The organism is Polaribacter sp., assembly GCF_965660385.1.
Classification (GTDB): domain Bacteria; phylum Bacteroidota; class Bacteroidia; order Flavobacteriales; family Flavobacteriaceae; genus Polaribacter.
In genome coordinates, this window is record NZ_CBFHZT010000005.1 from 19,233 (window position 1) to 76,903 (window position 57,671).

The window sequence follows — 57,671 nt, forward strand, 5'->3', positions numbered from 1 at the left end:
ACAACCAACAACCAACAACCAACAACCAACAACCAACAACCAACAACTAAACATAAAAAAATGCCTATCATAAAACCCGTAAATAACAAACACCCACAAATACCAGAAGATTGTTACATTGCAGAAAATGCCACAATTGTTGGTGAAGTTTCTTTAGGGAAAGAATGTTCCATTTGGTTTAACGCTGTACTTCGTGGTGATGTACATTTCATTAAAATTGGTAATAAAGTTAACATTCAAGATGGTGCAGTAATTCATGCCACCTATCAAAAATCGCCAACAACAATTGGTAATAACGTTTCCATTGGGCACAATGCTATTGTACACGGTTGTACTATTCATGATAATGTTTTGGTGGGTATGGGATCGATTATTATGGACGATTGTATTGTAGAGAGTAATTCAATTATTGCAGCAGGTGCAGTGGTTACCAAAAATACACTTGTAGAAAGCGGAAGTATTTATGCAGGTATCCCTGCAAAAAAAGTTAAAGATATTTCTGAGGAATTAATTTCTGGAGAAATTGATAGGATTGCTAACAATTATGTAAAATATTCAAGTTGGTTTAAGGAATAAAAAAAGCCCAATTTCTAAAACGAAATCGGACTTAAAAAAAACTAATCAACCAAATAATTTACGTTATTCTCTATCTTTTTTAGCCATTTTTTTCTTTTTTTGCATCATCTTCATTTTCATTTGTTTTCCTTTTGCCATTCTTCTTTTTGCCATTTTCTCAAATTTTTCAAATTGTTCTTTGTTTAAAATATTTTTCATTTTGTTTTTAAACGCAATTTGATTGTCTAATTGTTTGCTTTTCATAGCGTATATCTCATCTGCAGTAGGTTTCGTGTTGTTTTTTCGCATTTCGATGCGCTTTTCCATACCTGCCTTTTTAGCAGAAGCTTGTGCTTTAAGTAAAGGTGCAATTTCATTTTGTTGCTTTTCAGATAAATCTAAAGCTAATGTCATTTTTTTAACTGCTAAATCTGTATGCTGTTCAACAGATAATTTAGGACCTCTTTCTCTTCTTTTTTCTTGTGCTTGTGTCGTTAACGTAAAAGTGAAAACTAAAACTAAAATGCTTGCTATTTTCTTCATAATGTTATTATTGTTATTTAATTAATACGCTTCTTTGACACCAAAAAAAATAAAAGGTTTAAATTTGTGGATAATTTTAACGGCTGTTTAACAAATTATAGATTATGAAAAAAGTGATTGCCTTACTGTATTTTTTCTCATTTTTTACAAATGCTCAAGAGCAGGTTACAGTAGATTTAAGTAGCCCAAAATCCACAATATATACTCATATTTATTTTCTTCAAGAAGATTCTTATCAACCAAAAAAAGCGGCAAAAACTATTTATGGTTTAGATGGTAATGAAGCTATTGAAAAAGCTATAAAAATTAAAAAAGTTTTAGATGGTAAAGGTTTGTATATTGATTTTAATAAAGTTCCAATAGCTAAAAACTACAAAGATTCAATTGGGTATGCTTCTTATAACAAGTATGTTTTGTTTCCTCAAAGGATGCCAAAAATTTATGTAGAAAAAATCGAAAATAATTGGTATTATTCTACTGAAACGATAGCAAGTATTGATGAACTATATGAAGAAGTTTTTCCTTGGTATGTTAGTAAATTACAGAATCTTATTCCTGTTTCTGGTCATAAAAAAGCTTTTGGTGTAGAGCTTTGGCAGTTTGTAGCAGTTATTATTTTGCTGGTACTGTCTTTTTTAGTTTTTATTATTTTTAAAAAAATAGCTTTTACCATATTACAGCGTATACAGCATTATATTACAAAAAGTAATCATACAAATATTGAAGTAAAAACAGTTTTAAAGAAATTAGCACACCCTATAAGCCTTGTAATTGCTTTAAAATTTGTTGATATTATTTTTCCTTCTTTACAGTTTTCATTAACCATAAATAAATGGGTCTTTTTATCTATTAATATTGCTGAAACCGTTTTTTGGATTTACGTTTTCTTAAAACTTGTAAAGGTAATTATGCAACTTTATAAAGAACTTACAGAAAAAACCCACAGTAAATTAGATGATCAACTTGTTCCTATTTTAAATAATTTATTAACAGGTGTTGTGGTTATTTTTGGTTTCTTTAAAGTTTTAGGATTATTTGGTGTAGATACTACAACCATGTTAGCTGGTGCAACTATTGGTGGTTTGGCATTTGCATTGGCATCTCAAGACACTGTAAAAAACTTTATTGGTACAGTGGCTATTTTTTTAGATAAACCTTTTCATATTGGCGATTGGATAAGTGCAGGCGAAGTTACAGGTACTGTTGAAGAAGTGGGATTTAGATCTACAAGAGTTAGAGCAGCAGATACAACAGTATTTCAAATTCCGAATAGTAAACTATCAGAAATGGTAATTAATAATAGTGGCCTGCGTTTGTACAGACGTTATAATACCAATTTAGGTTTACGTTATGATACACCACCAGAATTAATTGAGGCCTTTGTAAATGGGGTGCGAATAATTATTAAAGAGCATCCTGAAACAAAATCAGATTCATATAATGTAGAGTTTACTGGTTTTGGAGATTCTGCTTTATTAATTATGATGAATGTATATTTTAAAAGTTTGGCTTGGGGTACAGAGCAATCTTCTAAACACAGATTACACATGGCAATAATAAAATTAGCTGCAGAATTGGGCGTTGAATTTGCTTTTCCTTCTACAACAGTTACGATAGAACAGTTTGCTGGTAATGGAAATTTATCACCAAAATATAATACTGATAAAGAAAAAATTAATAATTCTATAGACAAAGTACTTACAGCGTTTAAAAATGATGCACCACCAGAAAATACAGCAGAAAGTTAATGAAACGATTCTTGAGGTATTTTTTGAGATTTTTAGTAATATTCATCATTGCGTTTACAGTGTTCTTTTTTTGGGCATCATCACCTACTTTAGAGGATAGTGAATATGCAAAATTGATTAAGGTAGATGGCTTTAAAATTCCTGAAAAGGATTCTATTTTTAGTATTGTAACCTACAACATTGGGTATTTGAGTGGAATGACGAATAACTTGCCCATTGAAAAAACAAGAGCTTTATTTGATGATAATTTGCAAAAAGTTACATCAGAAATAATAAAAGTAAATCCAGATATTATTGCTGTACAAGAGATTGATTTTGATGCTTCAAGAAGTTATAACATCAATCAAGAAAAAGAAATTGCAAGTTTAGGTTATGGTTTTACAGCGAGAGTTATTAATTGGGATAAACGTTATGTACCTTTTCCTTATTGGCCTTTTAGCATGCACTTTGGTAAGGTGGTTTCAGGACAATCTATATTCAGTAAATATCCTTTAAAAGCGCATCAAAGAAATGTTTTGCATAGAGTTGCTGATGCTTCTTTTCATAGAGATGCTTTTTACCTAGAGCGTTTAGCACAAGTGGTTAAAGTTGATTTAAAGGGTAAAGAAGTGATTTTGATAAATGTACATTTAGAAGCCTTTGATAAAAAAACAAGAGCATTACAGTTTAAAGAAGTTTTAGCAATTTTTAATCAATATAAAAACAGCTATCCAACTATTTTATTGGGTGATTTTAATTCACAGGCAAGAGATAAAAATGCTGAAATTCAAAAATTATTAGCTATGCAAGGAGTTGGTAGTGCTGCTTTTAATGCAAGTGATATCAAAAACACATTCAATTCTAAGCTGCCAGTAGAACGTATTGATTATATTTTTTACACAAAAAATTCAATAAATTATATCTCTGGAAAAGTTTTAAATCAATTTAAACAGGCTTCAGATCATTTGCCTGTTTACATGCAGTTTAGCCTAAAGTAAAATTTTATGCGATTTTTCCTATTTTTTTATGAAAACTAAAAAAGTCACATCAATTTTTTTTGATGTGACTTTTAAAAAAGTTTATGAAGCGTTAACTTGAATTTATTTTGGATCTAATGCCATGTCAATTCTAGCTAAAACATCTTGTAAGTGATAACGAGAAGTTGTGTTAGAAGCTCTAGAAGCTGCAGACCTCACATCTCTTTTTAATCTATTTAACTCTCCTCTTGCAAAAGATTTGATATCAGATTGACTTACAGTTACAGATGGGCTACCAAAACGACCTCTTTGGTCTTCGGCTTCATTAAGTAAGTAACTTAAACGCTCAATATGTGCTTTTTGTAAATTTCTTCTGTAGGTATCAATGCTTTTACCATTATAAATTTCAGACCAAACACCTCTGCGTAAATCATAAAACATGGTTACTAAAGAATACGCTTCAGATCCATTTAAAGTTTCATTTTCAATCATTCTAGACATACGAGAAGGACTTAAAACACTGTTTAAAGTTCTAACCTGTAATCCTCTAATGCTTTCTACAATTCCACTTGATTGAAATTTAGCGAACATATCTTTATTTAACATCCAAGTTGGTGTTTTAAACAATTCGTTAATTACAAATTGTAAAGACTCTCTTTGTTTAGATTTGTCTACATGTGTATAAACAGCACCTTCTTGATCTGCAGTTTTATAGTATTCATAAATACCGCCAACGTTTGATGAAACATGTCCCATATATCTATTAAATTGTCCAACAACTTGTCCAAACATGGTTTCCATTTCATCATAAGTTTCACCATCTTTAGTAGTCCATTTTTCTAAATTAGGTAAAATTCTTTTTAAATTTTTAATTCCATACATACTTGCTTTTACAGCATCATCACCTAAATCTTCAGTTTGTGAACTAGGGTCTATAACCCCTCTTTGTTGGCGTCCAAAACGATACATTGGGTTACCCGCTTTTTCTAAAATCCATTTATTTAAAACTGGTTTTTCTTCGGTAGCAGTTTTGTCTAAAATAGGTCTATATCCCCAATTTACAGAGTATTTATCATAAGGTCCAATATTTGGCATTAAAGCAACACCTTTATCTTCTGGTTGAGCAACATAATTAAAACGTGCATAATCCATAATTGATGGCGCTGTTCCATATTTTTTAGTAAAACTTGCAGAACGCAAAGAATCTACAGGATAAGCAACACTAGACCCCATGTTGTGAGGCAGACCTAGAGTGTGGCCAACTTCGTGAGATGATACAAAACGAATTAAACGTCCCATAACTTCATCTTTAAATTCTGTTTTTTGTGCGTCAGGATTTATAGCAGCAGTTTGTACAAAAAACCAGTTGCGCAATAAGCTCATTACATTATGATACCATCCTATGTCAGATTCTAGTATCTCTCCAGATCTAGGGTCACTTACATGGGGTCCATAAGCATTTTGAATATCTGAAGCAAAATAACGAATTACTGAATAACGTGCATCTTCTGGAGACCAATCTGGGTCTTCTTCTTTAGTTGGAGCATCTTTGGCAACAATTGCATTTTTAAATCCAGCAGCTTCAAAAGCAACTTGCCAATCGTTTACACCTTGTTTAAGATATTTTCTCCATTTCATTGGTGTTGCAGGATCAATATAATACACAATTTGTTTTTTTGGCTCAACCAATTCGCCTCTTTTAAACTTTTCTACATCTTCGTCTTTTACTTCTAATCTCCACCTGTCTAAATATCTTACAGTTTTTGCTTTTTGAGCATCTAAACCATAATCTAATTGCCCTGTTGTAAACCATCCAACACGTTCGTCATAATAACGTCTTTTCATAGGTTCTTTAGGTAATAAAATCATAGAGTTACTCATTTCTAGAGATATTGAGCCAACTGCACTATTAGATGGTGCTTTGCTAGCAAAATACGTTTTAACATGTCTTAACTCAATGTTGGTAGGGTAACTACTTACTCTTTCTATATAAGAACGTGTTTTGTCTAATCTTGTAGCTCTGTATGTGGTTCTAGATCTTTCATCAAGACCCAATGGTTTTACATCTTCAGTAAGTAATTTTGTAGCATCAATAACTACACCTGTGGTATCTTTATTAAAAGCTTTAATATCAAAAGAATAAAGGATAGGTTCAAAATTAGAGTTAGCTACAGCTTGATGAATAGGTAAAATAGTATCTGCAGAAATTCTATGAGATACAATTCTTAATAAAATGTTTTTACCTTTACGTTGCCATCTTAAAACTTGATTGTTAGTGTTTTCTCCACCATAACCAATGTTGGTTGCAGTTTTGGCTATTCTTGTTACCATTAACATTTCTCTTTCTAAAAGAGAATCTGGTATTTCAAAAAGATAGCTATCATCTTTTGAATGCACTTTAAATAAACCATCATCTGTTTTGTGGTCTTTTGTAACTACTTTACCATAAGGTTGAATAGCATCTTTTTTAGCTTTTGGCTTAGGCTTTGTAGCCGATTTTTTAGGTTCTTCCTTTTTTTTCTTCTTAAAAATTTGAGCCTTAGCATCAACAGAAAAACCAAAAACAAGTGCAACTACAAATAGTTGCGAGAGAATTTTTTTTGTCATAATAATGATTTGATTTGAATTGCGTTCGAAATTACGGAATCAATCAATCACCAACTCTTAAATTAATGTTAAAGAGGTTTTAGAATATAAAAAAACCATCAATAAATTATTGACGGTTTTTTGTGTAAATATATTGCTTAAACTGTTATAAGTTAAAAGCTTCTTTTACTTGATTTACATAATCTAATTTTTCCCAAGTAAAAGTTTCTACTTCTTCAGAAACAGTTTCTCCCATTGGGTTTGAGAAGGTCACTGTTTTTACTTCTGGAGTTCTTCCCATGTGTCCATAAGCAGCAGTATCAGAATAAATAGGTGTTCTTAATTTTAAACGTTGCTCTATAAAATAAGGGCGCATATCAAAAATCTCTTCAACTTTTTTACTAATCTCACCATCAGTTAAAGCAACTTTAGCTGTTCCGTAAGTTTCAACATTAATACTAGTTGGTTCAGCTACACCAATTGCATAAGAAACTTGTACTAAAACTTCTTTGCACAAACCTGCAGCAACTAAATTTTTAGCAATATGTCTTGTAGCATATGCTCCAGATCTATCTACTTTACTTGGGTCTTTTCCAGAAAATGCTCCTCCACCATGAGCACCTTTACCTCCATAGGTGTCTACAATAATTTTTCTTCCAGTTAATCCTGTATCTCCATGAGGACCACCAATAACAAAAATTCCTGTTGGATTGATGTGATAAGTGATGTTATCTGTAAATAATTTCTGAATATCAGTAGGTAATTTTGCAATCACTCTAGGAATTAAGATTTCAACAATATCTTTTTTAATTTTAGCTAACATCACTTCTTCTGAATCATCAAAATCATCATGTTGTGTAGAAATAACAATAGCATCTATTCGTTGAGGTACATTATCATCAGAATACTCAATAGTAACTTGACTTTTTGCATCTGGCCTTAAGTAGGTAATGTCTTTGTTTTCTCTTCGGATTTCAGCCAATTCCTTTAATAATCTGTGCGATAATTCTAAAGCTAAAGGCATATAGTTTTCAGTTTCATCAGTTGCATAACCAAACATCATTCCTTGATCTCCAGCACCTTGTTCTTCTGGTTTTAACCTGTCTACACCTTGGTTAATATCTGGTGATTGTTCATGAATTGCTGATAAAACGCCACAAGAATTTCCATCAAACATATATTCGCCTTTGGTATAACCAATTTTATTAATTACATCTCTTGCTATTTTTTGAACGTCTAAATAGGTTTTAGATTTTACCTCACCAGCCAAAACAACCTGACCTGTAGTAACTAGAGTTTCACAGGCAACTTTACTAGATTTATCAAAGGCTAAAAAATTATCAATTAAAGCATCAGATATTTGATCTGCTACTTTATCTGGATGTCCTTCTGAAACACTTTCTGATGTAAATAAATACGACATAATTCAATTTATCTTTTTGATTTTTACTAAAATTGATTGCATAGTCGCTAAAAGAAGTAGAAAATTACTGCTTTAGCATTTTTATTCTGAACTTGTTTCAGAATCTCAAAATAGAAATTCATTTTCAAGTTAGGTACTGAATCAAGTTCAGCACGAGAGGTTGCAATCAGTTCAAATTTTTCCTCTTATTGAAGTGCAAATTTACATCATTATTATAAATTACATCAATTTTCTTTAAAAATTATTTAGTGCATAATTGATAGCTTAAAATGCTAAGAAAACTTTAAGAGAAATAAAATAAGTCTATTTTTATTTGGTTTTTAAATATTTCTGTTGCAATATTTGCACTCACAAAGTTCAATAACTTATTGAAATGTTATCAAGAAAGGTGTAGGGATTAGACCCGTTGAAACCTTAGCAACCCTTTGAAAATGCTGAAATCTATTCAGTATCTCAAAGAAGGTGCTAAATTCTACCCAAGAACTGAACTTGTTTCAGTTTCTCTTAACAGAGATTGGATAGATAACAAAAAAAGAATTTTCTATATCAAGAAAATTTGAATTCTTAATAACATTTTTCTAGTAAGTACATCAAATTTTGATGCATTTGACTTTTGTTTTAATCACAAATTGATTCACAATATAGATTATTGTGTTTCTTTTAAAAGTTGTTCCTGTACAAACAGGAATCTAAATTAACTCAAAAAAATAGAAAAATGAGTACACACAAATTAGCAACAAATGCGTTGCACGCAGGACATGATGTAACACAAACTTCAGGTACAAGAGCAGTGCCAATTTATCAAACAACATCGTATGTTTTTAATGATTCAGACCATGCCGCAAATTTATTTTCGTTGGCTGAATTAGGTTTTATTTACACACGTTTAAATAATCCTACAAATCAAATTTTACAAGAGCGTTTGGCAGCTGTAGAAGGCGGAATTGGAGCCGTAGTTTTTGCATCAGGAACAGCAGCAATTTCAACTGGATTGTTAACACTTTTAAAAGCAGGAGATCATATAGTAGCATCAAGTAGTTTGTATGGTGGAACCTACAATTTGTTAAATGTTACCTTACCAAGATTGGGTATTACAACTACTTTTGTAGATGCTTCAAATCCTGATAATTTTGCAGCAGCAGTTCAAGATAATACCAGAGCATTTTTTGTAGAATCTTTAGGGAATCCAAAATTAGATGTATTAGATTTAGAGGCTATTGCTGAGCATTCTAAAGCAGCAGAAGTTCCTTTTATTGTGGATAATACTGTGGCAACTCCAGCATTGTTAAATCCTTTAAAACATGGAGCAAATATTGTAATTCATTCCTTAACAAAATATATTGGCGGACAAGGAAATTCTTTAGGTGGTGCAATTATTGATGGTGGAACTTTTAATTGGGCTAATGGAAAATTCCCAGAATTTACAGAGCCATCTGCAGGTTACCATGGATTAAAATATTACGAAACTTTAGGTGCAGCATCATATACCTTTAAATTAATTTTAGAAGGATTGCGTGATTTTGGAGGAGCAATCAGCCCAACAAATGCATTTAATATCATTCAAGGTTTAGAGACCTTACCAATTCGTATCAAACAACATTCAGAAAATGCGTTGGAATTGGCAAAATGGTTAGAAGCACAAGATGAGGTTGCTTGGGTAAATTACCCTGGATTAGAAAGTAGTAAATACAATGAGTTGGCAAAAAAATACTTACCAAAAGGCCAAAGTGGTATTGTAACTTTTGGGGCAAAAGGAGGTTTTGAAGCAGCCAAAACAGTTGCTAACGAAACAAAAGTGTTTTCTTTGTTGGCAAATATAGGTGATACAAAATCGTTAATTATTCACCCTGCAAGTACCACTCATCAACAATTAGATGAAGCCGCACAAGAAAGTGCTGGGGTAACTTCAGACTTAATTAGATTGTCTGTGGGTATTGAAGATATAGAAGATTTAAAGGCCGATTTAAAAGCAGCTTTTGCTAAAATATAAAAACAATAAACAATACAAGGGGCTAAAACCCCTTGTATAAAAAATGGAACATCAATTGCAACATATCACATTAAAAAACTTTACAACAGAATCTGGAGCTCTTGTTTCTAATTTAAACTTGAGTTATCAAGTTTTTGGTCTAGATTTAGGCACAGCGCCTGTTGTATTAATCAATCACGCACTAACAGGAAATAGTGAGGTTGGTGGAAAAGATGGATGGTGGCAAGATATTGTTGGTAAAGAAAAAGCCATAAATACAGCCATTTATACAGTACTGTCTTTTAATATTCCAGGTAATGGTTTTGATGGTTTTTTAATTGATAACTACAAAGATTTTATTGCTAGAGATGTTGCAAGAATTTTTTTAGAAGGATTAGATACTTTAAAAATTAAGCAATTATTTGCATTAATTGGAGGTTCGTTAGGTGGTGGAATTGCTTGGGAAATGATGGTGTTAAAAAATGATTTGACGCAACATTTTATCCCGATTGCAACCGATTGGAAATCTACTGATTGGTTAATTGCCAATTGTCAAATACAAGAGCAATTTTTAATCAATTCTAAGAATCCTGTGCATGATGCAAGAATGCATGCCATGTTGTGTTATAGAACTCCAGAATCTTTTAAAGAACGTTTTCATCGCTCTAAAAATGAAAATTCAGACTTTTTTAATGTAGAAAGTTGGTTGTTGCATCATGGTAAAAAATTACAAGAGCGTTATCAATTATCATCTTATAAATTGATGAATCAGCTGTTAAAAACCATTGATGTAACTGTTGGTGGAGAGAAAGCACTTGATATTTTAGATAAAATTGATGCGAATATTCATATTATAGGTGTAGATTCTGATTTGTTTTTTACAGCGGAGGAGAACAGAGAAACTCACAAAAAAATTGCGCTTACTAAAGAAAATGTGACCTACAATGAAATAAATTCGGTGCATGGTCATGATGCTTTTTTGATTGAGTATGATCAATTAGAAAAAATTATTGAACCTATTTTCAATAAAAACTATAGCCAGAAAAAAATGAAGATTATTAAATTCGGTGGCAAATCTTTAGCAAACGGAAAAGGATTAAAAAATGCCATCGAGATTATTTCGAATAAATATAAAAACGGTGATAAAATTACTGTTGTAGCTTCTGCACGAGGTAATTCTACAAACGATTTGGAAGCTATTTTAGAGAGGGCAGCTTCTAAAAAAGACTATAAAAACAAGTTTAAAAAGTTTAAAGAATATCAACAAGAACCTAATGGAAAAGTAGATTTTTCAAAAGAGTTTTCAACTTTAGAAACCATTTTCGAAGGTGTTTCTTTGTTGGGTGATTATAGTCAGAAAATAAAAGATGAAGTTTTAGCTCAAGGTGAATTATTATCTGTAAAGTTAATCACAAGTTTGTTAGAAACACACAATATTCCAGTGAACTCAGTTGATTCAAGATCATTAATTATTACTGATGAAAACTTTGGGAATGCACAACCTATCAGCACTGTTTCTCAGGAAAAAGTTGTTGCATACTTTAAAAAGAATAGCGATAAAATAAATGTTGTTACTGGTTTTATAGCTTCAAATAAAAAAGGAGAAACAACTACTTTAGGTAGAAATGGAAGTAATTATTCAGCAGCATTATTAGCTAATTATTTAGATGCTGATGAATTGCAGAATTACACCCACGTAAGCGGAATTTACACTGCAAATCCAGATTTGGTAGCTGATGCAAAAAAGATTGAACAGCTTTCGTATTCAGAAGCCAATGAATTGGCAAATTTTGGCGCTTCAATTTTACATGCAAAAACCATTATTCCGTTATTAGAAAAAAACATCAACCTTAGAATTTTAAATACCTTTAATAAAGAAGATCAAGGAACGTTAATTACATCAGCATCTTCAACAAAAGGAATCAAATCTATTTCTACAATTGATGATGTAGCTTTGATTAATTTTGAGGGTAGAGGTTTGTTAGGTAAAGTTGGTGTAGATGCGCGTATTTTTAGAACTTTAAGTGATAAAAATATTAGTGTAAGTATTATCTCTCAAGGATCTTCAGAAAGAGGAATAGGATTAATTATTGATGCTCATAATTCTGATGATGCAGTTGCTGCTTTACAAAGAGAGTTTGAAAATGATTTTTATGCTCAAGATGTAAATCAAATTTCAGTGACTAAAAATGTATCTGTAATTTCGATTATTGGTCAAGATTTAAGTGAGTTTCATCACCCTTATAACGCCTTAATAAAAAACCAAATTGTACCAGTACTTTTCAATAATACAGTTACAGGTAAAAATGTGAGTTTGGTAGTGAAGAAGGATGAATTACATAAGGCCGTAAATGTAATTCATGGACAAGTATTTGGAGTAACTAAGAAAATTAATATCGCTATTTTTGGGAAAGGTTTGGTTGGGGGTACTTTAATTGATCAAATTATAGAAAACACTCAATCTGTTTTAGAACGACGTAAAATTCAGTTGAATGTTTTTGCAATTGCGAACTCTAAAAAAGTATTGCTAAATAAAAATGGAGTTTCTAAAAATTGGAAAGAAGATTTATACAATACAGGTGATGAAAATACGACTGTTAATGATATTATAGCATTTGCAAAAACACATCATTTCGAAAATTTAATTGCAGTGGACAATACTGCAAGCGTTAATTTTGTGAACAATTACATTCCGTTAATTGAAGCTGGTTTTGATTTGGTTTCTTGTAATAAGATAGCCAATACTTTATCATTTGAATTTTATCAAGAAGTAAGAGCAAAATTAAAAGAATATAAAAAACAGTACTTATATGAAACCAATGTAGGTGCAGGTTTACCATTAATTGATACAATTAGATTGTTACACGAATCTGGTGAAAATATTACCAAAATAAGAGGTGTTTTTTCTGGGTCATTAAGTTATTTATTTAATAATTTCTCCGTAAAAGATGTTCCGTTTTCAGACGTGTTGCAAGAAGCTATTGACAAAGGATTCACAGAACCAGATCCAAGAGAAGATTTAGGTGGAAACGATGTTGCAAGAAAATTGCTAATTTTAGCAAGAGAATTAGAACTGGAAAATGAGTTTGATGAAGTTGAAATTAAAAATTTAATTCCAGAAAATTTAAGGGAAGGTTCTGCAGATGAATTTTTTGGTAAATTGGAGTTGTTGAATCATGAATATAAAACCCTAAAAGAAAACCAAAAACCAAATCACGTTTTACGTTATATAGGTGAATTAAGTGGAGATTTATCAAAAGAAAAAGGTGATTTAGCTGTAAAATTAGTTTCTACGCCAATAAACACACCTTTAGGATCTTTGCAAGGTTCTGATGCCATATTTGAGATTTATACAGAATCTTATGTAGAGCAACCTATTGTAATTCAAGGAGCAGGAGCAGGAGCAAGTGTTACAGCAAGAGGTGTTTTTGGAGACATATTAAGATTAGCAAAACATGGGAATTGACACAAAGTGTCATGCTGAACTTGTTTCAGTATCAAAACAAATAGTTAGTGGTTGGCTGATGGTTTTTAGTTAATAGTTAAGCCATCATCCACGAACCAACAACTAGCAACCAACAACTAATAAAAAAATGAAAAATTTCGAAACTAAAGCCATAAGAAATCAAACAGAAAGAACACAATTTTCTGAGCATTCTACACCTTTATACTTAACCTCAAGTTTTGTCTTTGAAGATGCTGAAGAAATGCGTTCTTCCTTTGCAGAAGAAAAACAACGAAATTTATATAGTAGGTTTACCAACCCGAATACAACAGAATTTGTAGATAAAGTAGTAGCTATGGAAGGTGCAGAAGCGGGTTACGCCTTTGCAACAGGTATGTCAGCAATTTTTTCATCATTTGCAGCTTTATTAAATGCTGGCGATCATGTTGTGTCTTGTAGATCTGTTTTTGGTTCTACACACAGTATGTTTACGAAATATTTACCAAAATGGAATATCGAAACATCTTATTTTAAAGTAGATGAAGTAGCTATTGTTGAGAGCTTAATCAAAGAAAATACAAAGATTTTATATATAGAAACACCAACAAATCCTGCTGTTGATATTTTAGATTTAGAATTGATTGGCAACATTGCAAAAAAACACAATCTTATTTTTATAGTTGATAATTGCTTTGCAACACCTTACATTCAACAACCAATTAAATTTGGAGCAGACTTGGTAATTCATTCTGCTACAAAGCTAATGGATGGTCAAGGTAGAGTTTTGGGTGGAGTTACTGTTGGTTCATCAGACTTAATAAGAGAAATTTATTTATTTGCCAGAAATACTGGGCCAGCAATGTCTCCTTTTAATGCTTGGGTGTTGTCTAAAAGTTTAGAAACACTGTCTTTAAGGGTAGAGAAACATTCTGAAAATGCTTTAAAAGTAGCGCAGTTTTTAGAAAGTAATGAGAAGGTAGATATCGTAAAATATCCTTTTTTGGCATCTCATCCACAGTATGAAGTTGCAAAAAAACAAATGAAATTAGGAGGTAATATAGTAGCTTTTGAAATTAAAGGCGGTATTGATGCTGGTAGAAAATTTTTAGATAACATAAAAATGTGTTCTTTATCTGCAAATCTTGGAGATACAAGAACTATTGTTACACATCCTTCATCTACAACTCATGGTAGATTATCAGAAGAAGATCGATTAGAAGTTGGTATTACCAATGGCTTGGTTCGTGTTTCTGTTGGACTAGAAAATGCTGAGGATATTATTGCTGATCTTTCTCAAGCACTAAATAATCCTAACGATTAAGGTGCATAATGTTATCTATTCTAATAAAAAAAGAATAAATAAAAAAGAGATTAGAAAATAACGAGGTTCCTGTAAATTTTGTCTCTTTCAACTATTAAATTTGAAAAGTTAGTGACAAATTTCATTTTTCTAAATAGCTTTTTGTTTACACTGATATTTTATTGGTGCATTATTAAAAGCTGAGAAGTAACTTAAAAGCTATTGTTTTAAGCAGTTTATTCTTGATTTTATAGTTTTAGACGTACTTAAATTCGCTTATTTTTTTCAGATTAATTGCAAAAATAGACATTGCTCCTTTTATTTTAATATTTACAATAATTTAGCCCTTATGTAGCTTTGAAGATTTTTAGCTCTCCGTTTTTGACTTCAATTTTGAAGAGATGTGTTGCTTTAAGAAATACTTTTTTTTGAAAAGCGATTGACTCATCATTAATATTTGCTTTTTTCTAAAGCATATTTTTTTGTGTTGCTAATTCTTTAAAACAATATTCTTTTTAAGGGTGTTTTTTACATTTTTTAACATCAGAAAAAGGTAATGTATGAGTTGGCATCAACAACTTATTATAGCCTTGTTGTGCTTTTCTTAAACTAAGTAATTTGCTGTAGATATAAAAGAAGCTGACAATACCACCTTTTTTACAATCCGCTTTTTTATTTTTTGATATCATCAAAAAATAAAATTTAATTGTAGTTTATAACTCTTTTTGATATTCCAAAATATCAGCTGGTTGACATTCTAATACCTCACAAATAGCCTCTAACGTAGAAAAACGAACCGCTTTTGCTTTACCCGATTTTAAGATAGATAAATTTGCAGTAGTTATGCCAATTTTTTCTGCTAACTCTTTGCTCCGCATTTTACGTTTGGCAAGCATAACATCTAAGTTTACAATAATTGCCATGTTATATGGTTAAATCGTTTTCTTGTTGTAGTTTTTTTCCTGCTTCTAAAACTTTACTAAAAACAAAAAAGAAAAAACCAATAATCATAGAAAAGTATAGGATAAATATAAAATCTGTACTCATTTTTAGGTTCGCAAATTTTCCATCAAAAATATCAACCAAAATAATCAAACTGCCAATTGCTGCAGATTGCAAAAAATACTGTCCTGTTTTCTTAAATAATAAAACTTTCTTTGTATCAAATAACTTTTTTACTGTGTTGAAATTCAGAGTTTTTAATAAAAAACGAATTCCCATAAAAAACACAATATTAGCAATAAATTTTAGGGTAAATTTAATCCACAAAAATATCGATTTAGAATCATCAATTACCATACCTAAAAAAGTCAAATCTTCTTCCATAAAAGCAAATAATGCTTTTATAGGATACAAGAACACAATCAGTATAAAAAAAAAGGTGAGTGTTTTAATTGCTTTTTGTAATGCGTTAATTTCTTTCATAACTATATTGTTAAATCATTTTCTTGTTGAATAGTATTTCCTTTTTTAATCAAATCTAGATAAAAGTATAAAAAGAAAGCTAGGAGCAAATGAATCAAAACAAAGAAATGTGGTTCATCAAATCTTAAACTATCAAACAAAATATATCTAATTATAATTCCAATAAAATCAATAATTACAGGAATAAAATTAATACGATAAAAGAGTTTTAATTTTTGTAAAGAATTTTCTTCAAAGGTTTTTTGGGTGATGAATATTTTGAAAAAACTTTGTAAAATATAAAAGTAAATGGAATAATAAATAAATGTTCCCCACATTAAAATGATGGTGTAATTGATCCAAAATTCAACTCCAATATTTTTAATTTTAGCAAAGTCTAAACCATCTCTTTGTACGATTTCCACAAAAGGGATATCCCAACTAAAGTAATATTCTAAAAAAGACAATAATGAAAACGGAATTAAAATGCTAGAAAATAATGCAAATCCCCAAAAAGTGATTTTAGAAATTATAAAGGCTGTTTTTTTCATAATTATATCGTTAAATCGTTTTCTTGTTTATGAGCTTTTGCTATTTTAAAAATTTCACTTAATATTAAAAAGAATAAACCAAGGCATAGTAGTATGATATGCTCATTTAAGCCAAGTTCTAAACTTACTTTTTGTTGATAATAAATCCTTATCATAAACGAAATACAGATAGCAATTATGGCAGATATACAAAGTAGATTTCCAATTTTTTTGAAAGAAGAAATAACGATTGCATCAAAAATTTTAGTATTTAAAAAATAGCGAAGTGTTTTTCTGAAATAATACAAAGCTGCAAGAAGTAATAAATAATTTAATGCAGAAATAGCAAGAAGTATTTTATATGTTACATCGTTTGCGTTAAAATTAACTGCATTTATTGTGATATCAAGTTTACCCAAATCGATAAAAAAGACGGCGAAAACCAAACCAATAACTAAAAGTATTGCTGGCATAGAAAATATCCAAAGAAAGTCTATAATTGCTTTTAAAATGTAAATTTTTCGCATAAGTAATCATTATTTAACGATGCAAATATATAAAAATTATCGAAAAACAATAATAAATTATCGAAAAAGGTTGTTTTTTTACTTTTTAAGGATCGAATTTTTGTTTACAGTAAATACGCTACCATTAGCTAAAGTTATTTTGAAAGATTGTTCCAGTTGAACTGTTTTTCTGAAATAATTGTCTAAATCACAAAAATTGTCAAACTTTTTTCCATTTATAGATAATATTTCAGTGCCTTGTCTCACACCATTTTGCCATAAATCACTTTCTTCATCCACTTTAACAATTCGCATTTTGTTTTTAAAGAATAAAACAGAACATGGATATCCTTTGTATTTATTGTTGATGTTAGCTTTAAAACTATATAACTTATCTTTTTTTAAGGATAAAAAAAGTTCATTATTTCTCCATAATTGATTTGCTATTTTAGAAGATTTTTGGTTGTTATACACTATAATTGGTGAAATAGTAACATCACCAGAAACACTTTCTGTGTACTTTACAATATTGGCTAATGATGAAGTAAGAATTCCATTCACATCCATGCTGGCACTTTGCGTTGATAAATTTGGATAATTATCAATTGTAGAAAAGTTATACTCGCGTTTTGAGATATTAGAAAAACCTCCAGCACCAGTGTCTAAAAGAAAGCGAATTTTTTTATTGTTTCGTTTTAGAAATACATAAGGTCTTTTATCATGATAACTAAAAGTTAAAGGATGCATCTTTTTTACCTTATCTGGAAAATGATTTGATGGATACATAACTAAAATCTTTCGCTCAAAATCAATAGTCCAATTCAACTCTTTTATAATATCAACACCCAGAATTCCATCGATTTTGTAGCAAGAAAACACCTCGTTTTTAGCTGTGTTTAATATGCTATGTTTTCTAATTTTTCTACTTCCTAGTTCTATTAATCCACTTTTATAAAAGCGCATTTTACTTTTTAAACCACTAGAAGAAGTAATATTCGTTGTTTTTCTTGTTGGTTTTAGCTCATTTTTTGCCCAATCATAAGCAACAGAATGTGTAGCGCCAGTATCAAAAGCAAATTGTTTCTCAACGCCATTAAACGTTATTGGAATAATAATTAACCCTAAATCTGTTTTAAACGGAATTGTATCTTGAAATGCCGCACGATTTTGTGCAAAACCTGTAGGTATCAAAACAATTAAAAGCAAAAATAATACTTGCTTTTTTAAAACTTTAAAGTAATATTTTACAATTCGTTTCAAACTTTTTTAATCACATTAGTTACAATTCCCCAAATCACAAAATCATTATCTTCTGTAATTTTAATGATTGGATAATTAGGGTTTTCTGGTTGCAGCCAAACCTCATTTTTTTCTACTCGCAAACGTTTCACTGTAAATTCGCCATCTAAAAAACAAACGGCTATTTTATTGTTTGCGGGTTCTAAACTTCTATCAATTACTAATAAATCATTATCATCTAAACCAGCATCAATCATAGATTGCCCTTTTACTTTTGCAAAAAATGTAGCGTCTTTATTTTTTATCAGCTCCTCATCTAAAGAAATTCGAGTTTCTCGAAAATCATCTGCAGGTGATGGAAATCCAGCAGAAATTCCTGTATCAATTAAAATAGCACCATTGCCTAAAGAGGCTTTTGGGGTAAAAAAAGTAAGATTTTTAGCAGTTGTCATCATATGGCAAATTACAATTTTTCTGCAAATTTTTGAGCATATTCTTTAATGATATTTTGGTCAAAATAGGGTTCTTCATTTATTCTGCCAATAACATGAATGTTGGTCATTTTTTGGATGATACTTTCCGTAGTTGGATGTTCATCACCCGAAAAAATTACAGACACATCAAATCCTTTTTCTTTTAATAAGTTTAAGGTTAATAAAGTATGGTTGATGCTGCCCAAATAATGACGTGAAACTACAATTACCTTGTAATCAGGTTGTATTAAGTCTAAAATAGTATCAGTATCGTTTAAAGGAACTAACAAACCACCAGCACCTTCAATAACCAAATGATTTTCGGTTTTTGGTGCTACAATATCTTTTAAGTTGATGTGAATTCCATCAATTTCAGCAGCAGCATGCGGACTCATAGGGGTGTGCAAAGCATATGCATTTTGATGAAAGACAGATTTTTTATTCGATATAAAGCGCGCTACTTTGTGCGTATCAGAATTCTCTAAATCTCCTGCCTGTATTGGTTTCCAATAATCGGCTTTTAAAGCTTCTGTAACAATAGCTGCAGCTACTGTTTTGCCCACCTCTGTCGATATTCCTGTGATGAAGTATGTTTTCATTTTGCGATTATTTCTGAGTAGACAGCAATCTAAGATGAATTGTTTTCTGTTTTTTAAAGAGTTTCCTGCCTACGAAAAAATGACAAATTTAATGAATTATTGAGTGTAGTAATTCTAAAATTTTTGTGATTTCTTCTAGAGAATTATAACTATGCAAACAAAACCGTAAACGCTCTTTGCCTTTTGGTACTGTTGGCGATAAAATAGCTTTTACATCAAAACCTTTTTCTTGCAATTTATGAGCAATTGATTTTACTTTTTTATTTCCAGAAATTACACAACAATGAATCGCAGAACAACTTGGAATAAAATTTAAATTCTGTTTTTTTACAGCTTCTAAAAAATGATGAATATTCTGTTGGAGTTTGTTTTGAGAGTTCTCGATACAAATTTGCTCATTCTTCACAAATTCACTCGAACTGACATTTAGATGTTTGTAAGCAATTTTTATAGTTGCTAAAGAATGAGGAGAAAGTCCTGTTGTATAAATAAAACTACGTGCAAAATTCACTACATATTCTTGTAACTTTTTACTACCCAAAATAGCAGCTCCATGACAGCCTAAAGCTTTGCCAAACGTAATGATTCTTGCAAAAATAGCATCTTCTAAATTGAGGTTTTGAACCAAACCTGCCCCAAAAACGCCAATTGCATGTGCTTCATCAACAATTAAAAAAGCATTGTGTTTTTTACAGATTTTTGAAATAGCAACCAAATCAGGTGAATCTCCATCCATAGAAAAAACAGCTTCTGTAACAACATAAATTTCAATAGGTTCAGCCTGGTAATTAATGGCATTCTGAGTTTGTTGAAGAATCTTTTTTTCCAAATCCTCCAAATCATTATGCAGAAATTTAAATGCTTTGGCATTACTTAATTTGATTCCATCTCGTATAGAAGCGTGACTCAATTCATCATATAAAATAACATCACCTCTTTGCGGAATAGAAGAGAAGAAACCAACATTGGCATCATAACCCGAATTGAAAATAGTAGCAGATTCAGTTTGATGAAAATCACTCAAAAAATTTTCAACTTCTGTATATAATTGATAATTTCCAGATAACAATCTACTGCCGGTTGCACCATTTTGTTTAAAGTTATTATCAATTAAATATTGATGAGTTTCCTCGAAAATAACTTCAGATTTCGCAAACCCTAAATAATCATTAGAAGAAAAATCAATCAAATTTAAAGGTAACTTTAAGCTACGCAATGCATTGTTCTCTTTGCGAGATTTTAATCGATTTGTTAATTTCTTTGGAAGATTCATCACTGCAAAAATAACAAAATTCTATACCTTTACTTTTATGTTTGCATTGGTAGATTGTAATAATTTTTATGCCTCTTGTGAAAGAGTTTTTAACCCTAATTTACAAGAAAAACCTGTTGCTATTTTAAGTAATAACGATGGTTGTGTAATTTCTATGAGTGATGAAGCCAAGAAAATAGGTTTGCCTTTTGGTGCGCCTATTTTTAAATGGGAACAGTTTTGTAAGCAAAATAATATTACAGTGCTGTCATCTAATTATCCATTGTATGGTGATATGAGTGCAAGAGTGATGAATATTTTACGCGATTTTTCTCCAGATATCGAAGTGTATTCCATTGATGAATCTTTTTTAGAATTTAAAGGTTTTGAGCATTGCAATTTTGAAGAATATGCCATAAAAATGAGAAGCCGAATTTTAAAATGGACAGGGATACCTACCTGCGTAGGCATTGCACCAACAAAAGCTTTGAGCAAAGTTGCGAATAAAATTGCGCGTTCAAACCTAAAACAATCCAAAGGAATTTGTGTGATTGATACTGATGAAAACAGAATAAAAGCACTAAAATGGACTAAAATTGGAAAAGTTTGGGGAATTGGTAGTCGTTTAAAAAAACGTTTACAAGCAAAAGGAATTGAAACCGCTTATGATTTTACACAATTGCCAAGTGATTGGGTTTTGAAGAACTTTTCTATTGTAGAGTGGCGCTTGCAAAAAGATTTACAAGGCATTTCTAAAATTCCTTTAGAAGATGCTGTAACTTCTAAAAAAATGATTGCGACCACAAGAAGTTTTGAAAACACGTATTCAGATATCGATAATATTAAAGAGCGCATTGCTACATTTGCAGCAAGTTGTGCCAAAAAATTACGTGAACAAAAATCAAACTGTCATGTAATTACTGTTTTTTTACGTAGCAATCGTTTTGATAAAAACCAAGCCTATCTTAAAGTAGACAGAACCGTAATTTTATCGTATCCAACAGATTCTACTTTAGTGATTGCTAAAGCAGCGATTGAAGCTGTAAAAACAATTTTTAAAAAAGGCATAAAATATAAAAAAGCTGGAGTCATAATATCTGGTTTAGTGCCTAATGATAATTTTCAGCTTAATTTATTTTCATCAGAAAATCCGAAGCACAAACCATTAATGTCTGCAATTGATCATTTAAATAAAAAATACAAAGCAGATAAAATTAAGTTAGGCAATCAAGATTTAAAACGTACTTGGAAAATGAAACAAGAACGCTTATCGCCTAAATTTACCACGAATATTAATGAAGTTTTAGTGGTAAAATAAATTTTATTACACAGAGAATTAAAAGAAAATGCAAAAAGAACTTAATAAAGCCTATCTGCAAGAAAGAGATAAAAAACACCTCTGGCATCCTTTAAAACAACACCAAACGCATCCAGAAAGTTTGGCCATTGTAAAAGCAAAAGGCTGTGTGTTAACAGATGAAAATGGCAACGAATATATAGATGCTATTTCTTCTTGGTACACTTGTATGTTTGGCCATTGTAATCCATACATTACCAGTCGTGTAAATAATCAAATGCAAACATTAGATCAAGTAATGTTTAGCGATTTTACGCATGAACCCGCTATAAAATTATCAGAGAATTTAATTCAAATTTTGCCAAATAATCAAAATCGAATTTTTTTTAACGATAACGGATCTACAGCTGTAGAAGCCGGAATTAAAATGGCATTGCAATACTATTTTAATTTAGATGAAAAACGAAGCACATTTATTGCGTTCGAAAATGGTTTTCATGGAGATACTTTTGGAGCAATGTCAGTTTCTGGATTATCTGTGTACAATGGTCCTTTTGAAGATTTTTTAATGGAAGTAAAAAGGATTCCTACCCCAAATGGAAACAATCACCAAGAAATTTTAAATAAATTACAAGAAATTGTTTCCAAAAATAAAGTAGCTGGGTTCATTTACGAACCCATAATTCAAGGGGCAGCAGGAATGAAAATTCATGATGCCACTGGCTTAAACAAAATTTTAAATTTCTGTAAAAGCAACAATATCTTAACAATTGCAGACGAAGTTATGACAGGTTTTGGAAAAACAGGACGCAACTTTGCATCCGATTTTATAGAAACAAAACCCGATATTATTTGTTTAAGTAAAGCTTTAACAGCAGGTTTGGTGCCAATGGCAATTACAAGTTGCACCGAAAAAATTTACGAAGCTTTTTTAAGTAACGAAATGGCAAAAGGTTTTTTTCATTGCCATACCTATTCTGCAAATCCTATTGCATGTGCAGCTGCAAATGCGGCTATAGAATTATTGCAAACTGATGAAATTCAGCAAAATATTGCAACTATTTCAGAAGCACATAAGACATTTAAAACCAAAATTGAAAAGCATCCAAAAGTAAAAACAGCACGTTTTCTGGGGGTTATTTTTGCATTAGATTTAGATACAAAAATGGCACGTTATGGAAGTTTACGCGATAAATTACTTGCTTTTTTTATGGAAAGAGGTGTTTTTTTGCGTCCTTTAGGCAACACGATTTACATTCAAGTACCTTATGTAATTACTAAAAAGGAATTACAAAAAGTGTACAATACAATTGAAGAAAGTTTGGCGATTGTTTAGGGCGTTCAGTGGTTTGCATAAACGCCACAAACCACTGCAGGCTTTCAGCAGTCGCTTCCCGATGAAAAATCGGGAGAGCTCCAACAAAGCTTCAATCCTTAACGCGAAAAAAAATTAGAGAAGACCTTTCAGGTTTCAAAAACCTAAAAGGTCTCAAAAGAATACTTATTTTTACAACCTCAATATGAATCAACTCATATCTATAACAGCGTTAGCATCCATTTCTGCATTGGGTAGTAATCCCAATGAAATTTGGCAAAACTATTTGTTAGACAAACATTTTTTATCGCAAAAAGAGATTTCTCCACAAGATCGAAATGACAAGTCTAAAGTTTTTGTGGGGCAACTTTCTAAAGAAAGTCAACACAAAGTAGATGAATTAAGAAAATCCGATGCAAAATACAGAAATTTAGATGATTCAGTATTATTTGCCATTTATGTTTCTAGAGAAGCAATAAAATCGGCCAATTGGAAATCTAAAACTAATTTCGGAGTTAATTTTGGTTCATCCAGAGGTGCAACAGCGTTGTTCGAAAAATATCATAAAGAGTTTTTAGAAACTCAGAAATCATCAACTTTAAGTTCGCCAACCACAACTTTAGGCAATATTTCGTCTTGGGTAGCACACGATTTACAAACCTCGGGCCCAGAAATTTCACATTCTATAACTTGTTCTACAGCACTACATTCTTTATTAAATGGTGTAGCTTGGATTAATTCAGGAATGTCAGATCATTTTTTAGTGGGCGGAAGCGAAGCGCCTTTAACCAATTTTACAATTGCACAAATGCAGGCGCTAAAAGTTTACGCAAAACGCCATTCTGAACTTGCCTGCACTGAACTTGATTCACGTGTCGAAGAATCTTACCCTTGTAAATCTTTCGATTTGCAAAAGAAAAAAAACACTATGGTTTTGGGAGAAGGAGCATCAGCAATTTGTTTAGAAAAAGGAATCGTAAAAAATGCCTTAGCAACTATTTGTGGAGTTGGTTTTGCAACTGAAGTATTGAAACACAACACCTCTATTTCAACAAATGCCATTTGTTTTCAAAAATCGATGAAAATGGCTTTGGGTACTATTTCACCAAATGAAATTGATGCAATAATAATGCATGCTCCAGGCACCATAAAAGGAGATCAATCAGAAATAAATGCGATTTCTAAAGTTTTTTGCAACAAAACTCCTTTTCTAACTACTAATAAGTGGAAACTCGGTCATACTTTTGGAGCTTCAGGAATGTTAAGTCTAGAATTAGCAATTTTGATGTTACAACACCAAAAAGTTATTGCAGTGCCATTTGCAGAGCGTCAAAATCAACCTAAGAATATTAAAAAAATATTGATCAATGCTGTGGGTTTTGGTGGAAATGCAGTTTCTATTTTATTGACGAAATAAGTACTGTAAATACGTCAAAAAATTACTATATTTAGTCACTTTTAAAAATTATTGCTATGATAAAATACCCTTACTTCTTGTCTTTTGTTTTATAGATGATTTTCTATCACAAAAAATGAACATTAAACTAAATACCCAACATTTGCTAACCAACTAAATCAACACTATTGAATCATTTAATAGACATATTATTCTCTCCAGTAAACATCACTTTAACCATTTTAATGATAGTTCTAGTTTTGTATTGGATCTTAACGATGGTTTCTGGAGTCGATTTTGATTTGGATGTAGATGTAGACATAGATATTGACGTAGATGCAGATATTGATACTGATTTTGAAACCAATATTGAAGGTGGAAATGTAGATTTTCAAGATATGGCTACCACAGAAATTAGCGAGAAATCAGCTAAAAACCCTAAAAAGAAATCGTTAAAATGGTGGCAAAGACTTTTAATTTTCTTCAATTTTATTGGGTTGCCATTTATGTTCACATTTACTTGTTGGATTTTTATTTGGTGGATGGTTACAACCATAACTACAACAATTACAGAGAGCTATGAGAATTCTTTAGGCTATACAATTATGTTGTTTGGTGTATTTCCTGCTTTAATGTTAACGAAAATATTTACAGCTCCTTTTAAAGGGTTTTTTAAAAATCTGAATAAGGATGGAGATAAAGCTATTGAAATTGTTGGAAGAAGAGGAATTTGTTTATCAAAAATAAAAGATAATAAAATGGGGTCTGCAGAAGTTGTGGTAGATCACACACCATTAGCTATTTATGTAAAATCTTTGAACGGTGTACAAATTGACTATAAAGAGCCAATCATCATCATCAAACAAAGTAAAGACAAGAATTATTATTACGTCCAATCATATAAAACTAACTAAAAAAACAAAAAAATTATGCCAGAAGGATTATTCGGAATTATTGGAATCAGTTTAGGATTAATTGCATTCCTTGTTATTGTTTATTTTGCAATTATTGCAATGTTTTACAAGAAAATTCCACAAGGAGATGCACTTGTAAGAACCGGTTTTGGAGGAACCAAAGTAGCTACAGATAAAGGGTTATATGTAGTGCCTGTTTTTCATAGAGTAGAAATTATGGATATTTCTGTAAAGAAAATCCAAATTGAAAGATTAGGTAATGAAGGTTTAATCTGTAAAGACAATATGCGTGCAGACATTAAAGTTGCCTTTTTTGTACGTGTAAATAACGAAATTGAATTTATAAAAAAAGTAGCACAAACTATTGGTTGTGCAAGAGCGTCAGATATTAAAACTTTAGAAGATTTATTTGAAGCGAAATTTTCGGAAGCCCTAAAAACGGTTGGAAAAAAGTTTGAATTCACAGAACTTTATGAAGCTAGAAGGGAGTTTAGAGATGAGATTGTAGATATTATTGGTACAGATTTAAATGGTTATACTTTAGAGGATTGTGCTATCGATTATTTAGAGCAAACTCCAGTTTCGTTCTTGAAAACAGACAATATTTTAGATTCGGAAGGGATTAAGAAAATTACAGAATTAACTGCGGCTCAAAATGTAAAGTCGAATTTAATTATGCGTGATGAAGAAAAAACCATCCGTAAACAAGATGTTGAAGCACGTGAAGCAATTTTGGAATTAGACAAGCAATTGGCTGAAAAAGAAGAGCAACAAAAAAGAGAAATAGCTAATATAAAATCTCGTGAAGAAGCAAATGTTTTAAAAGTATCTGAAGAAGAACGTTTAAAATCGGAAACTGCAAGAATATCCACAGAAGAAAAGTTACAAGTTGCCGAAGAAAATATGCAACGTCAAGTAATTGTAGCTGCTAAAAACAAACAAAGAACAGAGGCAGTTGAAACAGAAAGAGTAGAAAAAGACAGAATGTTAGAAGCTACTGAAAGAGAGCGAATTGTTACTTTGGCACAAATTGAAAAAGAGAAAGTTGTTGAGGTTGAGAAAAAGAATATTCAAGATGTAATAAGAGATCGTGTTGTTTTAGAAAAAGGAGTGGTGCAAGAGCAAGAAAATATGAAAGATATTGAAGCTTTTAAAACTGCGGATAGAGATAAACAAGTAAAAATTACAAATGCAGAAGCAACAGCAGAACAAGAATTAATTAGAACAACTAAAGCTGCAGAAGCTCAGAAACAAGCTGCTATACAACAAGCAGAAGAAATTAATATTGAAGCTTTAGCTAAGAAACAAGCAAGTGAAAAAGAAGCGGAAGCTAGAAAAATTTTAGCAGAAGCAACTGCAAAAGAAGAAGCTGTAATTGGTATGTCTGAAGCACAAGTTATGCACGCAAAAGCAGATGCTCATGAGCGTGAAGGTTTAGTGGAAGCTTTAATTATTGAGAAAAAAGCCAAAGCAGAAGCATCAGGAATTGAAGCAAAAGCTGCTGCAATTGAGAAAGAAGGAATGGCTGAAGCAGCTGTAATTAAAGAAAAAGCCTTAGCAGATGCAGCAGGAATAGAAGAAAAGGCTAATGCAATGAAGAAATTGGACGGAGTTGGAAAAGAACACGAAGAATTCAAGTTGCGTTTAGACAAAGAATTAAAAGTTGATTTAGCAGAAATCAATATTCAGAAAGAAATTGCAGATGCACAAGCAAGTGTAATTGCAGAAGCTTTAAAAGCGGCGAATATTGATATTGTTGGTGGAGAAACCATGTTCTTCGACCAAATTGTTGGACAAATTACTAAAGCTAAAGGTTTGGATCGATTAACAAAACATTCTGAAAACGTTCAAGATGTAAAAGATGCCATTTTAGGAAGCAATGATGTAAAGGGAAATCTACTTGAAAAAGTAAGAGATTTTGCTACGAAATACAATGTGTCCTCAGAAGATTTAAAAAACCTTTCTGTAGCTAACATTTTAATGAATTTAAAATCGAAAACAAACGATAATGATGAAGGTAATTTATTTTCTAATTTACTAAACTTGGCAAAAGGTTTAGGTTTAGACGATAAAAAGTTGGGGTAATTTTCAAAATGTTTGTCATTTCAATTTAAAAGAAATGTGATTTTGTCATTTCGACCTTGTGGAGAAATCTCAGAACAGTTTAGTTTGAGCTCAGTTTTCTGTAAGCAGTATTTAATTAAAAATTTAATATCATACAATCAAAAGTAATTATTAAGGAAATAGAGATTTCTCAACTTCACTAAGTTTCGTTCGAAATGACACGCGTTTGTCATTTCGACCTTGTGGAGAATCTCAAAGTAATTTTATAGTTATACCAATGAAAAAGACAATAGGTACTCATAATTATTATGTATACATATTGACAAATAATTCAAAAACAGTGCTTTATGTTGGGGTTACAAACAATTTAAAAGAAAGGTTATATTATCATTCAAATCCAGAAGCAAATTCAAAACATTTTTCTCACAAGTATAATTGTAAATATTTAATTTATTTTGAGCATTATCAAGAAATTGACATTGCAATCAGTAGAGAAAAACAGTTAAAGAAATGGAGTAGAAAAAAGAAAGAATTTTTGATTGCAACTAAAAATAAAGAATGGAAATTTATAAATGATGAAGTTTGAGATTTTTCGGTTCTATTTCATTTTGCTCAAAATAACATATTACCTGTCATTTCGACCTTGTGGAGAAATCTTAAAATGATTCCAAATGATTGAGATTTCTCAACTCCACTGCGTTTCGTTCGAAATGACAAGCAGTAAGTAATCATGAGTTAATTAAGGAATCACAGTTTTGTCATTTCGACCTTGTGGAGAAATCTCAGAAGAACATTAACACAATGCAAAAAGAAGACAAAAATAACATTATAGAAGAAGGCACTTACGAAATCATTCAAAGTCGTCTTCAAAAACAGCAAGAAGAACTTCAAAACAGGCTTGGTCAGTTAAATCAAGAACGTGCAAAAGTTTTTGGAAGTGTAGAAACGAAACTCATTGCTAATAATCGAATTAATACAGAAAACAACTGTATTGCTAGAGATATTATTACCATTGGTGATCTAAGTATTTTTGGGTATAATGTTCATTTTGGGTTACGAACAGAAGTAAAATTAAATGATGTTTTTTCCATTTATTCATATGATGGAACGCAGTTCGTTAATAAATCGCTTAACCTTTTACAAGACGAAACCTTTATCACCGATTTTACAAATCTTTATAAATATTACAGAAATACCATTTTTAGCAAATTCGCCATTGTTGGCAATTATTTGCATATGGTTTTTCAACTAAGTGAAAGTGTAAGTGATATTAAGACTTTTAAATGGTTGATTTCTGATAGTACTTTAACGTATGTTGATAACAGAAGTGAACATGAATATGTGTTTCCAAATCAGCACGAATTTCAATGGCGAGAGGTTACAAGAGATATGCATTTCTATGGTAAACATCCTCATATTGGCATTTTAGATAAAGTTTTTGTAGAAACTGTTGGTGGCGATTTAACTATTAAAATTGAAAACAACACAGAAGACGGAAAAGGAATTTTAGATGAACCAGTTACCCACGCAGACCAAACATTAGATGATGGGCAATACCGATTTGCAGATTTAGGAAATCTGATTGTTTTAGAAATTAAGCCTTTTCAAGAAGTAGCTCGCTATTTTGTGTACAATCATAAAATACAGGAAGTTAAGAAAATTGATACTGTAAAAGACGCTGCAGTTTTATTGCCAAATGATCAAGGAATTATTTTTTTTAACGGGTATTATTTGCAATCTGGGGCATTCAAAATTTTTGACAATCAACTCTCAGATTTAAAATTCCAAGACAAAATCACTTCTCAAAATGGTGAAGATTTTTTCTATGTTTTTTATCAAGAAAAAACAGGATTGTATGTTTTGATGTCTTACAATGTAATTGAACAAGAAGTAAAAACACCAATTATTTGTAACGGATTTACCTTTTTAAAAAATGGTGAATTGTGTTATTTTAAAGATGGCGAAGATCAAACAAGGCATCACGTCATTCAAATTTGGCAAACACCTTTTATTCAAGGTGCAGAAATTCCATCAGAACATAAAGATTCTTTTTTATACAAAGTAGGCAATAAAGATATTGTAAAGGCAATGGCAGAATGCCAAGTGTTGATTACGCTTTTAAATAAAGAGGACAATTACGATGGTTTATATGAAGATATTGCGAAAACATCTTTAGATATTATTGACAGTTATTATTGGATTAAAGAGCCGAAAACATATGAATTATCCATTCCTTTAGCAGCTATAAATGCTGCTGCAAATTCAGCCATTGATGAGTTTGATAAAGTGGTACAGTTGCGCAAAAATGCAACCAAAATTACCGAAGAAATTTCTAACAAAACCAATCGTTTTTTTAGTAAAATAAAAAGTACATCCTTTAAAATTATTGATGATTTTGTTGATGCTTTATCTCAATTAAGAACCTTAAGAGGAGAAATTATTGGTTGTAAAGAAGTGCGTTATGTTGATGTTTCTTATCTAGAAAAATTAGAAGAAGAAATAGCACAACATACAGATACCATTTCTCAAAGATGTGTTGCGTTTTTGTTAGATGAAAAAGCCTTGTTGCCTTATCATAAAAGAGTTGCTGAAAAGGAAACAGCCCTAGAAAATATTAAAAAAGTAATTGCTGGTAGAGCTTTAGAAGATGAGGTAAATCAAATTGTAAAAGATTTAGAATTGCTGATTGATATTGTATCGAATTTAGAAATTGAAGATACTTCACATTCCACAAAAATTATTGATGCAATTTCGTTGATTTTTTCAACAATCAATCAATTAAAAGCTGGGATTAAAAATAAAATAAAATCTTTAAGTTCTGAAGAGGCAAGTGCCGATTTTGCTGCTAAAATTAAGTTGATAGACCAAAGTATTGTCAACTATTTAGACATTGCAACAACTCCCGAAAAAACAGATGAATTACTGAATAAAGTTGCGATTCAATTAGAAGATTTAGAAGGTAGATTTGCAGATTATGACGAATTTATTGCAGATATTCTTGAAAAAAGAGAAGAAGTTTACAACGCTTTTCAAGCAAGGAAAAGTAGCATTATTGAAGCCAGAAATAAAAAGGCAATTGATTTAGAAACTGCTGCAAAACGAATTTTAAACGGCGTTGTTAAAAAGGCAGAGAGTTTTAAATTCCAAAATGAAATTAATGGTTATTTCGCATCCGATTTAATGATTAATAAACTGCGAGACATCATTACACAATTGTATGATTTAGATGATGGTGGAAAAGCAGAAATGATTGAAACCGGTTTAAAAACCGCTAAAGAAGATGCTACAAGAAAGCTAAAAGACAAGGAAGATTTATATGAAGATGGCGAAAATGTCATCAAGTTTGGAAAACATAAATTCGGTGTTAACAAACAGGTATTAGATTTAACAATTGTTTATAAAGATAAAACACTTTTTTATCATTTAACAGGAACTGATTTTTACCAAGAAATTGAAAATGAAGTCTTGCTAAAATCAGAGAAATTTTGGAATCAACCTTTTGTTTCTGAAAACGAGAATGTGTATCGTGCTTCATATTTGGCATACAGAATTACCCAAGAAAATTCAATAGAAAATTTGTACAATTTAACAGACGAAGACTTGTTAAATTTAGTAAAAAGTGTGGCTTCTAAAAGTTATACAGAAGGCTACACAAAAGGTGTACACGATCTAGATGCTTTCAAAATTTTAAAGACATTTATTGGTAAAGGAACTTCTTTAGGATTATTAAAATTTTCACCACAAACAAGGGCTTTTGCACAATTGTTTTGGCAATGTTTATCCGAAGAAAAAAGAACATTTTACAGTGATAAAATTAAGGCTTCAGCAGCAGTTTTAACTGTTTTTCCAGAAAGTGAAAGTCATTTTCAATTGCTAGAAGATTTAGGCGCATCAATTCATACTCTTTTTACGGATGTTTTGCATAATATTAAAGATTATGATGCAGCTCATCAACTTGAAATTGCAAATTATTTATTTCAAGAATTAAGTGATGAAACTTCGTTTGCAGTAAGTCAAACAGCAATCAATTTATTTGAAGCCTTTTGTAATGCCATAAATGATAAAAAAAATATTCAGAGTTTAAGAACAGAAATTCAGTTGCTTAAAAACGAATCTTATAAAATTGATTTGGCCATTGAATGGATTTCTTCATACATAAAATCGAATGCAAAAGATAATGTTGCCTATTTATATGAGGTAGTTTGTTTGTTTTTATATGAAGATAAATCTGCGAGTAACATTGTAAATATTGAAGCATCAGAACTTATTACAGAGTTGTCAGGAAGTCATCCTACTATAAAAAATCAAGAATTATTTTTTGATTATCATCAATTTGTAAACCAATTAAAACATTTTACTAATGTTGAGGTTGCTGGATTTCATCAATATAAAAAAGAAAAACATCAAGTTACAGAAGATTTAAAGGAGGCTTTAAAACTCGAAGAATTTCTACCAAGAGTACTCACTTCTTTTGTTAGAAATCAATTGATAGATCAAGTGTATTTGCCACTTTTTGGTGATAATTTATCGAAACAATTGGGTAGTGTTGGGAGTAACAAACGTACAGACAGAATGGGAATGCTGTTGCTAATTTCTCCTCCAGGTTATGGTAAAACTACTTTAATGGAGTATTTAGCAAATAGGTTGGGTTTTATTTTTATGAAGATAAATGGGCCAGCAATTGGTCATGAAGTTACTTCTGTAGATCCAATGTCCGCCAACAATATCGCAGCTCGTGAAGAATTAAAAAAACTGAATTTAGCTTTTGAAATGGGGAATAATGTAATGTTGTATTTAGACGATATTCAGCATTGTAATCCAGAGTTTTTGCAGAAATTTATTTCTTTAGCAGATGGAACTCGTAAAATAGAAGGAGTTTATAATGGGCAACCCAAAACCTACGATTTTAGAGATAAAAAGTTCTGTGTAATTATGGCTGGGAATCCATATACAGAAAGTGGAGACAAGTTTCAGATTCCTGATATGTTAGCCAACAGAGCCGATATTTACAATTTGGGAGATATTATTGGCGATACAGAATCTTTATTTAAAATGAGTTTGATTGAAAATTCAATGACTTCAAACCCAATTTTAGCACAAATTTCCAATACACATTTTGATGATATTTATCAATTGATAAAAATTGTGGAAACAGGCAATAGAGAAGGAGTTGAGTTAAAAGGAAATTACACCAAACAAGAATTGAACGATTATCTATCCGTTTTAGAAAAGGTGATGATTGTTAGAGATCGCGTTATGGAAGTAAATGCAGCATATATAAAATCGGCTGCTATGGATGAGGCAAACAGAACAGAACCTGCATTTAAATTACAAGGGTCTTACAGAGATATGAATAAATTGGTGGCGAAAGTTGTGCCTATAATGAACAATAAAGAATTAGAAACTTTGTTGTTATCTCATTACGAAAACGAATCACAAACCTTAACAAGTGCAGCAGAATCAAACTTGTTAAAATACAAAGAATTGGGTGGTTTACTTTCTTCGGATGAACAACAACGATGGGAAAATATTAAAACTACTTTTGTGAAAAACAACAAATTAAAAGGATTTGGAGACACGAATGAAATGGCACAAGTGTTGGCACAAATGATGCAGTTCAGCGATAATTTAAAGGGAATTCAAGAAGTTTTAAAAAAAGGATTAGAGAAATAAAGTAAATACTGTATTTTTGAACTGGAAATCAACTATTATTTATGAGTGAAGTAAGACACAACTGGACGAAAGAAGAAATATTAGAAATTTATAATAAACCATTAATGGAGTTGTTGTATGAGGCTGCAACCATCCATAGAAAACAACATGACCCAAATGTTGTTCAAGTATCTACTTTATTATCCATAAAAACTGGAGGATGTTCAGAAGATTGTGGCTATTGCCCACAAGCTGCTAGATATCATACCAATGTAGAGGGTAATGATTTAATGACGGTAAATCAAGTAAAAGCACAAGCATTAAGAGCTAAAGAAGCTGGAAGTTCTCGTGTTTGTATGGGAGCAGCTTGGCGTAATGTAAAAGACGGCCCTGAGTTTGACCAAGTTTTAGAAATGGTGAGAGGCATTAACAAGTTGGATATGGAAGTGTGTTGTACCTTAGGTATGGTTACTGAAAATCAGGCACAAAGATTAGCAGAAGCTGGTTTGTATGCCTACAATCACAATTTAGACTCATCAGAAGAATATTATAAAGAAGTCATTTCTACAAGAGGATATCAAGACAGATTAGATACTATAGATAATGTGCGTAAAACAAACGTAACTGTTTGTTCTGGTGGAATTATTGGTATGGGAGAATCTGCAGAAGATAGAGCAGGAATGTTGGTAGCGCTATCAACCTTAAATCCACAACCAGAATCAACACCAATTAATGCGTTAGTAGCTGTTGAAGGAACACCTTTAGAAGATGAAAAACCAGTTGAAATTTGGGATATGATTCGTATGGTAGCTACAACAAGAATTGTATTGCCAGAAACTCAAGTGCGTTTATCAGCAGGTAGAACTCAAATGAGTAGAGAAGGGCAAGCCATGTGTTTCTTTGCAGGTGCAAATTCTATTTTTGCTGGCGATAAATTATTAACAACACCAAATCCTGATGTAAATGAGGATATGAAAATGTTTGAGTTATTAGGTTTAAACCCACAAAAGCCCTTTACCAAAAAAGTGCAACCACAAACAGTAGAGGCCAAAGATTCTCAATTTGAAGCTTTGGGAGAAAAACCAAGATGGACAAGACCAGATCATAAAATAGAAAGAAACGAAGCTGCAAAACAAAAAGGGAAAGCAGTAAAAGTTTAAAATTACATAACCTTTGTTTAGAACCATCTTCTTTTGTTTAGAAGATGGTTTTTTTTGTTTTGTGTAGTATTTTTATTACAATTTAGTAATTTTATGCTTTAATTTTTTGAAGGATGTCTTTAAACTTATTTCAAATTGATCGCGTAAAAACAATTACCAAAGAAGATTTTATAAAAAAATATTTCAAACCTCAGAAGCCTGTAGTAATTGAGAATTTTATTGAGGATTGGCCAGCATATAAAAAATGGAATTTAGACTATATGAAAAAGATTGCAGGAGATAAAATTGTGCCTTTGTATGATGATAGGCCTGTAAATTATAAAGAGGGTTTTAATGAGCCACATGCAACTATGAAAATGACTGATTATGTTGATTTATTAAAACGTGAACCTAGTAAATTTAGAATTTTTTTATGGAATATTTTAAAGGAAGTACCTGTTTTACAAAAAGATTATTCCTATCCAGATTTCGGTTTAAAATTACTAAAAGGGTTGCCAATGTTGTTTTTCGGAGGTAGAGATTCTCATACATTTATGCATTATGATATAGATTTAGCCAATATTTTTCACTTTCATTTTGAGGGCACAAAAGATGTTATTTTGTTTGATCAACTACAAAGTAAACATTTATATAAAATACCTTTTTCGTTAATTACCAGAGAAGATATCGATTTTTCAAATCCAGATTTAAAAAAATGGCCCAAATTAAAAAATGCAATAGGTTTTAAAACTACTCTAAAACATGGAAACGTTTTATATATGCCAGAAGGATATTGGCATTATATGAAATATAGAACTCCTGGATTTTCAATGAGTTTAAGGGCATTAGCAAGAAACCCCAAAAATTTATCGAAAGCAGTCTATAATGTGCTTATAATGCGTTTAATTGATAATATTATGAGGCGAATTAAGGGTGAAAATTGGATAAAATGGAAAAATAAACAAGCAATTTTAAATAATTGATAATAATTAATAAAAATTAGTTTACAATAATCATTTATAGTACATTCGGTACAACTTAACTAAACTATATTGATGAAAGATGAAAGCTTGTCCAAGATGTAAATCTGTATCTAGGCACAGATTAAAAAGAAGAGGAGTTGTAAAATTAATACCAGGTACAAAAAGTTATGGTTGCGATAAATGCAACACACATTATACTTGGTTCTCAATTATAAATCGAACATTAAGAGTGTAAAAAGTAGTATATCTTTCAATTTTTGTTTTTCCCCAAATCTCTCCCCCATAAATATGAAAAAATAAAAAGATTTAAGTTAATACAGTATAGTGTAATTAGTTGATTATTAGTTAATTTTAATCATTATAATTCAAATAATCTGTAATTATGAAAGCCTGTCCTAAATGTAAATCCACCTCTAGATATAGAATGAAAAGAAATGGAATTACTCGAATAATTCCTGGGACTCATTCTTATGCATGCGATAAATGCAACAATAGATATACTTATGTATCTTTTCTAAATCGTTCTTTTTAATAAAAATAACATGTAATTGTTTGTTTTTAGGGGAGAATACTAAAATAAACATGTCCAGTTTCAAATCAAATTCGTTGATATTTGCTGGTGGAGGTAGTTTGACTTATCACAATTCATGTTTTCTTAACTTTTTTTAATTTTTAATTATCATTTTTATAAAAAATTATAAATCGTCATATCTTAAAGTAAAATGAAAAAAGGTTCTTTTCATTTTTCAAATCATCCCATTAAATTAATTTCTAAAATCAGATATAACCTATAAATCGTTAATAGGTATTTGTGAATATTTTAAATATAAAGGTTATTGGTTAAAATTCATTAAAAAAGTATTAATTTTAGTACCAATTGATTAGTAATACTAAAAATACAAAACATACAACTACCAATGAGTAAAGTAACTCCAAGAGGCGCATATCCACACGTAAAAGTTGTGGGCGATTTTATTTTTGTTTCAGGAACCAGTTCAAGAAGGGCAGACAATTCTATAGCAGGCGTTGTTATTATTGATGAAATGGGAACTAAAAAATTAGACGCTTATATACAAACAAAAGCTGTTTTAGAAAACATAGATAAAAATCTAAAAACAGTTGGTGCAAGCTTAAAAGATGTCGTAGATGTTTCTAGCTTTTTAGTAAATATGAATGATTTTGCTGAGTACAATAAAGCCTATGCAGAATTTTTTGAGGCAGCAACAGGACCAACTAGAACCACAGTGGCTGTACATCAATTACCACATCCAGATTTGGTGGTTGAGATTAAAGTTACTGCTTATTTGGCAAAAGCTAAAAGCTAAAAGCCGTATGCTAAAGATAAAAAACTACATCAATGGAAAACTGGTTGCACCAGAAGCAGGTAATTATTTAGATAATTACAACCCTGCAGTAGGTGAGATTTACGGACAAATTCCAAATTCATTAAAAGAAGATGTAGAAAAAGCATACCAAGCTGCAGCAAAAGCTTTTCCAAGTTGGAGCAATACCACTTTAGAAGAAAGAAGTAAAATATTGTCTAAAATTGCTCATTTAATTTTAGATAAACTAGATGTTCTAGCAGCAGCAGAATCAAAAGACAATGGTAAACCAATTAGTTTAGCTAAAGAAGTAGACATTCCAAGAGCAGCTAGTAATTTTCAGTTTTTTGCAAATGCCATAACTCAGTTTTCATCAGAAGCGCATGAAAGTGTAGGTTTCAATGCTGTTAATTTTACTTTGCGTCAACCAATTGGAGTTGTAGGTTGTATTTCTCCTTGGAATTTGCCTTTGTATCTCTTTACATGGAAAATTGCACCTGCCATTGCAGCTGGGAATTGTGTGGTTGCAAAACCAAGTGAGGTAACTCCAGCAACAGCATATTTGCTCTCAGATATAACAAAAGAGGCTGGCCTCCCCAAAGGTGTTTTAAATATGGTTCACGGTTTAGGAACGACAACTGGTCAAGCCATTGTTGAGCATCCAAATATCAAAGCGATTTCATTTACAGGAGGTACAAAAACAGGAGCACACATTGCTAGAGTTGCAGCACCTATGTTTAAGAAACTATCTTTAGAATTAGGAGGTAAAAACCCAAATATAATTTTTGCAGATTGTGATTATGAGAAGATGTTAGAAACAACAGTTAGATCATCCTTCGCAAATCAAGGTCAGATTTGTTTATGCGGAAGTAGAATTTTAGTAGAAGAAAATATCTATGAAAAGTTTAAAGAAGATTTCATAAAAAAAGTAGCGCAATTAAGAGTAGGAAATCCATCAGAAGAAAATACAAATATTGGGGCTTTGGTGTCTAAACAACATTTAGAAAAGGTAAAAAGTTATATCGATATTGCCGAAAAAGAAGGTGGTAAAATCCTTTTTGGAGGTGACAAAGTCACAGTTAAAAATTCTGAAAAAGGGTATTATTTAGAGCCTACAATTATAGAGGTAAAGGACAATCAATGTAAATTAAATCAAGAAGAAATTTTTGGACCTGTAGTTACAATCATGTCTTTTAAAACAGATAAAGAAGCCTTAACTTTAGCAAATGAAGTAAAATATGGTTTGTCTGCAACAATTTGGACAAACAATCTCAACAGAACCATGCAGTTTGCAAAACAATTACAAACAGGAATTGTTTGGGTAAATACTTGGATGTTGCGCGATCTAAGAACACCTTTTGGTGGAGCAAAAGAAAGTGGTGTAGGACGTGAAGGAGGTTTTGAAGCTTTACGTTTTTTTACAGAACCTAAGAATGTATGTATACAACACAATTAGTGTTGTAATGCTGAATTTATTTCAGTATTTTAAAAAATAATAGCCCATGTCAGTTCGAGTGTTTTTTGAAGAATGAAAAAAATGTATCGAGAACTAGTTTAAATATGAATAAAGAAATAAAACAAAAAATCATTCAAGTTTGTAATGAAAAGATTGCTAAAAAAGGAGATAATGTAGGTTTGTCTTTTTACGCATTTTTCAAAAATAAAAATGACAATCCAAAACTTTTAATGGAAGTTGCCACTTGGTGGATAGAAACACATCAATTAGATCACTTCGAAAAAGCGGTGAAGATTAAAGAAATGATTTTAGAAAATAAATAAACTGTTGTCATTCCTGCGTAGGCAGGAATCCACAATAAAAAAATAAAAAAATAGATTCCTGTTTTCACAGGAATGACAGAAATATGGATTTAAAATTACAAAACAAAAACGCATTAGTTTGCGGTAGCACACAAGGTATAGGCAAAGCAACAGCATTATTATTAGCAGCAGAAGGTGCAAACGTAACTTTAATTGCCAGAAATAAAGAGAAATTAGCATCCGTTTTAGCAGAATTGAAAAATAATGGAGCACAATGTCATGGATATTTGGTAGCCGATTTTTCAAAACCAAACGAACTAAAAGCTGTTTTAGAAAAATCAGAATTACAGTTTCATATATTGATAAATAATACAGGTGGTCCTGCAGGTGGTCCTATTTTTAAAGCTACAATAGAAGAGTTCGAAAATGCATTTACGCAACATTTAAAATGCAATCATATTTTGGTGCAAAGTTTGGTGCCTTTTATGAAAACTCAATGTTTTGGGCGTATTATAAATGTAATTTCTACCTCTGTAAAACAACCTTTAGATGGTTTGGGCGTTTCCAATACAATTAGAGGTGCAGTAGCCAATTGGTCTAAAACTATGGCAAATGAGTTGGGCGAATTTGGTATTACAGTAAACAATGTCTTGCCAGGTGCAACTGGTACAGAACGCTTGAATGAAATCATTAAAAATAAATCAGCAAAAACAGGAAAAACCTTAGACGAAGTTGCAGATGCAATGAAAAATTCAGCACCTGCAAAACGATTTGCAAAACCAGAAGAAGTGGCTGCTGCCATTGTATTTTTAACCAGTGAGCAAGCAAGTTACATCAACGGAATTAATATTCCTATAGATGGAGGTAGAACAAAAAGTTTGTAATTTTTTTAGAAGCTATTTCCAGCTTTCCACTATATCTTTTTTCTGAAAAAGAAAAAAGGATGTCGTTTCAATCTGGGCTAAACCTATTTGCAGAAGTCAGTAATTTAAAGAATCAAAAAGAGAGTTTAAAAACACATAAAAATTCACTAATTTTAAAGTCCAAGATTCTAAGTATTCAACAATCTAAAAATCTGAAAAAATGAGCAAACTAGTACAACCTATAAATTTTAAAAAGTGGATAGACGAACATCGTCATTTATTAAAACCACCAGTTGGCAACAAACAAGTTTGGGATAATGGCGAATACATTGTCATGGTTGTAGGTGGTCCAAATAACAGAAAAGATTATCATTATAACGAAACGCCTGAGTTTTTCTATCAATTAGAAGGCGATATGATTTTAAAAATCATAGATGATAAAGGAAAACAAATAGATGTTGAAATTAATGAAGGAGATATTTATCTGTTGCCAGGAAAAGTACCACATTCGCCACAAAGAAAAGAAAATACAGTTGGTTTGGTTATCGAATATCCACGTTCAGAAGGGATGTTAGATGCTTTAGAATGGTATTGTGAAAATTGTGGAAACCAACTCTACAGAGAAGAATTTGCACTAGATAATATTGAAACAGATATGCCAGTAATTTTCGATAAATATTACTCAGACAAAGAAAAATGTACTTGCAACAATTGTGGAACTGTAATGGATGCTCCAAACAAAGTTAAATAATTTGTCATTCCTGCGAAGGCAGGAATCCATAATAAAATAGTTAAATATTAAAATAGATTCCTGTCTACACAGGAATGACAGAAAGATGAAAAACAGAAAACTAAGAATTAACGGTCACTCACATTTATTGCCTTATCCAGAAGAAATTCCTCAGTTTATGAAAGAAAAGGAAATTTTTTGGGTAGATGATGAGCGCAAACACATGTTACAAAAAGGTTGGAGAAGACCTGTAACGCATTCTAGTTTTTTCTTAGACGAAAAACTGTTGTGGATGGAAAAAAACAAAATAGACCATGCAGTAGTTTTAAACCTTTCTCAATTATATGGCAATGGTTTGCGTTTAGAAGAAATGAAAAAAGCTTTGCGTTTTCAAAACGATTTTAATGCGAAAGTGCAAAATAATCATCCAGATAAATTTACCTGTGGTTTTGTAGTACATCCTGGATTTATTTATGGTGCTTTATTCGAAATGGAACGTTGTATCAATGAATTAGGCTTAAAAGTTTTATGTTTGCCAACACACTTTATGGATTCTATTGGGCAATGGCGTTGTGTTTTTGACGAAGAAAATGACCAAATTTTTGAACTAGCAGACAAATACAAATTAGCCATAGAAATTCATCCTTATGATGGTGATAAAATGATAAAATTAGAAAACACCAATTGGCGTTTTCATCTAATTTGGATGTTGGCACAATGTGGAGATGCGTATCATTTTTATACTTTAAATGGTATGCAAGAGCGTTTTCCAAATATTAGAACCTGTTTTGCACACGGAGGTCAATTGGCTCAAATGAACTTAGGAAGAAGAATTCAAGGTTTTGATGGTAGACCCGATTTATTTGAGGGCAAATACCACCCAAGAAAAGCAATAGGCCATAAAAATATCTTTTTTGACACTTTGGTGCATGATACAGATTCTTTACAATTAATGTTTAAAAGACAAGGTACACACCAAGTTTTAATGGGGTTAGACGATCCTTATCCTTTAGGAGAAATGGAAAGCGACAAACAATCTTCTTATCCTGGTAAAATTTTAGATTTGGCCATCGAAAAAAACATCATTACAGAAACTGAAAAAGAACAAATCTGGGAAGATAATGTGTTGCAATGGTTATTTGGTGATGATGTAAAAGCGAAACAAGATTTGGTTGATAAGATTATTAGTGGGCAGACTTCAGTAAGCAGTTCTCAGCCATAAAACTACTGCATACTGCATACTGAAGACTGAATATTGCTTACTGAAGACTGATAACCGAATCCTATTTCTCACACTGCTTTAAAGCTTCTAAAGCTCTTTTTTTGTAAAATTTTGGATAAAACTCTTCTTCTGTTTTTTCCTCTTTTCCAAGTTTGATGGCTCTTTTAATTTCATCACAATACGGTTTTGTAGATTTTCCGAAAAAACGAGCAGCACCCATATTCCATTCTGCATTCCCTAAAATAACTCGTGGATTGTTAGGTGCAATGGCTAAAGCTTTTGCATACAATTCAGCGTTTTTTCCAGACAAAGTCATGCCATATTTTTGTCCATCAAAAGCAATATAAGCTGTGTTTAGCAAGGCTTGAGTTATAATTATTTCAGGATTATTTTCAGAGTTTGCTTTGGCCACATCTAAAAACTCTTGTGCTTTGGTGAGTTTTGCGGTTAATTTAGCTTCATCTTTTAAGCCAAAACTTCCTAAAATTTCAACCTGTGCAGCATAATATGCTGGAATCCATTTTGTAGGTTCAGCTTTAGAAATTCTTTCAAAAAGTTGAGAAGCTTCTGTCATTTTTCCTTGTTCCCAAAGTGTAAATGCTTTTTGCATTCCTTTTTGGTATTTTGTTTGTGCTGAGAGAACTCCTGTAAAAATAATTGCGAATATTAGTATAAATTTTTTCATTGTAAATTGTTTTTTAAATTGGTTTAAGTTGTTAATTTTTAAATTGATATTTAATAATAAAATAAGCAATAATTATATTGGGCACCCAAGATAACCATGCTACAATTCTGTATGCAGGTAAAAAGCCACCTAAAGTTGCTGTTAAAATTGGCAACCAAATTCTTAGTGTTACAGCAGAGAAACAGGCTGCATAACTATAAATCATTAATTTTTGATGTTTGATAATATTTCCTTTTTTGATGGCTGTAAAAGCAAAATAGGTAGAGACAAACCAAAAGATTGCCATCATCGAAAAGCCTAATTTCGGACTCATGCCACCTGTTGCATGCAGTGCAATATAAAATCCTGCAATAGCACTTAATAAGCAGCTAACAACATAAATTTTGCCTATTTGTTTGTGTAGTTTTAAATTTTTGTTTCTAAATTTTTTATTGAATTGCATCCAGCCAATTAATAAGGCAACACCACCTAAAATAATGTGGGTGTAAAACATCGAATTCCAAAGAACATCTGCTAAAAGAGTATCTGATTTACTTGATAATAAACCAAACTTTCTATCGATTACAAAATAGATTATTGGGTATAAACCTATGGCAATACAGCTAATTGCTAATACATAATAAGAAATCTTTTTAACAATCATATTATATTTTTATGTTGATGGTTTTGTTTTCTGATAATTGAAACTTGGCATCATCATATTTTGGTGGTCCCATAAAACCTGTTGCATTGTTAGAGCAACCATAATCTTCTTTTGGTATTCCAAGAAAATTAGTATCCATTTTTTTATTGTCGTTTTCGTCGTGTACAAAGGAAACTGCATATTCTCCTTTAGGTAAGTTTTTAAAAACAACAACAGCTGCATTGTTTTCGATTTTTGATAAACCACCTCTAAATTGTTTGTTTAAGAAATTTTCTTTTTTGTTGTAAACACCAACCATTAGGGTGCCTTTGTTAGAGTTTAAACCGGCTATGTTTACGGTTAAATTAAAAGTATCTTCTTGGGCTATAGTTGTTGTAATTCCGATAAAGATAAAAGCGATGATTAGTATGTGTTTTTTCATAATTATTGTTTTTAGGGTTTGTTACTGATTCAAATATCTGATGTTTTTGATGATTTTAAACAAGAAATATACCGAATTGTAATTTTTTACTACTCAATTGTTATTTTGGTTTTTTATGCGCTTAAAATTCTAAGAATGCTACAAGTTTATAAGTTGGTTTAGCCCTGATTGAAGCATTTTTTTGAGCTCTCCCGATTTTTAATCGGGAAGCGAGTGCGCTACTGAATCAAGTTCAGTACAAGTAGCAGGAAATAGCTTCAAAAAAAATTATAAATTATTTAATTGATTAGATTTTTTATCGTTGCTAATGGTCCAAAAGAAACCTACAAAAAAGAAACTGTCTGCATTTGGTACAATGGCTTGCCTGTCGAAATTTCCATTAACATCTGGTGTATTTTTATAATTATATCCAAATATATTTCTGGTACCTAAGGCATTGTTTACTGAGAAATATAAAATTTTTTGCTGATCTATTAAATATGCCCAATTTAAACTTACGGAATTATAAGCTTTGGTTTTGTTGTTTAAAAAACCCGGTTCATTTGGGTTCGTGTAAGTTCTGCCTGATGCAAAATTATAGGTAATACCCAATTGACTTTTCCATTTTTCTACCCAATGTTTGGCTACAAAAGAAAAATTATGAGTGGATGCAAAATTTGGTGTAGCTGTGGTTGGGTAGTTTCTGTAATCTCTTTCAGTATCTAAAAATGAGTAAGAAACCCAATAATCAGTATTTTTAATTTTTCCATTTTGTCTCCAAAAAATATCAATTCCTTTTGCATACGCACTTCCATTATTTGAAAAATTTGAATTAAAATTAGGCATATCCGTATCAAATTTCACTAAATTGTTATAGTCTTTATAGTACGCTTCGACTCTAAAAATTTGATTTTGTTTGCTGTGTTGAAAGTTGGCAATAACATGAGAGGCATTTTCGGCTTTAAAACTTTGACTAAACTTTAAATAATTGTTGCTCGGGTTTTGATAAAACTGCCCATAAGCCAATGAAAACTGACTGCTTTTGCCTGATTTATAAGATAAAGATGCTCTTGGAGAAAGGGTAAATTGATTTAAAACATTGGAATGTTCTGCTCTAACTCCCAATTTAGCTGCTAAATTTTTGGAGAAAAAAACGTCTGTTTCTGCAAACGATGCAAATACATTGTTGTTAAAACCATATTCAAATGCTTTTCCGTTATTGGGGGTGTATTTTTCATCAAAATTGGTGATAAAATACTCTGAACCCATTGAAATTCTGAATCTGTTTGTAAATTGCTTTTTAATTTTTAACTTAAAATGAGCTGAATTCTCACTATTATTAATCTGGTCATCAATTATTTTTAAAGTAGAATTATCATTTGTAAAACTAATACCCGTTTGAATTCTCCAGTTATTCCCAAATTTGTTTTTGTAAGTACTATTTATATAAAGGTTTCTATTTCGTAATCCGAAACGAAATCCATCCTCAAAATTAATATCGTCCTGTAGCATATCTAAATCTGTATAACTAAAAGCACCATAAATTTTTAACATAGAATCATCTTTAAAACTATATCTGTATACAGCTTCTCCACTTGCAGACTGAAAAGGGCTCAACCAGGTATTTCTGTCTGGAAATAGTTCTGTGTAAGGCTGTAAATTAATGTAAGATGTATTTACGCTTAATGAGTTTTTACCCCAAATTTGGGTGTTTCCAAAACCTGCACCTACAGTCATTAATTGAATTTCGGTTTTTTCTTGATCTGGCTTATCAATGGTAGTTAAGTCTAAAACTCCAGAAAGAGCTTGTCCGTATTCAGCAGAATAACCCCCAGTAGAAAACGTAATTCCTTTGAATAAAAAAGGAGAATATCGTCCACGAGTTGGCGCATTGTTAGGAGATGGACTGTAAGGAGTAAAAACACGTACACCATCAATAAAAATTTGAGTTTCGTCTGCACTACCACCTCTTACAAATAATCGTCCGTCTTCTGGTGTTGCAGTAGTTCCTGGTAGGGTTTGTAGTGCGCCTAAAACATCTCCAACAGCACTTGCAGTGGTTACAATATCTAGAGGTTTTAAAACGGTTACTTTTGCTTTTTCGCCTGCTTTAAACATACCTGCATTTATAGTAACAGCATCTAAAGCATTAACATCATCTCTTAATTTTATGTGTAAATTTTTGAGTGCTGCAACATCATCTATCTTTACAAATGTTTCGTAAGAAACAAAAGAAATCACTAAAGTTTGCGTTCCTTTTTCTTCGGTATTGAAAGAAAATGCTCCTTTTTCGTCTGTCGATGTTCCATCGTAAGTGCCATCTAAATAAACACTTGCTCCTAATATGGGGTTGTTTTTAACATCTGTAACTTTACCAGAAATGGTATGCTGTGCTAAAATTGAAAATTGAGTGATGGTAAAGAGTAAAAATAAAATACGTTTCATCTTATTGGTTTTTTTTGATGGTACAAAGATGTGCGTATGCTTACTCTTTTAATAAAAAGAAATACTGAGTTGTAAATTTTGATTGATGAGTTGTAATGCTAAATCTTAACCGAAAAAAATTATCGTTTTAAGAATTGATGGAGAGGAAAACTGAGGTAAAACTATGTAATAGGAATGCAAAAATCTACTATAAACTTTTGTTCAGGATGCTCATCAGCATTATTGTGGTATATTTCAAAAGGATCTTTGTTTGCTTTTTGATAGCCATGTTCTGCCATCCAAGCAAAAGACGATTCCCAGGCTTCTTGAAATTGAAAAGCTGTAATTTCGAATCTAGAAACAATGCATTTTGTTGAACTTAAGACTTTAAAATTAATACTGTCGTCCATTTCAATAGCATCAGTAAGTACAATACAAGCGCTCATTCTTAAGTGATTGGGATCTGTAATTTTTGGGCTATCGTGATAAATAGTCAGCATTTTGGTTTTATCATGAATAAAACCTTTTGGTGTTGCCCATTTTACCAATTGATGATACACACTGCCAATAGCTTCCATTTTGCCTTTGTGGGCAATATAGGCGACATCTAATCTTGGCACTATTTTAATTTGTGTTTTTTTTGAATTCATTTTAAACCAATGTAAAGTGTTATTGATGTTGCAAATGTACTGCTCAAAACCAATTTTTATTTGTCCGTTTTTGCTTTCTGTTTTGCAAATCTTGCTATATTTTTTAAAACTCTCTTTTTTAAATTGATTAGGAGAAATTCCGTAAAACTTTTTAAAAGCCTTTGAGAAAGATGATAAACTAGAAAAACCTACCACTTCTGAAATTTCGGTACTTGTTAATTCTTTTTGATGTATTAAATAGGCAGCTGCTTTTTCAATTCGTTTTCTATTGATAAAATTATGCACGGTTTCTTGGGTTACTGCTTTAAATAATCGATGAAAATGAAAGGGAGAGAAATATGCTTTTTGGGCAATACATTGTAAATTTAGATTTTTATCTAAATTTTCTTCAATATACAAAATAGCCTTACAAATTCTTGTAACAGTAATGTTTGGTATAGATTGTGGTGATTTCAATTGGTGTTTTTTTGCAGTGCATAGAAAATGAATCCACCAGCAAAATATAAAATAATATCGATGTAATCTTTGGTATATCTTGCTAAATAATTGGGTAAAATAAGTTCAAATAAAACGCTATACATTACACAAACATATAAGATTATTGGTAAGCTTAACGCAAATTTTGGATTGTTTCTTGTTTTTATGAATACTACCAAACAGATAAAAAGTACAATAGGAATGATAAGAAAATCATTCAAATAATTATTAATAATTTTTGGGAGATAAAAGTTGAATGATTGAAAAATGTAGATAATAGTCCCTAAAATAAAAGAAGTAATACAAAAAAAGGCAAGTTTTTTATTCATGTTAGCCAGCAGCGATCATTGTAATAAACCAAGCCAAACCAGCACCAATTATACTTACTACAGTAATTACAGAGTATAAAATCCAACCTAAAATGTTATAAAAAAAATTGGGATGTTTTTTTAAACGTTCAGCCAAACTAGGGTTTTCAATTTCATAAACCGCTTCATCAATTTGTTTTTGTTTAATACTTTCTGCTTTAATTGCCCTCTTTTTTTGATCTGAGATTAACGCGTTGCAAAATTCGCAGTAATCGTTGTTTTTGTTTACTGTTTTACAATTGGGGCAAATAATAATTCGTGTACTCATTAAAAATTAATTTGCTGATTTTTTGATTTGTATGGTCTAATGATGAGGCGCGTTTCTCTATCAAAACGAATATAATTGTATACCCAATTTAAAAATACAACAGATTTATTTCTGAAACCAATTAAAGAAAATAAATGAACAAACATCCACACAAACCAAGCAAATACTCCCTGAAATTTCCAATTTGGCAAATCTACTACTGCTTTGTTTCTACCTATAGTAGCCATAGCTCCTTTATCATTATAAACAAAAGGCTTTTGTTTTTTGTGAAACAATTTAGCTAGTAAGTTTTTAGCCACTAATTTACCTTGTTGAATGGCAGGTTGTGCCATCATTGGATGTCCATAAGGATTTTTTTTAGAAGCCATACAAGCAACATCACCAATTGCATAAATATTTGTGTAATTCATAACTTGGTTGTATTCGTTTACTTTAATTCTAGCAGCCCTTTCTATAAGGCATTCTGTTTGTAAACCCTCAACAAGTTCGCCTTTAACACCAGCTGCCCAAATAACCGTTTCTGCCCTAAAATGGTCTATACCATTTGTGGTAACTGTTTTGCCATCATAATCTAAAACACGCAGATTTTTCCAAACATTAACCCCTAATTTTATAAGAAAATCTTCCGCCTTTTCAGAAGCTTGTGCACTCATGCCTTTTAAAATTTCGCCAGAGCTTTGTATGAGATTAATTTGCATTTGGCGAATGTCTAAATCAGGATAATCTTTAGGTAAAATTCCTTTTTTCATTTCGGCCAAAGCACCAGCTAGTTCCACTCCTGTAGGTCCACCACCTACAATTACAAAATTCATTAAAGCATTGCGTTCTTCAATATTGTCTGTTAGTAAAGCCTCTTCAAAGTTTTCTAAAATTAAACTTCTAATGTTTAATGATTGTGGCACAGACTTCATCTCCATGGTATTTTTTTGGATGTTTGTATTTCCAAAAAAGTTAGTGGTAGAACCTGTAGCTATAATAAGTTCGTCATAATCTAAATTTCCAATAGATGTTTCTAAAATATTTTTTTCAGGATGAATTTTAACGACTTCTGCCAATCTAAAATAAAAATTTTCTACATCATTAAACCGTTTTCTTAGCGGAAAAGCAATAGAATCTGGTTCTAAACCACCTGTAGCCACTTGATAAAGTAGAGGTTGAAAGGTGTGGTAGTTGTGTTTATCAATTAAAACCACTTGCAATTCTTGTTGTTCTAGTCCTTTTGCGGCTGCCAAACCTGCAAATCCACCACCAATAATTACTACTCTTGGAAAACTTGACTGTGGTATATTCATCTGATTTTTTTAGATTTTATAATCAAACACAAATTTACGGAAAAGAATACTTTTAGTATTTCAATTTCATGAATACCTCAATTCAATTTTTTACTGTGATTGGAGTTAAGAAGAAAAATTTATCATGCAAAAAAGTTAGTTATACAAAAAAAACAGCCACTGATACATTTTTTTATTGTTGTGATAGTAATCGGGTTTAGTTTTGAGAATCTAAATTTTATGTTATGAACAAATTATTACCAATTTTTATTTTTTTAACGCTAACTTTTTTTAGTGTAAAATCTCAAACAGTTTATTTTAAGGGCTCTGTTAGTCAAAATGATACAGCCATAGATTTAAATGGAAACATGATAAATGTAGGGGCTATATCAGGTGATGTCGATTTTTCTCCAGGAGATGACAATTACAAGTTTAGCATATCGCAACTTGGTGATGTAAATGCATATATCACCAAAATTTCAAGTACAGGTGAGGTTCTATGGGCTTACGTTTTAAAAACTGAAAAAATAAATGAAAGTCCACTTGAAATATCTAGAATTACAAATGTAGATACAGATAGTGATAACAATATTTACGTAGCTGGGAGTTATAAGGGCATTCTACATTTAGACGATTCTAAAGTGTTAAATAGTGGGTCAGTTGATAATTACAATTCGTTTATTATAAAATATGATGCGGATGGTAATATTTTGTGTTATAAAGAATATCTTGATTATGATGTTCAACAAAATGGATTTGCAGAAGAGTATATTCATCAAATTAAAATTGCAAATGACAAGTTATACGTTGGCTTAACTTTAAAAGGTAATGTAGATTTCGGCTTTAAAACGAGTAGTGATTCTTCAATTATTAGTGAATCTTCTAATAACGGTACTCTTAATGATGCTGTGGTAATTCAGTATGATTTAGATGGAACAGAACATCGTATTGATAGAATTGAAGGCGTAGATACAGGTTTTAATATTTTAGATAATGTTGACTTAATTTTTGTGGATTTTGCAGTGTCTGATGAGTTTACAGTTCTTTTAGCAAGAAGTGGTAGTGGCAGAACTTTAAAAATTATAAACCTCTCTAACAGTGGGTCAATTACAAATGTAGAAACATTAACTGTTAACAATGGTTTTTCAAGTTTTTTTCCAGTAAAAATAGCTTTAGATGATAGTAACAATATTTTTATGGCAGGTAGGTTTTCTGGTTCTGTAGATATAGACCCCAATTTATCTGTAAATAATACTTTAATTGCAGAGAGCGCTAAGACAGATATTTTTATTTTGAAATTAAATGCGAATGCCGAATTCATATGGTCTAAACAAATACCAAATCCATCAGCAATTTATACGCAAATGCTTAACGATTTAGAAATTGTTAATGGTAATCCCATAATTTATGGTAACGTAAGAATTAGACCTACTTTTAATTATGATTTAAGTGGTGAAAATATTGAAGGTGCTACAGTTGAAGGAGAAAACGGCTTTTTTGTAAGTGAGTTTTTAAGTGCAGATGGCGCTTTTTCTAAAGCTTCATTTTTAAGATATTATAATACTTTTGGAACTGTGCCTGAACAAAATTTCGGTGTTGATTTAGAGTTTTATAATGATGAAATTTATATATCAGGGCCTCTCTTACATACAGGAACAGTAGATTTTTTAGATCAATCAATAACTTTAGAAACCCTTAAATTTGGTAGCTTTATCAGTAAATTTTCAATAGATAATTTAAGTGCAACATTAACTACAACTACTAACAATATAGGTAGTGAAAGGGTAAACATCTATCAAAATAATAGCAAATTCATTGCCAATACTACAGATGTTGAATTGAAAGTTTATACCATTTTAGGAAAAGAAATTGCAAATAGAAATTTGAAATTAGGAGTATATCTTATAAAAGTTATCGATAAAAAAACAAATAAATTTATAGTTTTTAAAAGAATAATTCAATAATTTTAGTTGTAAGATAAATAAAATAACGCTCATCAAAATACTTTTTTGATGAGCGTTTTTTAGCTACTAAACACGATGTTTGTATTATGTAAAGGTTGACTTAATTGTTTGCAAACTCTTATCGCTATTAATAAATTTTACTATAATTTCTTTTCTTAAAGTTTCTATTTCAATATCAAAATAGGATGCCCATTTATCATTGTTAAATAAATGACGAATTTGCTTTATTCTTTTCTGAGCTTCAGAATAGGTAAATAAATGGTGATGAGATGTTGCTGTTTTTGGTTGAAGTTGAGCCGTTCTTTTATTAAAATCAACGTCAATATAAAAGATTTTCTCTTTAGCGTTGATGGGGTAGAAGTCAATCCATTTTGCAAAACCAATTACTTCTCGTTGATTCTTATAATTTTGGTTTGTTAATAATTTCCATCTGCAGTTGGCTACTCTTCCCCAATGATTCGATTTTCTGTACACTCCTACATCAGTATAAAAATAAGCACTTTCAGACTTACTTTTGTAATTGGTGTTTTCAGGAAACACAAAATTATCAACTTGTTGAAACTCACAAAAAGTGTGTTTAAAAAAGTTGGTTGAATTGTATTTTTTACAAAAGACATTTATTTTATGACTAATTTTCGCGAAGGTTCTCTTCCAAAACCTTGAATAAAAATTGTGTCTTGCTCAAATTTAACTTTTGCAAAAGCGGATGTGTTTTCAGTATCAACCATTCCTTTAAAAGTTAGGTAATGTACACTGTCTATAAATTCATAAGCGCCTGCGTGATTATGACCGTTAAAAAATAGTTTTACATTTTTATATGGTTTTATTAGCGATAAAAATTGTTCTCTGTTCCAGATATTATGTTGATCTATTGGATAAATAGGAAAGTGACAATAAAAACCTACTTTTTGATTTTGCTTAACAGCTTTATCCAATTCCATTTGAATCCAATTTAGTTGGGCTTTACTTAAACCCCCATTCCATTTTTTTACATATGGCAAATCTTTATCTTTTAAAAGATTAAAAAGCGAATCTGTTTGCTGTTCTTTAATTTTAGAAGTTGTTCCATAAAAACTTAAATCATTACCATCTAAAACAATAAAACGCCAATCGTTTTCAACAAAACTATAATACCTGTTTTTTAAGTTTAATTTAGTGATGATTTTCTTTTTGTTGCTTTGCTGTACCTCAAAATCATGATTTCCTAATACGTGGTAAGTTGGTGATTTGAGTTTATTCCAAGTAGGTAAAATACTATCTAAACTTTTAAATTCTTTGTCTATAAAATCACCTAAATGAATAGTGTAAGCTAATGAATCTTTATTGAGAGTAGTAACTGCTTCTTTAAGTCTTTGTGGTGCTTTTTTGTAATATCTATTCCATTTTACTTCGCAATTACAATATTGGCAATCAGCAATTATTCCTACCTTAAAAGAAGGGTGTATTTTTTTTGAGCAATTTGTTATTGATATTAAAAAGAATAAAAGAAATAGCTTTTTCATAAACATCAAAAGTAATCAAAAAGAATATTTTTTGGGTTAGATAAACAAAAAAACGCAATCAAATTTATGATTGCGTTTTAACTTAAACTCTTTTTCTTTAACTAATTCGATTTTATTATTATTGTTGTAAGTAATATTTAATTAACTCTCTAATAAATGGCGCAAAGTTATATAATGTAAGGATTACTATTGAAGTTAGAATACTAAGTGTAAATAAAAATATTTTTATAGGTAACACTATAATCAACTCCAGCAAACTTACTGTATTTCGTTTTTCTTGAATAGATTGTAAGTAGTTCATTTTATTTAATGTTCATTCTTCTGATACTCAAAAAACCAAGTATAGAAAAGGTTATAAAATAGCTTAAACTTATAAAGGTAACTTTAGGAAACCACAGAGATATTGTAGATTCCTCCAAACTTAAAGGAAATAAACTAATTGAGCTATATGCATAAGGGAAATACAAAGACTCTCCTGTTTTGTATACAATTAATCCACTTATTACCAAGATTATACCAATTCCTAGAGGAGCTATAAAGTTTTTAATTCTAAAACTTATCCAAAACTGAATTCCAATTATTCCCAAAATTGAAAAGAATGATCTAAAAACTAACTTTAATGGTTTTTGATAATTAGGAAAGTAATCTAAAAAGTTTAATTCATTGTGTATTAATCCAACAATTGAGCCTACGATTAGCATCGCCAAAAAGAAAAGAATATAAATAAATGAGACAAGTAAAACTGAAACAGTAAGTTTTCCAAAATAGATACTCCATTTAGGAACGGGTAATGAAAATAAATATTTAAGAGCAGAAGATTTATGTTCTATTTGTATAATTAAGCTTGTTATTAAAACAATAAACAAAGGGGTAAGTAATGAGCAAGACACCATTATTTGTTGTGTCATAAATTTTTCCCACGGATTAATGCCATCAGCTGGAATTAATGATTTGTATTTTAAAATATAATAAAAAAAGTAAATTACAGGGATGAATACTGCACTAATAACAGCCAACCAAAGCGTAAATGTGCTTTTTAATTTGAGAATTTCGTTTTTAATACTTCTTGTAAAATAATATAATGCATTCATTTTTTTTAATTTTCAGTCAAAGTCAGGAATAAGTCTTCTAGGTTGTTTTTAACATTAATCTGATAAATATCTAAATCAGCTTTTCTGATTTTATCAATTAAGGAAGGAATCTCTTTTTTGCTATTTATGGTAACATTTATAAAAGAACCATTTATAATTTCAGAGTAAAAGCTTAATTGATTTGTAATTTTTTTTATGAGATTCGAATCGTTAGTTTCAATTGTAATAACTACAGTATCACTTTGCGATTCTTGAAGTGCTTTAACTGTGTTTTGAAATAACATTTTTCCACCGTTTAAAATTCCTACATGACTACATGTCTTCTCAATTTCACTTAATAAATGGCTAGAAATAAATATAGTTGTTCCATATTCTTTATTTAGAGATTTGATGAGTGCTCTCATTTCTATTATTCCTTTTGGATCTAAGCCGTTCGTTGGTTCATCCAAAATTAAAATTTCTGGATTACTTAATAATGCAATAGCAATACCAAGACGCTGCTTCATTCCTAAGGAATATTTTTTTACTTTTTTATGTTTTGCATGCGTGAGTTTTACAATATTTAAAACTTCCTCTATTTTGCTTTTATTGATAGATTTATAATTAGCTGCAATTTTTAAATTATCAATAGCACTTAAATGTTCATATAATGAAGGGTTTTCTATTAGAGCACCGATTTTAGAAAGACTCTCTATTTTGTTTTCCTTAAATGAATTCTCGAAAAGTGATATATTTCCAGAATCTTTTTTTAGCAAACCTAGTAAAAGTCTAATGGTAGTAGATTTTCCAGAGCCATTTGGTCCCAAAAATCCGTATATACTTCCTTTAGGAACTTGTAGATTTAATTTCTCTATATCTTTATTTGATTTTGAATAGGAAAAATCTAATTCTTCTGTTTCAATTATGTAATTACTCATAACAAATTATTTAGCCAAATAGTTTGGTTGGTTTTAAATATCATTGTAAACTTATCTTTCGTAAAATTTATAATTTTGTTATTTTTTTCATTCCAATTTTCCCACTTTCAGTAGTTATTTTTATCAAATACATACCTGATGATAGTTTACTTGTATTTACTTTTTTTGATTTGAATGACATTACTTTTTTACCTAATACATTATAAATTTCACCTTTTAAGATTAAATCATCAACTGCGATAGAAAAATTATTTGTAGTTGGATTCGGATAAACTTTAAAATCTATTTTATTGATGTCTTTTACAGTAGCTGTTGCACTAAATATTGCTTCAACATCTTTGTTTCCATTAATATTTAAAGTAATTGGATTTGTTGTTCCGCTTAAATCTCTACTCCAATTTGTAAAGCCATAACCAGCATTAGGTACTGCAGTTAACTCTACATTTATTCCGTTTATGTATTTAATGGTATTACTTTGAGGATAAAAATTAATAAGACCATTTATATTTGTTGGAAATACATCTCTTTTAGGGCTGTTTAAAGTCGAAATTTCAGCATTAGCAAGCCTTCTGTCATAAATCACTAAATCATCAATTTCTCCATTATATTTATCGATTAAGTTAGATGTTGAAATTCCACCTATTGTAAAATCGCCAGATTTATAAAATGGATTAATAGCATCTGCATCTGATCTAGATATTCTTACTACAGAGCTTCTACTGAATGAGTTATTTTCATCTATATCTAAAACTACGAGTAAATTAACATCTCTAAAAGATGGATTGCTTGTTGGTTTATTTTCTACTATTAAACGTATTGCAACATGATGCCATTCATTATCATTAATATTTACAGCAGTAAAAGTATCAGCAACAAGGAAATTATTAAATTGGTCTTTATTTACAGCTCTAACTTGAATTCCGCCAGAAACTGCTCTTACCATATAACCTGTATCTTGGCTTGCAATTGCAGCATTGTTAAAAAAAGTTGGATGGTTTAAAGTGTTTGCAGCGTTTAATAATACTTTGTAGTTGTTAGCATTAAAAAGATCGTTTTTAATCCAGAAACTAATTGTCAAATCTCTAAAATCTGAATTGGTTGGTGTTGGTGTAGATGCAGTTAATATATCTGCATTTAAATCTATTGCTTCAGAAGTAAAACCATCTCTTCCGTCTACAATAGTTGCATTATTTCCAGATTTAGTAAAGTTGTTAGTGCCGTAAGAATTAGAAAAGTTTGCTGCTGTAAATTGATACCAAGCAATTGGTTCCTGTGAATTAATATGTAACGATGTCGTTAAAAATAAAAATGCAAATACTATTTTTTTCATTTGTAATTAAATTATAAATTCTGTACAAATGAAAAGTTATTTTGAAGTAATTGGATTAAAAAATTTCCGAACGCTTCGTTATAATTTCCTAATGATTTGTTGTTCTAAATAAATCTTCAAATCTCTCTTTATAGCTTTTGCTAACAGGAACTTTAAATTGATTACTCATTTCGATCATTTTTTCCTTTTTAGAATATTTATATATGTAGTCTGTATTTACAATCCAAGATCTATGAATTCTGATATATGTATTTAAACTTAAAAATATTTCTTCATAGTAACTTAACTTTTTTGAAGCCGTATATTCTTTACCATCTAAAAGTTTAATTTTAGAATACATTCTATCTGCTTCGATGCAAATAATCTGTTTAATATCTATAATTACATAATCACTCTTATAAGGAATTGCAATTTTTTGTATTTTCTTTTGATTCTCTTTTAAAAGTTGAGTTCGTTTTTTAACGTCATCATTATTGATATTTGTTACTGCTTTTTTTACTGCAATTTTAAGATCTGAAATATCAATCGGTTTTAATAAATAATCTAGCGCAGAAACTTTAAAAGCTCTAATTGCATATTTATCGTAAGCAGTAACAAAAATGATATAAAAATTAATTTTTTTAAAATGATTTACTAATTGAAAACCATTTTTTTGAGGCATTTCTATATCTAAAAAAACTAATTTTGGTTGATGATTTTCTATGGCTATTATGGCCTCATCTACATTAGAAGCTTCATAAACTATTTCTATATTTTTACAGAATGTAGCTGTTAAATACCTAAGGTTTTCCCTAGCATTAATTTCATCATCAACAATAATGGTAGATATTTTATTAGACATTATTTATAAGGTATTTTGATGATTACTTTTGTGCCTTCTTCTATTTCTTCGTATGAAAATCCAATATCCATGCTGTAATAGTCCTTTAAAAACTTTAATTTTTCTTTGATGGATTTTGTAGAAAAAGAAGTAACTGTTTTGTTTTTTTTGTTTATTTTTTTTGATGTTTCAAGTCCAACACCATTGTCAATTATGGTACATTCCAACACTTCAGTTTGTTTGAAATAGAGTTCTAAAATACGTTCTCCATTAACTTTGTGAAGTAAGCCATGTTTAATAGCATTTTCAACAAATGGCTGAATAATCATAGTAGGTATTTCTATTTCATTTACAGAAGAATCAACTTCAATAGAAAAACTAAAATTGTCTCTAAAACGAAGTTTTTCTAAATCAAGATATTTTTTTAATAAATTAAGTTCATCTTCAAAATAGATAAAACTTTTCTGACTTAAATTTAAATTTTTACGAATTAACTCTGCAAATTTTGTCAGATAATTATAAGCATCTTCTTTGCTTCCTTTTAGTACTAAATTTTGGATTGAATTTAGCGCATTAAACGTAAAATGAGGATTCATTTGAGATTGTAAACTCTCTAACTTAGAAGATGCCAATTGTTTCTGTAAACGCTCTTTTTCTAATAATTCTTTTTGTTTTATTTTAAGTTTTAATTCTCTTCTATAAAATAAACTTAGAATGATTGAAAATGCCAGTGAAATTGAAATTAATATAAACCACCAAGAAAGATAAAACGGTTTTTTTATTTCGATATTAATAGTTTTTTTGTTTGATTTCTGCTTGCTAACATCAGAGTAAGATTGCAATTCAAACACATAATTATCTGGTGCTAAATTGTTGAACGTAATCTCTTTTGCACTTTTATTAACTGTATTCCAATTATTGTTCTCTGTACTTCTATTTAACCGATATTTATAGGTTAAATTTTCTTCCAACAAAAAACCATTTGTTTTAAATGTGAATTCAATTTTCTTAGAATTAAATGATAATGTGTAACTTGATTTGATTGGTGTTTCTCTATCATTAATCAAAACTGAAGAAAAATAAAAATCAGAAAGTTTCTCTTCTTTAAATGCTTTTTGCTTGTCAATTTTAAAAAGTCCGTCGTTTGAAGAAAAATACACTTCTTCATCAAAAACTACAATATCAAAAATAGTATAAGAAGTTATTCCTTCTTTTTTTGTTAAGTTTTTAAACGTCTTTGTAGTCGTATTAAAAAGCTGTAATCCTTTTTCTGAAACTATCCAAAGCGAATTTTTATCTGCTTTTATAGTGCTAGTTCTATTGGAAAGTAATCCATTTCTTATCGTGTAATTTTCAATTACTTTCCCGTCTTTTATACCTAAAATTCCGTCTTTAAAAGTAGATACCCAAATTGTTCCATCTTTTGTTTCAGCTATATCTAAAGCAAAAATTGGTTGATTATTAAAAGAGATAAATTCTTCTGTTAAATTACTATCATATTTTGCTAAACCATCAATATAAGCGATATAAATTTCATCTTTTGTTTTACTATAGTAACTTTTGTATGCTCTTTTGTTTCTTAGTTTTGTTGAGGTTTGATTTGTTAAATCAATAATTTTAGAGAAACTACTGAAGGTAGCTACAAGTTTGGAATCTTTGTAGTAAGAAAAGTCTTTTA

General features: G+C 30.6%; 48 protein-coding genes and 1 riboswitch (1 of these 49 only partly in view). Of the genes, 22 read left to right on the forward strand and 26 right to left on the reverse strand.

The features are described from left to right. Positions 1-60: 60 nt before the first annotated feature. The gene (locus ACTG3V_RS02700; RefSeq protein WP_439130669.1) at positions 61-576 is read left to right on the forward strand and encodes a gamma carbonic anhydrase family protein; all 516 of its coding nucleotides are present in this window, start codon (positions 61-63) and stop codon (positions 574-576) included. Between the two features lie 63 nt (positions 577-639). Here the strand turns inward: ACTG3V_RS02700 and ACTG3V_RS02705 are convergent, their stop codons facing one another. Next, positions 640-1,098 (reverse strand): hypothetical protein, encoded by a 459-nt coding sequence (locus ACTG3V_RS02705; protein WP_439130586.1) that lies wholly within the window; start codon positions 1,096-1,098, stop codon positions 640-642. 104 nt (positions 1,099-1,202) lie between these two features. On the opposite strand from ACTG3V_RS02705, the gene ACTG3V_RS02710 reads away from it, so the two are divergent. Both ACTG3V_RS02710 and ACTG3V_RS02715 read left to right on the forward strand, forming a co-directional pair. Then, entirely contained in the window at positions 1,203-2,846 is a 1,644-nt protein-coding gene (locus ACTG3V_RS02710; RefSeq protein ID WP_439130587.1) for a mechanosensitive ion channel family protein, read from the forward strand. Positions 2,847-2,905: 59 nt separating this feature from the next. After that, positions 2,906-3,823, forward strand: coding sequence for an endonuclease/exonuclease/phosphatase family protein (locus tag ACTG3V_RS02715; protein WP_439130588.1), 918 nt, complete (start codon positions 2,906-2,908; stop codon positions 3,821-3,823). A 102-nt stretch (positions 3,824-3,925) separates the two neighbouring features. On the opposite strand, the gene ACTG3V_RS02720 is transcribed toward ACTG3V_RS02715, so the two are convergent. Then, positions 3,926-6,409, reverse strand: a complete 2,484-nt coding sequence (locus ACTG3V_RS02720; protein WP_439130589.1) for a zinc-dependent metalloprotease — start codon at positions 6,407-6,409, stop codon at positions 3,926-3,928. Between the two features lie 145 nt (positions 6,410-6,554). Beyond that, on the reverse strand, positions 6,555-7,811 hold the full coding sequence (gene metK / locus ACTG3V_RS02725; RefSeq protein WP_439130590.1) for a methionine adenosyltransferase: 1,257 nt from the start codon (positions 7,809-7,811) through the stop codon (positions 6,555-6,557). 373 nt (positions 7,812-8,184) lie between these two features. Further along, positions 8,185-8,340: riboswitch (SAM riboswitch) on the forward strand. A gap of 186 nt (positions 8,341-8,526) precedes the next feature. Between metK and ACTG3V_RS02730 the strand changes: the two genes are divergently transcribed. From ACTG3V_RS02730 to ACTG3V_RS02740, 3 genes are all read left to right on the forward strand, one after another. Continuing rightward, positions 8,527-9,801 carry an O-acetylhomoserine aminocarboxypropyltransferase/cysteine synthase family protein gene (locus ACTG3V_RS02730; RefSeq protein ID WP_439130591.1) on the forward strand — a complete coding sequence of 425 codons (1,275 nt, stop codon included), beginning with the start codon at positions 8,527-8,529 and terminating at the stop codon, positions 9,799-9,801. Positions 9,802-9,844: 43 nt separating this feature from the next. Next, complete coding sequence (gene thrA, locus ACTG3V_RS02735; protein WP_439130592.1) at positions 9,845-13,246, forward strand: bifunctional aspartate kinase/homoserine dehydrogenase I; 3,402 nt, start codon at positions 9,845-9,847, stop codon at positions 13,244-13,246. A 127-nt stretch (positions 13,247-13,373) separates the two neighbouring features. Continuing rightward, positions 13,374-14,546: an O-succinylhomoserine sulfhydrylase gene (locus ACTG3V_RS02740; RefSeq protein ID WP_439130593.1), complete on the forward strand. Its 1,173-nt coding sequence runs from the start codon at positions 13,374-13,376 to the stop codon at positions 14,544-14,546. A gap of 692 nt (positions 14,547-15,238) precedes the next feature. Here the strand turns inward: ACTG3V_RS02740 and ACTG3V_RS02745 are convergent. The 8 genes from ACTG3V_RS02745 to ACTG3V_RS02780 all read right to left on the reverse strand — a co-directional run bounded on the left by ACTG3V_RS02745 (position 15,239) and on the right by ACTG3V_RS02780 (position 20,549). Further along, positions 15,239-15,448, reverse strand: coding sequence for a helix-turn-helix domain-containing protein (locus ACTG3V_RS02745; RefSeq protein ID WP_439130594.1), 210 nt, complete (start codon positions 15,446-15,448; stop codon positions 15,239-15,241). 1 nt (position 15,449) lies between these two features. Next, on the reverse strand, positions 15,450-15,950 hold the full coding sequence (locus ACTG3V_RS02750; protein WP_439130595.1) for a hypothetical protein: 501 nt from the start codon (positions 15,948-15,950) through the stop codon (positions 15,450-15,452). Between the two features lie 2 nt (positions 15,951-15,952). Further along, positions 15,953-16,480, reverse strand: a complete 528-nt coding sequence (locus ACTG3V_RS02755) for a DUF2975 domain-containing protein (protein WP_439130596.1) — start codon at positions 16,478-16,480, stop codon at positions 15,953-15,955. 2 nt (positions 16,481-16,482) lie between these two features. Then, on the reverse strand, positions 16,483-16,986 hold the full coding sequence (locus ACTG3V_RS02760; RefSeq protein WP_439130597.1) for a DUF2975 domain-containing protein: 504 nt from the start codon (positions 16,984-16,986) through the stop codon (positions 16,483-16,485). Between the two features lie 78 nt (positions 16,987-17,064). Then, complete coding sequence (locus ACTG3V_RS02765) at positions 17,065-18,225, reverse strand: retropepsin-like aspartic protease (RefSeq protein ID WP_439130598.1); 1,161 nt, start codon at positions 18,223-18,225, stop codon at positions 17,065-17,067. Continuing rightward, positions 18,222-18,656 (reverse strand): LexA family protein, encoded by a 435-nt coding sequence (locus ACTG3V_RS02770; RefSeq protein WP_439130599.1) that lies wholly within the window; start codon positions 18,654-18,656, stop codon positions 18,222-18,224. Before ACTG3V_RS02770 ends, ACTG3V_RS02765 begins: the two co-directional genes overlap by 4 nt. Before the next feature lie 11 nt (positions 18,657-18,667). Then, positions 18,668-19,276 (reverse strand): dethiobiotin synthase, encoded by a 609-nt coding sequence (gene bioD, locus ACTG3V_RS02775; RefSeq protein ID WP_439130600.1) that lies wholly within the window; start codon positions 19,274-19,276, stop codon positions 18,668-18,670. A gap of 88 nt (positions 19,277-19,364) precedes the next feature. After that, positions 19,365-20,549, reverse strand: a complete 1,185-nt coding sequence (locus ACTG3V_RS02780) for an aminotransferase class I/II-fold pyridoxal phosphate-dependent enzyme (protein ID WP_439130601.1) — start codon at positions 20,547-20,549, stop codon at positions 19,365-19,367. 37 nt (positions 20,550-20,586) lie between these two features. Between ACTG3V_RS02780 and ACTG3V_RS02785 the strand changes: the two genes are divergently transcribed. From ACTG3V_RS02785 to ACTG3V_RS02855, 15 genes are all read left to right on the forward strand, one after another. After that, on the forward strand, positions 20,587-21,846 hold the full coding sequence (locus ACTG3V_RS02785; RefSeq protein ID WP_439130602.1) for a Y-family DNA polymerase: 1,260 nt from the start codon (positions 20,587-20,589) through the stop codon (positions 21,844-21,846). A gap of 28 nt (positions 21,847-21,874) precedes the next feature. Next, positions 21,875-23,161, forward strand: coding sequence for an adenosylmethionine--8-amino-7-oxononanoate transaminase (gene bioA / locus ACTG3V_RS02790; protein WP_439130603.1), 1,287 nt, complete (start codon positions 21,875-21,877; stop codon positions 23,159-23,161). A 184-nt stretch (positions 23,162-23,345) separates the two neighbouring features. After that, a complete protein-coding gene (locus tag ACTG3V_RS02795; protein WP_439130604.1) occupies positions 23,346-24,557 on the forward strand; it encodes a beta-ketoacyl synthase N-terminal-like domain-containing protein in 1,212 nt (403 codons plus the stop codon). A 167-nt stretch (positions 24,558-24,724) separates the two neighbouring features. Continuing rightward, a complete protein-coding gene (locus tag ACTG3V_RS02800) occupies positions 24,725-25,450 on the forward strand; it encodes a hypothetical protein (protein WP_439130605.1) in 726 nt (241 codons plus the stop codon). A gap of 15 nt (positions 25,451-25,465) precedes the next feature. Then, on the forward strand, positions 25,466-27,535 hold the full coding sequence (locus tag ACTG3V_RS02805; RefSeq protein ID WP_439130606.1) for a flotillin family protein: 2,070 nt from the start codon (positions 25,466-25,468) through the stop codon (positions 27,533-27,535). Positions 27,536-27,791: 256 nt separating this feature from the next. Beyond that, entirely contained in the window at positions 27,792-28,100 is a 309-nt protein-coding gene (locus ACTG3V_RS02810) for a GIY-YIG nuclease family protein (protein ID WP_439130607.1), read from the forward strand. 215 nt (positions 28,101-28,315) lie between these two features. Next, positions 28,316-33,187: a DNA repair ATPase gene (locus ACTG3V_RS02815; protein WP_439130608.1), complete on the forward strand. Its 4,872-nt coding sequence runs from the start codon at positions 28,316-28,318 to the stop codon at positions 33,185-33,187. 41 nt (positions 33,188-33,228) lie between these two features. Then, on the forward strand, positions 33,229-34,326 hold the full coding sequence (gene bioB / locus ACTG3V_RS02820; RefSeq protein WP_439130609.1) for a biotin synthase BioB: 1,098 nt from the start codon (positions 33,229-33,231) through the stop codon (positions 34,324-34,326). Positions 34,327-34,439: 113 nt separating this feature from the next. After that, entirely contained in the window at positions 34,440-35,288 is an 849-nt protein-coding gene (locus ACTG3V_RS02825; protein ID WP_439130610.1) for a cupin-like domain-containing protein, read from the forward strand. A gap of 917 nt (positions 35,289-36,205) precedes the next feature. Then, positions 36,206-36,613 carry a RidA family protein gene (locus ACTG3V_RS02830; RefSeq protein WP_439130611.1) on the forward strand — a complete coding sequence of 136 codons (408 nt, stop codon included), beginning with the start codon at positions 36,206-36,208 and terminating at the stop codon, positions 36,611-36,613. Between the two features lie 7 nt (positions 36,614-36,620). Then, positions 36,621-38,066: an aldehyde dehydrogenase gene (locus tag ACTG3V_RS02835; RefSeq protein ID WP_439130612.1), complete on the forward strand. Its 1,446-nt coding sequence runs from the start codon at positions 36,621-36,623 to the stop codon at positions 38,064-38,066. A gap of 104 nt (positions 38,067-38,170) precedes the next feature. After that, a complete protein-coding gene (locus ACTG3V_RS02840; RefSeq protein WP_439130613.1) occupies positions 38,171-38,389 on the forward strand; it encodes a DUF6500 family protein in 219 nt (72 codons plus the stop codon). A gap of 83 nt (positions 38,390-38,472) precedes the next feature. Continuing rightward, positions 38,473-39,252 carry an SDR family oxidoreductase gene (locus ACTG3V_RS02845; protein ID WP_439130614.1) on the forward strand — a complete coding sequence of 260 codons (780 nt, stop codon included), beginning with the start codon at positions 38,473-38,475 and terminating at the stop codon, positions 39,250-39,252. 199 nt (positions 39,253-39,451) lie between these two features. Further along, complete coding sequence (locus tag ACTG3V_RS02850; RefSeq protein ID WP_439130615.1) at positions 39,452-39,982, forward strand: 3-hydroxyanthranilate 3,4-dioxygenase; 531 nt, start codon at positions 39,452-39,454, stop codon at positions 39,980-39,982. Between the two features lie 85 nt (positions 39,983-40,067). Continuing rightward, positions 40,068-41,183, forward strand: a complete 1,116-nt coding sequence (locus tag ACTG3V_RS02855; RefSeq protein WP_439130616.1) for an amidohydrolase family protein — start codon at positions 40,068-40,070, stop codon at positions 41,181-41,183. Positions 41,184-41,244: 61 nt separating this feature from the next. Here ACTG3V_RS02855 and ACTG3V_RS02860 read toward each other — a convergent pair whose 3' ends face one another. The 8 genes from ACTG3V_RS02860 to ACTG3V_RS02895 all read right to left on the reverse strand — a co-directional run bounded on the left by ACTG3V_RS02860 (position 41,245) and on the right by ACTG3V_RS02895 (position 48,390). Continuing rightward, positions 41,245-41,868 (reverse strand): hypothetical protein, encoded by a 624-nt coding sequence (locus ACTG3V_RS02860; RefSeq protein WP_439130617.1) that lies wholly within the window; start codon positions 41,866-41,868, stop codon positions 41,245-41,247. Between the two features lie 31 nt (positions 41,869-41,899). Continuing rightward, complete coding sequence (locus ACTG3V_RS02865; protein ID WP_439130618.1) at positions 41,900-42,511, reverse strand: DUF2306 domain-containing protein; 612 nt, start codon at positions 42,509-42,511, stop codon at positions 41,900-41,902. Position 42,512: 1 nt separating this feature from the next. Further along, positions 42,513-42,932, reverse strand: a complete 420-nt coding sequence (locus ACTG3V_RS02870; protein ID WP_439130619.1) for a DUF2141 domain-containing protein — start codon at positions 42,930-42,932, stop codon at positions 42,513-42,515. Between the two features lie 267 nt (positions 42,933-43,199). Further along, positions 43,200-45,356: a TonB-dependent receptor gene (locus ACTG3V_RS02875; RefSeq protein ID WP_439130620.1), complete on the reverse strand. Its 2,157-nt coding sequence runs from the start codon at positions 45,354-45,356 to the stop codon at positions 43,200-43,202. Positions 45,357-45,517: 161 nt separating this feature from the next. Continuing rightward, positions 45,518-46,441, reverse strand: a complete 924-nt coding sequence (locus ACTG3V_RS02880; protein ID WP_439130621.1) for an AraC family transcriptional regulator — start codon at positions 46,439-46,441, stop codon at positions 45,518-45,520. After that, positions 46,438-46,683: a hypothetical protein gene (locus ACTG3V_RS02885; RefSeq protein WP_439130622.1), complete on the reverse strand. Its 246-nt coding sequence runs from the start codon at positions 46,681-46,683 to the stop codon at positions 46,438-46,440. The genes ACTG3V_RS02880 and ACTG3V_RS02885 overlap by 4 nt, the downstream gene beginning before the upstream one ends. Positions 46,684-46,792: 109 nt before the next feature. Next, positions 46,793-47,098, reverse strand: a complete 306-nt coding sequence (locus ACTG3V_RS02890; RefSeq protein WP_439130623.1) for a hypothetical protein — start codon at positions 47,096-47,098, stop codon at positions 46,793-46,795. After that, positions 47,098-48,390 (reverse strand): NAD(P)/FAD-dependent oxidoreductase, encoded by a 1,293-nt coding sequence (locus ACTG3V_RS02895; RefSeq protein WP_439130624.1) that lies wholly within the window; start codon positions 48,388-48,390, stop codon positions 47,098-47,100. The genes ACTG3V_RS02890 and ACTG3V_RS02895 overlap by 1 nt, the downstream gene beginning before the upstream one ends. 224 nt (positions 48,391-48,614) lie before the next feature. Here ACTG3V_RS02895 and ACTG3V_RS02900 point away from each other — a divergent pair, with 224 nt between their 5' ends. Further along, entirely contained in the window at positions 48,615-50,333 is a 1,719-nt protein-coding gene (locus ACTG3V_RS02900) for a hypothetical protein (RefSeq protein WP_439130625.1), read from the forward strand. Between the two features lie 84 nt (positions 50,334-50,417). Here the strand turns inward: ACTG3V_RS02900 and ACTG3V_RS02905 are convergent, their stop codons facing one another. The 7 genes from ACTG3V_RS02905 to ACTG3V_RS02935 all read right to left on the reverse strand — a co-directional run. Beyond that, on the reverse strand, positions 50,418-50,873 hold the full coding sequence (locus tag ACTG3V_RS02905) for a hypothetical protein (RefSeq protein ID WP_439130626.1): 456 nt from the start codon (positions 50,871-50,873) through the stop codon (positions 50,418-50,420). 77 nt (positions 50,874-50,950) lie between these two features. After that, positions 50,951-51,835, reverse strand: a complete 885-nt coding sequence (locus ACTG3V_RS02910) for a metallophosphoesterase (RefSeq protein ID WP_439130627.1) — start codon at positions 51,833-51,835, stop codon at positions 50,951-50,953. A 302-nt stretch (positions 51,836-52,137) separates the two neighbouring features. Further along, positions 52,138-52,926, reverse strand: coding sequence for an ABC transporter permease (locus ACTG3V_RS02915; protein ID WP_439130628.1), 789 nt, complete (start codon positions 52,924-52,926; stop codon positions 52,138-52,140). A 5-nt stretch (positions 52,927-52,931) separates the two neighbouring features. Then, complete coding sequence (locus ACTG3V_RS02920) at positions 52,932-53,843, reverse strand: ABC transporter ATP-binding protein (RefSeq protein ID WP_439130629.1); 912 nt, start codon at positions 53,841-53,843, stop codon at positions 52,932-52,934. A gap of 67 nt (positions 53,844-53,910) precedes the next feature. After that, positions 53,911-55,173, reverse strand: a complete 1,263-nt coding sequence (locus ACTG3V_RS02925) for a T9SS type A sorting domain-containing protein (RefSeq protein WP_439130630.1) — start codon at positions 55,171-55,173, stop codon at positions 53,911-53,913. An 88-nt stretch (positions 55,174-55,261) separates the two neighbouring features. Further along, on the reverse strand, positions 55,262-56,014 hold the full coding sequence (locus ACTG3V_RS02930) for a LytR/AlgR family response regulator transcription factor (RefSeq protein WP_439130631.1): 753 nt from the start codon (positions 56,012-56,014) through the stop codon (positions 55,262-55,264). After that, positions 56,014-57,671: the 3' portion of a histidine kinase gene (locus ACTG3V_RS02935; protein ID WP_439130632.1), read on the reverse strand. Its footprint extends 1,216 nt past the window's final position; only the last 1,658 of its 2,874 coding nucleotides appear in the window; its start codon lies beyond the right edge, outside the window; it ends in the stop codon at positions 56,014-56,016. The genes ACTG3V_RS02930 and ACTG3V_RS02935 overlap by 1 nt, the downstream gene beginning before the upstream one ends.

Bases quoted from the DNA above. Each gene is read 5' to 3' on its own strand.
- ACTG3V_RS02700 (WP_439130669.1), top strand. From the start codon at position 61: ATGCCTATCATAAAACCCGTAAATAACAAACACCCACAAATACCAGAA.
- ACTG3V_RS02705 (WP_439130586.1), bottom strand. From the start codon at position 1,098: ATGAAGAAAATAGCAAGCATTTTAGTTTTAGTTTTCACTTTTACGTTA.
- ACTG3V_RS02710 (WP_439130587.1), top strand. From the start codon at position 1,203: ATGAAAAAAGTGATTGCCTTACTGTATTTTTTCTCATTTTTTACAAAT.
- ACTG3V_RS02720 (WP_439130589.1), bottom strand. From the start codon at position 6,409: ATGACAAAAAAAATTCTCTCGCAACTATTTGTAGTTGCACTTGTTTTT.
- metK (WP_439130590.1), bottom strand. From the start codon at position 7,811: ATGTCGTATTTATTTACATCAGAAAGTGTTTCAGAAGGACATCCAGAT.
- ACTG3V_RS02730 (WP_439130591.1), top strand. From the start codon at position 8,527: ATGAGTACACACAAATTAGCAACAAATGCGTTGCACGCAGGACATGAT.
- thrA (WP_439130592.1), top strand. From the start codon at position 9,845: ATGGAACATCAATTGCAACATATCACATTAAAAAACTTTACAACAGAA.
- ACTG3V_RS02740 (WP_439130593.1), top strand. From the start codon at position 13,374: ATGAAAAATTTCGAAACTAAAGCCATAAGAAATCAAACAGAAAGAACA.
- ACTG3V_RS02745 (WP_439130594.1), bottom strand. From the start codon at position 15,448: ATGGCAATTATTGTAAACTTAGATGTTATGCTTGCCAAACGTAAAATG.
- ACTG3V_RS02750 (WP_439130595.1), bottom strand. From the start codon at position 15,950: ATGAAAGAAATTAACGCATTACAAAAAGCAATTAAAACACTCACCTTT.
- ACTG3V_RS02755 (WP_439130596.1), bottom strand. From the start codon at position 16,480: ATGAAAAAAACAGCCTTTATAATTTCTAAAATCACTTTTTGGGGATTT.
- ACTG3V_RS02760 (WP_439130597.1), bottom strand. From the start codon at position 16,986: ATGCGAAAAATTTACATTTTAAAAGCAATTATAGACTTTCTTTGGATA.
- ACTG3V_RS02770 (WP_439130599.1), bottom strand. From the start codon at position 18,656: ATGACAACTGCTAAAAATCTTACTTTTTTTACCCCAAAAGCCTCTTTA.
- bioD (WP_439130600.1), bottom strand. From the start codon at position 19,276: ATGAAAACATACTTCATCACAGGAATATCGACAGAGGTGGGCAAAACA.
- ACTG3V_RS02780 (WP_439130601.1), bottom strand. From the start codon at position 20,549: ATGAATCTTCCAAAGAAATTAACAAATCGATTAAAATCTCGCAAAGAG.
- ACTG3V_RS02785 (WP_439130602.1), top strand. From the start codon at position 20,587: ATGTTTGCATTGGTAGATTGTAATAATTTTTATGCCTCTTGTGAAAGA.
- bioA (WP_439130603.1), top strand. From the start codon at position 21,875: ATGCAAAAAGAACTTAATAAAGCCTATCTGCAAGAAAGAGATAAAAAA.
- ACTG3V_RS02795 (WP_439130604.1), top strand. From the start codon at position 23,346: ATGAATCAACTCATATCTATAACAGCGTTAGCATCCATTTCTGCATTG.
- ACTG3V_RS02805 (WP_439130606.1), top strand. From the start codon at position 25,466: ATGCCAGAAGGATTATTCGGAATTATTGGAATCAGTTTAGGATTAATT.
- ACTG3V_RS02810 (WP_439130607.1), top strand. From the start codon at position 27,792: ATGAAAAAGACAATAGGTACTCATAATTATTATGTATACATATTGACA.
- ACTG3V_RS02815 (WP_439130608.1), top strand. From the start codon at position 28,316: ATGCAAAAAGAAGACAAAAATAACATTATAGAAGAAGGCACTTACGAA.
- bioB (WP_439130609.1), top strand. From the start codon at position 33,229: ATGAGTGAAGTAAGACACAACTGGACGAAAGAAGAAATATTAGAAATT.
- ACTG3V_RS02825 (WP_439130610.1), top strand. From the start codon at position 34,440: ATGTCTTTAAACTTATTTCAAATTGATCGCGTAAAAACAATTACCAAA.
- ACTG3V_RS02830 (WP_439130611.1), top strand. From the start codon at position 36,206: ATGAGTAAAGTAACTCCAAGAGGCGCATATCCACACGTAAAAGTTGTG.
- ACTG3V_RS02835 (WP_439130612.1), top strand. From the start codon at position 36,621: ATGCTAAAGATAAAAAACTACATCAATGGAAAACTGGTTGCACCAGAA.
- ACTG3V_RS02840 (WP_439130613.1), top strand. From the start codon at position 38,171: ATGAATAAAGAAATAAAACAAAAAATCATTCAAGTTTGTAATGAAAAG.
- ACTG3V_RS02845 (WP_439130614.1), top strand. From the start codon at position 38,473: ATGGATTTAAAATTACAAAACAAAAACGCATTAGTTTGCGGTAGCACA.
- ACTG3V_RS02850 (WP_439130615.1), top strand. From the start codon at position 39,452: ATGAGCAAACTAGTACAACCTATAAATTTTAAAAAGTGGATAGACGAA.
- ACTG3V_RS02855 (WP_439130616.1), top strand. From the start codon at position 40,068: ATGAAAAACAGAAAACTAAGAATTAACGGTCACTCACATTTATTGCCT.
- ACTG3V_RS02860 (WP_439130617.1), bottom strand. From the start codon at position 41,868: ATGAAAAAATTTATACTAATATTCGCAATTATTTTTACAGGAGTTCTC.
- ACTG3V_RS02865 (WP_439130618.1), bottom strand. From the start codon at position 42,511: ATGATTGTTAAAAAGATTTCTTATTATGTATTAGCAATTAGCTGTATT.
- ACTG3V_RS02870 (WP_439130619.1), bottom strand. From the start codon at position 42,932: ATGAAAAAACACATACTAATCATCGCTTTTATCTTTATCGGAATTACA.
- ACTG3V_RS02875 (WP_439130620.1), bottom strand. From the start codon at position 45,356: ATGAAACGTATTTTATTTTTACTCTTTACCATCACTCAATTTTCAATT.
- ACTG3V_RS02890 (WP_439130623.1), bottom strand. From the start codon at position 47,098: ATGAGTACACGAATTATTATTTGCCCCAATTGTAAAACAGTAAACAAA.
- ACTG3V_RS02895 (WP_439130624.1), bottom strand. From the start codon at position 48,390: ATGAATATACCACAGTCAAGTTTTCCAAGAGTAGTAATTATTGGTGGT.
- ACTG3V_RS02900 (WP_439130625.1), top strand. From the start codon at position 48,615: ATGAACAAATTATTACCAATTTTTATTTTTTTAACGCTAACTTTTTTT.
- ACTG3V_RS02910 (WP_439130627.1), bottom strand. From the start codon at position 51,835: ATGAAAAAGCTATTTCTTTTATTCTTTTTAATATCAATAACAAATTGC.
- ACTG3V_RS02915 (WP_439130628.1), bottom strand. From the start codon at position 52,926: ATGAATGCATTATATTATTTTACAAGAAGTATTAAAAACGAAATTCTC.
- ACTG3V_RS02920 (WP_439130629.1), bottom strand. From the start codon at position 53,843: ATGAGTAATTACATAATTGAAACAGAAGAATTAGATTTTTCCTATTCA.
- ACTG3V_RS02925 (WP_439130630.1), bottom strand. From the start codon at position 55,173: ATGAAAAAAATAGTATTTGCATTTTTATTTTTAACGACATCGTTACAT.
- ACTG3V_RS02930 (WP_439130631.1), bottom strand. From the start codon at position 56,014: ATGTCTAATAAAATATCTACCATTATTGTTGATGATGAAATTAATGCT.